This is a genomic window from Methylobacterium sp. Leaf361, assembly GCF_001424445.1.
In the GTDB taxonomy this organism is placed as follows: Bacteria; Pseudomonadota; Alphaproteobacteria; order Rhizobiales; family Beijerinckiaceae; genus Methylobacterium.
Genome location: NZ_LMPY01000014.1, coordinates 1 through 56,742, shown reverse-complemented (window position 1 = coordinate 56,742; position 56,742 = coordinate 1). Strand labels below are relative to the sequence as shown.

Below are 56,742 nucleotides of genomic sequence, written 5' to 3'. Positions count from 1 at the left end.
GGCGGATCACCCGCTGATCCGCGGCGGTGCCGGTCTGCCGGTCGAGCAGGGTGCGGCCGAGATCCTCGATCCGTCCGAGCTGCGCGAGGGCGTCGCCGATCTCGCGGCGGGCCTTGTCGGTCCCTTCCGCGATGCGGCCGACGTTCTGGGCGATGTCGCCGGTGGCCTGCATCTGCTGGCCGAGGATCTCGGAGGCCTCACGCATCTGCGCCGCGACGTTCGCGACGGCGCCGCTCTCGGCCTCGACGCGGGCATTGGCCCGAACCATCGCGGACGCGCCGGCCTCGACGGCGTTGCGGCTGCGCGTCACGGCGGCCTGCATCGCCGCCATCTCCTCGCGCAGGCCGCTGACCCGCGCCCGGATCTCGTCCGTCGCCTTCGCGGTCTGCGCCGAGAGCGTCTTCACTTCGGCGGCGACCACCGCGAAGCCGCGGCCGGCCTCGCCGGCCCGCGCCGCCTCGATCGTGGCGTTGAGCGCCAGCAGGTTGGTCTGGGCCGAGATCGCCGCGATCGTGCCGGCCATCTCCTCGATCCGCAGCGCCGCGGTGGAGAAGCTGTCGAGCCGGCTGCCGATCTCCTCGGTGCCTTCCTCGATCCCGCGCATGCCGTCGGTGGCGCGATGCAGGTCGCCCACGCAGGTGGCGATGCCGGCCCGGGCCGTCTCGGCCATCTCGGCCGCCGACGAGGAGCGGGCGGCGATCTCACCCGTGGTCGCGGCGAGCTCCTCGCTGGCGGCCGCGATGAGCCGGGCCTGCTCGGCGGTGCCGGAGGCGTCGTGGGTCATCCAGCCGATCGAGGTGCCGGCGTCGGACGCGGAGGCGGACAGGCGCGCCAGGAGAGTCAGCCATTCCCGATCGACGGCCGGCTCCGCGACGGGCGTCGGGGCCGTCTCGACTGGCAAGACCGCCGCCGTCTCGACCGGGGCGGTCGCCGTCACCGGGGTTGCTAGCGCGTCAGGGATCTGACGCTGCCGGCGCAAACTGAACATGCGGGCCTCTCCGACACTCTAATCGGGGCGCATGGTCACACAGAACCTTCAACCAATGGTGAAGGATAGACAAGTCTCTCGACAAGCGTTGCGGGGCATCGGTGCAGCGCAACACGTCTACTTCGAGAAGTTGCGCCCCCTGATAGCGCTCTATCAGGGGGCGCAATGCTTCATTCGCCGGTCAGGGCCGCCTTGGTGCGCGACCACCAGCCGGCGCGCTTCGGCCGGTCCGGATCGGACGGCGGCGTCAGCACGATCGCCACGGGCTCGGGCGCCGGCTCGGCGGGAGCGGCCTCGGGCGAGCCGGCCTCGGCCTGCGCGCCGACGGTCGCCCGATCGGCCGCCGGCGCCGCGGACTCGACCGGGGCCACCGGCAGGTCCACCGCGGTCTCGGTCCGGTCCTCGGCGGCCGCGGCCGGCGCCGCCTCGATCGCCTCGGCCACAGCCTGGGCGCTCACCGGCTCCTCCGCCGACAGGGCGACGACATCGCCCGCGGCTTCCGGCGCGTCGTCCGTCTCGGACGCCTCGCGGGTGCGGCCCTCGCTGCGACCGCGGCCGCCCCGGCGCCCGCGGCGGCGGCGACGGCCGCCCTCGTCCTCGGACCGCGCCGCCTCGTCCGAACCCGCGACGGCCTCGTCGGCCTCGCCGGCCTCCGCGGCGACGGCCGCAGCGGGAGCCTCGGTCCCGGCCGGCTGCGCGCCGTCCCAGTCCCCATCGCTCCGTTCCGCGTCCGAACGGGCGTCGTCGCGGCCGTCGTCCTGCTGGTCGTCCTGATCGTCGTCGCCGCGATCGTCCTCGGCGCGCCCGTCCTCGCCGCGGCCCTCCTGGCGACCGCCGCGCCGGCGGCGGCGACGGCGGCGGCGGCGGCCCTCGCCCTCCTCGCGCGACCCGTCCTCGCGGGCCTCGGCGCGGCCCTCGTCGGCCTCGCCCTCGGCGTCGGTCTCGGTCTCAGTCTCGGTCTCGGTCTCGGCCTCGTCGGCCTCCTCGTCCTCGTCGTCGAACTCCATCGCGGGCGAGATCGCCTGGGCGCGTACGCCCGTGACCGGGCCCTCCGCCCGCTGGGCCGGCTCACCGCGGTCGAGCTGGAACGGTGTGGTCGCCGCCAGCCGCTCGTCGGCCGCGATCGTGATCGTCACGCCGAAGCGCACCTCGAGCTCGCGCAGGTGTCCGCGCTTCTGGTTGAGGATGTAGAGCGCGATCTCGGTGCGGGTGCGCAGGACGAGGTTGTGGGAGGCCGACTTGAGCAGCACCTCCTCGATCGAGCGCAGGATGTGCAGCGCCACCGACGCGGTGGCGCGCACGAAGCCCGAGCCGCCGCAATGGGCGCAGGGGATCGAGGAGGATTCGAGCACGCCGGTGCGGATCCGCTGGCGGCTCATCTCCAGGAGGCCGAAGGGCGAGATCCGGCCGACCTGGATGCGGGCGCGGTCGTTCTTCAGGCACTCGTTGAGCTTCTTCTCGACGGCGCGGTTGTTCCGCTTCTCCTCCATGTCGATGAAGTCGATGACGATCAGGCCCGCGAGGTCGCGCAGCCGGAGCTGGCGGGCGACCTCCTCGGCGGCCTCCAGGTTCGTCTTGAGGGCGGTGTCCTCGATGTCGTGCTCGCGGGTGGCGCGGCCGGAGTTCACGTCGATCGAGACCAGGGCCTCGGTCGGGTTGATCACGAGGTAGCCGCCGGACTTCAGCGAGACGTGCGTGGAGAACATCGCGTCGAGCTGCTGCTCGACGCCGAAGCGGGCAAAGATCGGCGTCGAGTCGCGGTAGGGCTTCACGACCTTGGACTGGCCGGGCATCAGCATCCGCATGAAGTCCTTGGCCTCGCGGTAGGCGTCCTCGCCGGCGACCAGAACCTCGTCCAGATCCTTGTTGTAGAGGTCGCGGATGGCGCGCTTGATCAGCGAGCCCTCCTCGTAGACGAGGGCCGGCGCCATCGACGTCAGGGTCAGCTCGCGGACCGACTCCCACAGGCGCATCAGGTACTCGAAGTCGCGGGCGATCTCGGGCTTGGACCGCGAGGCGCCGGCGGTGCGCAGGATGACGCCCATCCCCTCGGGCACCTCCAGGTCCTGCACGACCTCCTTCAGGCGCTTGCGGTCGGCCGCCGAGGTGATCTTGCGGGAGATGCCGCCGCCCCGGCCGGTGTTGGGCATCAGCACCGAGTAGCGGCCGGCGAGCGACAGGTAGGTGGTGAGCGCCGCGCCCTTCGTGCCGCGCTCCTCCTTGACCACCTGCACCAGGATGATCTGGCGGCGCTTGATCACCTCCTGGATCTTGTACTGGCGGCGGTAGTGGCGCGGACGCTCCGGGATCTCGGCCAGCGCGTCGCCGTTGCCGCCGACCTGGGCGATCTTGGGCTCGGCGTCGGGATCGTCGGACTCCTCATCGGACTCCTCGTCCGAGTCGTCATCCTCGTCAGACTCGTCCTCGTCGTCCTCCGACTCGTCCTCATCCTCGTCGTCGTCGGATTCCTCGTCGTCCTCCTCGGAGGCCTCGTCCGACGCTTCGGCCGACGGGTCGGCGGCGGTCGGCGCGGTCTCCTCGGCCTCGCTCGCCCCAGCCTCGCTCTCCTCCGTCACGATCGCGTGCGCGGCGGTCTCGTCCGGCGCGTCGGACACGGTCAGCGCCTCCGCCACGGCGATGCGGGCCTCCGGCTCGGAGGGGGCGTCCTCGGACGGGGCGGAGTCGGCGGCGACCGACTCCGACGCGGCGGGGGCCGCCTGCGCCTCGACCGGCGCGGTCTCGGTCGCGGGCTCGGCGGCCTGCGCCGGCTCACCCTCCGGGAGGTCGCCGGCGGCGGCCTCGGAGGCGAGGGCCTCCTGCACGGCCTCGGGGTTCTCGGACAGCGTGTCGGGCTGGACGGCCGGGTCGATCCCCGACTCGTTCCGGATCTCGGCCTGATCCTCGCTCTCGGACGCCGCGTGCGTGTCCTCGGCGCTCACGGTCTCGTCGGCGCCGCGGGCGCGGGCCTCGGCACGGCGGCCGCGGGACCGGCGCGACGACGACCGGCGACGGCGCTCCTCGCGCTCGCGGTGCTCCTCGGCGTCGCGGGCCTCCTCTTCGAGGAGTGCCTGCCGGTCGGCCAGCGGGATCTGGTAGTAGTCGGGATGGATCTCGTTGAAGGCCAGGAAGCCGTGGCGGTTCCCGCCGTACTCGACGAACGCCGCCTGGAGCGACGGCTCCACCCGGGTGACCTTGGCGAGGTAGATGTTGCCGCGCAGCTGGCGCCGGTTGGCGGCTTCGAAGTCGAATTCCTCGACCCTAGACCCGTGGACCGTGACGACCCGGGTCTCCTCCGGGTGCATCGCGTCGATCAGCATTTTGTTGGCCATGTCGGACTCTCGGCATGGCGGCCGACGTCGTTCTCCGTGCCCGTGGTCCCGGCGGCGCCTCGCCCGACGTCAATGCTGTCGGGCGGGATGCCGGCCTCGTCGCCGAGGCGGATGGGTTCGAGGGGAAATTGCCGTCAACCGCCGTTCGGCGCCCTGGGCGCCTGGGGTTGAAACAGGCCGGGCGGACGGACGGACCGGCGTGACGCACCGTTTGCGCCTCCGGGGCACGCGCAGCCTTATGCTGGGCCGTGCGTCCGTCCATCGTGGTCCCGACCTCGCGAAACAATCTCGGCCGGCGGGGGACCGGCCGTGAATTCCTGGGTGCGGCGGAGGATCTCCGCCGCGTCGTGCGACACCTGCCCGATCGCGGGCGGCACATGCCGCCGCCAAGCGGACCGACAGGGCCCGCCGCGACACCGCGACCGCTTTCGCGAGGAATTCGGTCACGTCCGCGGGCCGTTGCGGCGACCGGCGGGACCGGAGAGGGGTCGACATCATTACAGACCGCTGCGCGGATTTGGCAAGGGTCAACGTGAATAGATGTCACGGGCCTGTCACGGTGAACGCGGCGCCACGCGACAGGCGTGTGCCTACTCCGCCGCTTCGAGCCGCGGCGTCACCCCGGCGAGCGCCGCGGGCTTCGGGCCGCCGGTCGCCCAGTCGAGCAGCTCGACCGTGTGGACGATCGGGATGGCGGTGCCCTTCCCGATCTGCGTGGCGCAGCCGATGTTGCCGGTGGCGATCACGTCGGGGCGCACGCGCTCGATGTTGGCGACCTTCCGGGCGCGCAGCTTGAGCGCCAGCTCCGGCTGCAGGATGTTGTAGGTTCCCGCCGAGCCGCAGCAGATATGGCCCTCGGGCACGTCCTTCACGGTGAAGCCCGCGCGCTTGAGCAGTGTCTTCGGCTCCAGCCGGATGCCCTGGCCGTGCTGCATCGAGCAGGCGGAGTGGTAGGCCACGACGAGGTCGGTCTCGGCCACGGGGGCCAGGTCGAGCAGCGCGAGGTACTCGGTCACGTCCTTGGCCAGGCTCGAGACCCGCCGCGCCTTCTCGGCGTAGGCCGGGTCGTCGCGGAACATGAAGCCGTAATCCTTGATGGTCGTGCCGCAGCCCGAGGCCGTGACCAGGATCGCGTCGAGGCCCTGGGCGATCTCGGCGTCCCAGGCGTCGATCGCCTGCCTGGCATGGGCGTGGGCCGATTCCTCCTTGCCCATGTGGTGGGTCAGCGCCCCGCAGCAGCCCTCGTTCGCGTGCACCACCTCGATCCCGTGCCGGTTGAGCAGCCGGATCGCGGCGGCGTTGAAGTCCGGCCGCAGGACGCTCTGGGCGCAGCCGCGCAGGAGGGCGACGCGCCGGGCGGGCGTCCCGGCCGCCTGGCCGCCCGCCGGCGGGAACCGGCCGGGCCGGTTCGTCGGCTCGCGGGGCGGCGCCCCGGCCGGCGCGAGGTCGAGCATGGCCGCGAGGCGGTTGCCGACCCGCGGCAGCCGGGCCACCAGCCCCCGGAACGGCGCGCCGAGCTTGGCGGCGGTGAGCGCGAGGCGGAAGCGCCCCGGATAGGGCAGGACCTGGGCGAGGAGCGCCCGCAGGAACCGGTCGCCGGCGGGGCGCGCGTAGGTCTCCTCGATATGGGCCCGGGCGTGGTCGACGAGGTGCATGTAGTGCACCCCCGACGGGCAGGTGGTCATGCAGGACAGGCACGAGAGGCAGCGGTCGACGTGCTTGACCACCTCCTGCGAGGCCGGCTTGCCGCCCTCCAGCATGTCCTTGATCAGGTAGATCCGCCCGCGCGGGGAATCGAGCTCGTCGCCGAGCAACAGGTAGGTCGGGCAGGTCGCCGTGCAGAAGCCGCAATGCACGCAGGTCCGCAGGATCTTCTCCGACGCCGCCATGGCGGGATCGGCGAGCTGGGCGGGGGCGAAGTTGGTCTGCACGGGTCGCGTCCTCGGCGCCACGGCTCCCCACGCTCGGGGAGGGGCGGGATCTGAAGCTTCAGAGTCCGGCGTACATCCGGCCGGGGTTGAGCACCCCGGCGGGGTCGTGCGCCGCCTTGATGCCGGCGGTGAGCCGCATCAGCGGCTCGGCCAGCGGCTCGAACACCGGCACGGCGGCGCGCACGGCGTCGGGGGCCCGCACCAGCGTCGCGTGGCCGCCCTGAGCCCGCACCGCCCGGCGCACCGTCGCGGCGCCGGCATCGCCCGCCGCGCCGGTGGCGAGCCAGATCAGGCCGCCGCCCCAGTCGAAGAACCAGCGCGCGTCGCGCTCGGCCGCGACCGCCGCCGCCAGGGCCGGCCCGCGGGTCGGCGCGGTGGAGATCCGCCACAGGGCGGCCTCCCGCGGCTCGGCGAGCGGCGCCGCGTCGCGCACCGTCCTCCGCCACAGGGCGGCGCCGGCCTCGCCGTCGATGATCTCGGGCTGGCCGTAGCGCTTCAGCAGGCGCCGCAGCTCGCCCGTGCGGTAGTCGATGGAGTCGGAGAAACCCTCGAGGCGCATCAGGGTCCGCGCCTCCGGGGCGCCGATCCCGGACGGGAGGTGCGCGGCGCCCGTGAGCTCGAAGGGCGAGCCCAGCGCCTCCGACAGGGCGGTCACCGCCCGCGTGTCGTCCAGGCCGGAGAAGACCAGGGTCGCCACCCGCTCGCAGGTCGGCAGCACCTTGAAGGTGACCTCGGTGAGGAGGCCCAGCGTGCCGTGGGCGCCGGCCATCAGCTTCACGAGATCGAGGCCGGTGACGTTCTTCATCACCCGGCCGCCCGACTTGATCGCCTCGCCGCGCCCGTTGACGAAGCGCACGCCGATCAGGCTGTCCCGGGCGGCGCCGGCATTGATCCGCCGGGGGCCAGCATTGTTGATCGCCGCCACGGCCCCGAGGGTCGGCTCGCCGGCGGTGCCGTACAGGCCGCGCAGGTCCATCGGCTCGAAGGGCAGCATCTGGCCGCGGGAGGCGAGCAGCGCCTCGACCTCGGCGAGCGGCGTCCCGGCCCGGGCCGCCACCACCATCTCGGCGGGCTCGTAGAGCGTGACGCCGGTGAGCGCCTGCGCGGAGAGCGTCGCGCTGTCCTGTGCGGGCCGGCCGAGCCCCGCGGCGGTGCCGCCGCCGGCGAGGCGCAGGCCCTCGCCGCGCCCGGCGGCCGCCCGCACGATCTCCCCGGCCTCCGCCTCGGTGCCGGGCTCGTAGACGCCCATCGTTCCCGTCCCGGTCCTGTTTGTATCCATTCCAGGACGGGTGTCGCCGGATCCGGCGGCGGATTCAAGCGCAGGCGGAGTCGCGGGGTTTCAGCGGCGGGATTTCCACTGCGCCGCCTTCGCGTGAGCCTACTCCGCCGCCACGGTCCGCGCCGGGCGCAGGCGCGCCAGGACCTGGCGGCGCAGGCCGGCGATGTCGAAGATCCAGACCAGGGCGCCGTAGAGAACCATCCCGGACGGGACCAGCACGGCCAGGGCGGTGGCGGGCGGCAGCTGCCGGAAGGGGGCGAGGGCGAGCCCCATCGCCGCGCAGGCGAGCGCGGCGACGCCGATCTCGCCCCAGGGCAGCGCGATGCGCCCCGGGCCGGTGAGGGCGCGCCAGCCGAGCCACGTTCCGGCGGCGGCGAGGCCCGCGGTCTGCGCCACCGCGACGCCGAGCCCGCCCATCCGGTCCGGGAGGACCAGCAGGCCGGCGCCGTTCACCGCGAGGCCGACCAGGGCGGCGGCGACCACCGGCAGGGTCCGGCGGCGGATCTGGAAGACCGGGTTGAGGGCGTAGAACATCATCGCGAGGCAGAACAGGCCCGGCATCAGCACGGTGCTGTAGGTCTCGAACGGCCCGCGATAGGCGTCCGGCACCACCAGGCCCTGGAGGGCCGGCAGCACCGCCCAGAAGCCGACCGCGCAGGGCGCCAGCAGGGCGAACACGGTGCCGGCATTGGCGGCGACCTGCGCCTCTGCGGCGGCGCGGCCGCTCTGCTCCTCGGCCTGCACGGCGAACTGGAACAGCAGCAGGTCGAGGGCGGTGCCCAGCGTCATCAGCGAGCGCGAGGTGACGTCGGCCGCCAGGGCGAAGTAGCCGGCCTCGGCGAAGCCGGCATGGCCCGCGATGGCGCCGCGATTGACGAAGGCGAGGCACTGGTAGGCGGTGTTGGCGGCGATCAGCGGCAGGCCGTAGCGCGCGAAGACCCGCCAGGTCGTCGACAGGCGCGGCCGCTCGAGGGGCGTGCGCGGGTCGCGCAGGGGGTGGCGCAGCACCGCCACCGCGAGGAGCTGGCTGAGCCCCGCCGCCGCCAGCACCCAGGCCGGCTGGGGCAGCCACCACGCCGCCGCGGCCATCATGGCGAAGGACAGGACGTTCTTCACCGCCACGAGGCCGAGATAGAGCTTGCCGTCGAACCGCGCCCGGGCGAGGGCCGCGTGGTAGTCGAACACGCCGATGCCCAGGGCCGCGAGGCCGGTGCCGCACAGGACCGCCTCGCGCCCGTCGGCGCCGCCGGCGAAGCCGAAGGCCCCGCACAGGGCCGCGGCGGCCAGGAGCAGCGCGCCGATGCGCAGGTAGGCCCGGTCGAGCCCGTGGCGGATCCACGGCTCGTCGACGCGCACGCGCCCCGAGTAGAACCGCGTCGCCGACAGGCGCAGCCACTCGAACAGCACCGTGTTCAGCACGATGGCGCCGGTGGTCGCGAGGGCGAACCGGCCGAAATCCGCCGGCCCCAGCAGCTTGGCGATCAGCAGGCCGAGGACGAAGTTGAGCCCCGCATTGATGACGAAGGCGACGATCACGGCCATGGACGGCGACTCATGCGCGGCGGGATTGCCCCCGCCCGTTGCGTACGCTGTAGCGCGCGAGCCGTAAGACTCCCCTAAACGGGCGAGATCGGGGCGGAGACCCGCGCGGCTCCCGGCACCGTCCGGTCACGCGGCCCGGACGGTGTCGAGGAAGCGCGCGACCTCGGCCGCGAGCGTCTCGGACTGGCGCGACAGCGCGGACGCCGCCGCGAGCACCGCGTTGGCCGCCCGGCCGGTCTCCTCGGCGGCCCCGGCGACGCCGAGGATCGTGCGGGTCACCGCGCCGGTGCCGACGGCCGCCTCCCCGATGTTGCGGACGATCTCTCGGGTGGCCGATCCCTGCTCCTCCACCGCCGCCGCGATCGCGCTCGCCACGCCGCTGATCTCCTGGATCCGCCCCGTGATCGCGCCGATCGCCGCGACGGCCCCGCCGGTCACGCCCTGGATGCCGGCGATCTGGCCCGCGATCTCCTCGGTCGCCCGGGCGGTCTGCGCGGCCAGGGCCTTCACCTCGCCGGCGACAACCGCGAAGCCATGACCCGCCTCGCCGGCCCGGGCGGCCTCGATCGTGGCGTTCAGCGCCAGCAAGTTGGTCTGCCCGGCGATCGCCGCGATCAGCCCGATCACGTCGCCGATCCGCGCGACCGCGTCGCTCAGGTCCCGGACCATCGCGCCGGTCTGCCCCGCTTCCGCGACGGCCCCCTGGGCGAGCCGGGTCGATCCCTCGACCTGCCGGCCGATCTCCTCCACGGAGGCGCCGAGCTCCTCGGCCGCAGCCGCCACGGTGCCGACGTTGGTGGCGGCCTCCTCGGCGGCGGCCGCCACGGTGCTGGACTGGCTGGCGGTCTCGGTCGCGGTGGCCGTCATGGTCTGGGCCGTGCCCTGCAGCGCGGTGGCCGCGTCCGAGACCTGGGCGATGACGCCGCCGACCGTCCGCTCGAAGCGCTCGGCCATCGCCCGCAGGTCGGACCGGCGCCGTGCCTCCGCCGCCTGACGCGCCTCGGCGGCCTCGGATTCGAGCTGGCGGCCGCGGATGAGGTTGTCCTTGAACACCTGGACGGCCCGCGCCATGGCGCCGATCTCGTTGCGGTAGGTGCGCGCCGGGACCGTGACGGAGGCGTCCCCGTCGGCCAGCGCCCCCATCGTGGCGGTCAGCACCCGGAGCGGGCGCAGCACGCCGCCGAACAGGGTCCACAGGCCGAGGGCCACCAGCAGGATCACCGCCAGCAGCGCCGCCCCGCTGCGCGCGACGTCGCCCCGCGCGTCCTCGGCGAGGGCCTCGGCGCGCGCCACCATCGCGTCGAGGGCCGCGTCGCAGAGGGCGACGAGGGAGCGCTGGTTCGCGGTGTTGCGGTCGCGCAGCTCAGCGAAGGTGTGGCGCGGGGGCGCGTGCGTGCTGAGCGCGTCGAAGACCGCCCGCGCGATGGCCTCGGTGTCGCCCTCGAAATTGGCGGCCTTCGCCCGTTCGTACGCGGCCCGCACCGTCTCCGAGACGTCGACCGCGGCCTCGGTGGTGCGGCGCCACGCGGACAGAAGCTCGGTCCGCTCCGCCGCCGCCGCGACCGTCTCGGGCAGGGACCACGCCGCGCCGGCGACCAGCGAGGCCTGTACCCGGACCGCGACGTTGCCGCTGGCGACGCGCGTCTCCCAGGCCGCCTGCTTGAGGGCGAGATAGCGCTGCAGCACCGGATCGGACCGGGGAATGGCCGCGTCGACCGCCTTCAGCGTGGCCGTCAGCGCCTCGAGCAGGTCCTGGAAGGCGGCCATCGCGGCGTCCCGCAGCGCCGGGTCACGCCGGGCCAGCGGCAGCCCGAGGGCCGCGTCGATGCGGGGGCGCAGGTCCGCCATCGCCGCCTGCGCGGTGCTCAGGCGCTCGAGCGTCGCGCTGACCGCCGGCTCTGCCAGATCGCCCAGGCTGCGCCGGGCCCGGCCGTAATGCTCGGTCAGCGCCTGCCGGCTCCCCGCGATGGTCGACAGGGTCTTCGCGTCCGCCGGCGCCTCACCCCCGAGGGCGAGCGTCGATCCGCGCTCGAGCCGCAGCGGGAGGATCGTCCGGAGGAGGCCCTGGCTCGCCTGCGTCAGGGTCAGGGCTCTCGCGGCGCCCGCCGCCCGCGCCCGCGCGTCGACGAGTGTCCGCACCGCGTTGCCAAGCGCCATGCAGGCCATGATGACGATCACCAGGCACAGCAAAGTCCGGATCGAGAAGCGTCCTAGCCAGCGAGTCATCGGTGAGATCTCATGTCCCGCGATGCTCTGTCTTAGAACGTAAGGTTTTGTCAGGCAATCGACCGAAATTCTTCGACAGAAGTACGGATTTATAGGTCGATAATAGACCGAATTGTGAAGTAATATAAGACAAAGACCAGAATTGGCGAGGATTGTCGGGAATTGGACCGCATTCTCGCGTGACGATATCGGCGCGGTCGCCGGCCGCGCGGCGGGTTTGTGCCGGTCCGTGGCGCGGCGCGAGGGACCAGGTATCCTGCGGGCGCACTCCCGAAGAGCCGCAGGTTCAGCGCTGTCGGCCTGCCGGTGCCCCCGCGATGACGGAGTGTGGCGCGAGGACGCGCCTGGCCGGATCTCGCTATCGCCGGGACGGTGTGCGGGCCAGCCGGCGGCTGGGCGGTGGTCCGCGCGGCAGTCCGCGCGGCGCCTACAGCGCGCGCTCGTAGCGCCACGCCTCCATCCCGTCCTCGTAATAGTCCGGCCGCACGGCGAAGCGGGTGTAGCCCCGGCGCTCGTAGAGGCGGATGCCGGCGCCGTTGTCGGCGCGCACCTCCAGCCGGAGCCGGTCGCAGCCCTCCGCGCGGGCGCGGGCCTCCGCGGCGTCGAGGAGACGGCCGCCGAGGCCGAGGCCGCCGCGATTCGGCGCCACCGCGATCGAGGCCAGCCGGGCGATCCGGCTGCCGCGCCGCCGCTCCAGCACCGCGGCGCCGACGAGCACCGGAACGGGATCCCGGTCCGGCGGGTCGATCAGGGCCGCCAGCACGTCCATGGAGAGCGAGCGGATCGCGTGGCGGATCGCCCGGCGCTCGGCCCGGTCGGTGGCGAAGGCGGCGTGCTCCAGGGCGACGAGGGCGTCGAGATCGGCGAGCGTGGCGGTGCGAATCGTCGGCTCGGGGAGCCCGTCGCCGACCGGGCTGCGCAAGGGGGCGCTCATGACCGGGCGCTCACAGGGAGGCGCTCACGCCCGCGCCGTCGCGGTGAATCTGGTCGGCCCGGCCATCGCTCGCTCGCTCGCCTGAGTACTCTGCCCCGTCCGGTCAGATGCCCGCTTCCGCCCCGCTTGGGAAGCCCGCACGGCCCCGTCGACGCGGTCGGGGCGCGTCGTCGATGCGTCGTTTTTGCAACGGAGCGCGCGGGGTGTGGATTGCGGGCGGAAAAGCGGGCGTTCCGGGGCGGTTTCCCCTTGTCGCGCGGGTCCCGTCTCCGTATATGCGCCGTGCCCAATTTCGCACGTGCCTGTGGCCGCGTGTCGGTTGGTGGGCATCCGGTCAACTGCCGGACAGCCGCCAGGGGTCTTAAAGGATCGATGGTCGCAAGGGTGGATCCCTACGGCCGGCATCCAGGTGGCAACACCGGACCCCGACAACAACCGGCAGCCGGAGGCGAAACCGGCGAACCCCGCTCTCCACGGGGGACGCAGCTTAAAGCAACGACGAACGGGCTTTTTTGGTCTCGTCGGCCCTCCACAGGCCGGCACCGAAGAGGCTTGTTTCTCTTTGCCCGGCGTGCGGTGGGGGTCCTCCCTTCCAATCCACGGCAGCTTCCGGGTGCTCTGCGCCCGCTCCGACGCACGCGTCTCCAAAGCGCGTGGGTCCGCGCGACGCATCGCCCCCTGACGCCGGCGGCCCGTTCGGGCCGTCATCTTCGACAGCGCGCCCCGCGTAGGGCGCTCGCGAACCCGTGCCGGGAGACGACCATGACCGACCGCATCCGTGACTTCCTGCGCGTGCGCCGCGACCTCGGTCAGGACGAGGGCCCCGTGATGGTCCTCGACCTCGACGTCGTGCGCGACAACTACACCGCCTTCGCGCGCTCCCTGCCGGACACCCGCGTGTTCTACGCCGTGAAGGCGAACCCGGCGCCCGAGGTGCTGCGCCTGCTCGCCGAGATGGGCTCCTGCTTCGACACCGCCTCCGTCGCCGAGATGGAGATGGTGCTGGCCGCCGGCGCCACCGCCGACCGGATCTCCTTCGGCAACACCATCAAGAAGGAGCGCTGCATCGGCCGCGCCCTCAAGCTCGGCATCCGCCTGTTCGCGGTCGATTGCCAGGCCGAGGTCGAGAAGATCGCCCGCGCCGCCGACGCGCTGGGCGTGCCGGCGGGCGAGGTGCGGGTGTTCTGCCGCATCCTGTGCGACGGCGCGGGCGCCGACTGGCCGCTCTCCCGCAAGTTCGGCTGCGTGCCCGAGATGGCCGCGGACGTGCTGGAGCACGCCCACCGCCAGGGGCTCGAGGCCTACGGCATCTCGTTCCACGTCGGCTCTCAGCAGGGCAACACCGAGGCCTGGGACGGGGCGCTCGGCTCCGCGGCGGCGATCTTCCGCGAGTGCGCGGAGCGCGGCATCGGCCTCTCGATGGTCAATCTCGGCGGCGGCTTCCCGACCAAGTACCTCAAGGCGGTGCCGGGCGTGGAGAGCTACGGCGAGGCGATCTTCCGGGGCCTGACCAAGCATTTCGGCAACCAGATCCCCGAGACGATCATCGAGCCGGGCCGCGGCATGGTCGGCAATGCCGGCCTGATCGAGGCCGAGGTCGTGCTCGTGTCGAAGAAGTCCGCCGAGGCCGACGAGGTCCGATGGGTCTACCTCGACATCGGCAAGTTCGGGGGGCTCGCCGAGACCATGGACGAGGCGATCCGCTACCCGATCCGCACTGCGCGGGACGGGGAGGCGACCGAGCCCTGCGTCATCGCCGGCCCGACCTGCGACTCGGTGGACGTGCTCTACGAGCGGCAGCTCTACCCGCTGCCGGTCTCGCTCTCGATCGGCGACAAGGTGCTGATCGAGGGGGCGGGCGCCTACACCACGACCTACGCGGCGGTGGCCTTCAACGGCTTCCCGCCCCTTCAGCAGATCGTCATCTGATCCTTCCTAGGATCAGGCCGGGGTCCGGCCGAGGGACGCAGGCTCCTCCGTCCTCGCGAGCGGAGCGAAGCGATCCAGGGACGCGCGACGCCTTCTGACGTTTCGCTGCCCTGGGTCACGTCGCTTCGCTCGTGATGACGGGGAGGGCGACCCTGCCGGACGCTGACGTCCACCACCGCGTCGACCGAGGGCGTCCGGCTCTCGGTCACAGACAATCGCTTCTCCCGCTCGCCGGCCCGGGGAGGGCACAGCCATGATCGAGATCCGCGCGGAGCATCTCCACGACGTCCTGGCGCGCGAGCGCCTGCTCGACGCGTGCTTTCCCGGCAATCGACGCGCCAAGACCTCGGAGCGCCTGCGCGAGGGCCGCCTGCCGGCCCGCGGCCTCGCCTTCGCGGCGACCCGGGCGGGGCGGCTCGTCGGCACCCTGCGGCTGTGGCACGTCGAGGCCGGGCTCGCCCGCCCGGCGCTGCTGCTCGGCCCGCTCGCCGTCGATCCGGCGATCCAGGGCCAGGGGCTCGGCTCGGTGATGATGCAGGCGGCCCTCGGCCGGGCGGAATCCCTCGGACACGGCGCCGTGCTGCTGGTCGGCGACGCGCCCTACTACGCGCGCTTCGGCTTCGACCGGGCGCTCGCGGAGGGCCTGACTCTGCCGGGGCCGTTCGAGCGCGCGCGCTTCCTCGGTCTCGAGCTGCGCGCGGGCGCGCTGGCGGGCGCCGAGGGGATGGTCCGGGCGACCGGAGTGCCGGCGCCGGTGGGCGCGGTGGCCAACGAGGCGGGGGTGGCGCGACGACGCGCGGCCTGAGTTGGAGCGCCACGCGCCGCAGAGGTGAGGCGGCGAACGCGCCGTCTTTGCGAGCGCAGCGAAGCAACCCAGGGTGGCGCGCGCTCCCAGGCTGTAGCGTGTCCCCGGGTCGCTTCGCTGCGCCCGCGATGACGGCGTGCAGAGCCGGTATGCTCCGTGGGGCGGCGGCATCGACCGCCTTGGCCAGCCCCATGCATTGCGCACGCCGCCCGCGATCCCGCATAGACGGTCCGCCGGCCTCCCGGAGAAGGTTGCTCGACCGATGCAGATCGCCACGCCCTACCTGATGTTCCTGGGCGACGTGCCCGACACGCTGGCGGCCAAGACCGCCTACGGGATCAAGGACTGGCGCCCCGAATGGTGCGTCGGCCAGATGCGCCTGCCGGGCTGCGCCGCCGATCTCGGCATCCCCGACATGACCCTGCCCGAGGCCCTGGCGAAGGGCTGCCGGACCCTGGTGATCGGCGTCGTCAACGCCGGCGGCGTCCTGCCGGACCACTGGGTCAAGGAGATCGTCGCGGCGATCGAGGCCGGTCTCGACGTGGCGAGCGGCCTGCACGTGAAGCTCGGCGCGGTCCCGGCCATCGCGGAGGCCGCCGCCCGCCGCGGCCGCCAGCTCCACGACGTCCGCCACACCGACGAGCGCTTCCCCACCGGCAAGGGCACCAAGCGGGCCGGGCGGCGCCTGCTCACCGTCGGCACCGACTGCTCGGTCGGCAAGAAGTACACCGTACTGGCCCTGGAGCGCGGCATGCGCGAGCGCGGCCTCGACGCCGATTTCCGCGCCACGGGCCAGACCGGCGTGTTCATCTCCGGCCGGGGCGTCGCCATCGACGCCGTCGTGGCCGACTTCATCTCCGGCGCCGTCGAGACGATCGCGCCCGAGGCCGAGCCGAACCACTGGGACCTGATCGAGGGACAGGGCTCGCTCTACCACCCGTCCTTCGCGGGCGTGAGCCTCGGCCTGCTGCACGGCGCGCAGGCCGACGCCTTCGTGGTCTGCCACGAGCCGACCCGCACCAACATGCGCGGCGTTAAGCACCCGCTTCCGACCATCCGGCAGGTGATCGACCTCACCGTGCAGCTCGGCAGCCTGACCAATCCGGGGATCAAGCCGGTCGGCATCGCGGTGAACACCCAGGCGCTCGCCGAGGGCGAGGCCCGGGCGCTCCTCGACGCGCTCGGCTCCGAGCACGGCCTGCCCGCCACCGACCCGGTGCGCTTCGGCGTCGACGGGCTGGTCGACCGGATCGTCGCCGACTTCCCGGCGATCTGATACCGCTTCCCTGTGCCGGCTCTGACGCCGTCCCCGTGAGCCGAGCGAAGCGATCTAGCAGCGCCATGCCAACCGGCCGCTCGCTGCCCTGGGTCACTTCGCTCCGCCCGTGATGACGGAGCGGGCTGCATCGACCGCAGGCCTGAACCGGAGACCGTACGACATGGCCCGCCGCCTGACCCTCGCCGTCGAGCGCTTCCCGATCGCCGGCGCCTTCACGATCTCCCGCGGCAGCCGCACCGAGATCGCCGTCGTAGTGGCGACGATCGCGGACGGCGACGCGGTCGGGCGCGGCGAGTGCGTGCCCTATCCGCGCTACGGGGAGAGCGTCGAGAGCGTCAGTGCCCTGATCGAGGGCCAGGCGGAGGCGATCGCGGCCGGGATCGGGCGGGACGCGCTCATGACCCGCATGAAGGCGGGCGCCGCGCGCAACGCCCTCGATTGCGCGCTGTTCGACCTCGAGGCTAAGCGGCAGGGCCGTCCCGCCTGGGAGATCGCGGGTCTCGCCGAGCCCCGGCCGGCCATCACCGCCTACACGCTGAGCCTCGGCACGCCGGAGAGCATGGCGGAGGCCGCCCGCAAGGCCGCCCACCGGCCGCTGCTCAAGGTCAAGCTCGGCGGGGACGGCGATCCGGAGCGCATCGCCGCGGTGCGGGCCGGCGCGCCGGAATCCCGGCTGATCGTCGACGCCAACGAGGCGTGGCGGCCCGAGAACGTGGAGGCCAACCTCGCGGCCTGCCTGCGGGCGGGCGTCGCGCTGATCGAGCAGCCGCTGCCGGCCGACGCCGACGCCCTGCTCGCCGAGATCCCCCACCCGGTGCCGGTCTGCGCCGACGAGAGCCTCCACGACCGCGCCGGCCTCGACGCGCTGGCCGGGCGCTACGACGCGATCAACATCAAGCTCGACAAGACCGGCGGCCTGACCGAGGCGGTGCTCCTCGCCCGCGAGGCGCGGGCCCGGGGGCTCTCGATCATGGTCGGCTGCATGCTCGGCACCTCGCTGGGCATGGCGCCGGCGGCCCTGCTCGCCAACGACGCGGAGTTCGTCGACCTCGACGGGCCGCTGCTGCTGGCCCGGGACCGCGACCCTCCGCTGCGCTACGAGGGCAGCCTGATGCACCCGCCGACGCCGGACCTCTGGGGCTAGGGCCCGCGGCGGGGCGGTCGTCGTCCGCGGTCCCGAGAGGGTCCCGCGCGATGTCCCGGAGGCGCCACCCTGTGGAGATCCCGGGTGCGGAGGATAGGGATCGCTCCGCCTGTCACCGGCAGGGCCTCACAAAGGGTTTGGGATTAGGTATACCAGAAGGCTTGCCTTCCGCTCGCCCGGCTGCCATCCATCGCACGTGCGCTTGGGGCCGTGGCGTGGACGCGCTGTTCCCAGCAGCCAGACAACACACAGCAAGTCTCAATGCTGGGGAGGACCGACGTGGCCAAGAACATCCTGATCCTGGGGGCCTCCTACGGCTCGCTCCTGGGCACCAAGCTCCTGATGGCCGGTCACAACGTGACCCTGGTGTGCCGGCGGAAGACCGCGGACCTGATCAACCGCGAGGGGACCGAGGTCCGCATCAAGCTGCGCGACGAGAAGGAGCACCGCGCGATTCACTCGCGCGATCTGCCCGGCAAGGTCGACGCGATGCCGCCGGAGGACGTCGACGTGTCGCGCTACGACCTCGTCGGCCTCGCCATGCAGGAGCCGCAGTACAACAACCACACGATCCGCGTCCTCATGATCAAGATCGCGGCGGCGAAGCTGCCGTGCCTGTCGATCATGAACATGCCGCCGCTGCCCTACCTCAAGCGGATCCCGGCGCTCGCCGCCATGGACCTCGAGGACGCCTACACCAATGCCGGCGTGTGGGACCGGTTCGAGCCGGGTCTGGTGTCGCTCTGCTCCCCCGATCCGCAGGCCTTCCGGCCGCCGGAGGAGGAGGCGAACGTCCTCCACGTCGGCCTGCCGACGAACTTCAAGGCCGCGACCTTCGCGGACGAGGCCCATAACCGGCTGCTCCGGGAGCTGGAGGCCGACATCGACGCCGTGCGCCTCGACGGGCACGACGTGCCGGTGAAGCTCAAGGTGTTCGACTCGCTATTCGTGCCGCTGGCCAAGTGGTCGATGCTGCTCACCGGCAATTACCGCTGCATCACTCCGGGCGAGCCGCAATCCATCCACGACGCCGTCCACGGCGACCTAGCGCGCTCGCGGGCGATCTACGACCACGTCGACGGCATCGCCCGGAAGCTCGGCGCCGACGCGGCCGACCAGGTGCCGTTCGAGAAGTACGCCAGGGCTGCCGAGAGCCTGCTGAAGCCGTCCTCGGCCGCGCGGGCCGTGGCGAACGGCGCGCCCTACATCGAGCGGGTCGACCTGCTGGTGAAGCTCATCTCGCACCAGCTCGGCGAGCCGAACGCCGAGATCGACCGCACCGTCGAGACCGTCGACCGCAAGCTCGACGAGCGCATCATCGAGGGCTGACGGGCGCTGCCTTCGCTTCGCTCCGTCATCACGAGCGGAGCGAAGTGACCCGGGGCGGCGCGCCATCGGTCGGCGTGGCGCCGCTGGATTGCGTCGCTGCGCCCGCAAAGACGGTGGCGAGGTCTCCAACCGGAAACGGTATCACTCCGCCAGATCCAGAAAATGCCGCCCCTGGCGGTCGTCGATCTCGACGATCCAGAGATCGGAATCGAACCGGATCTCCTTGGTCAGACGCTCCTCCACGTCGAGCGGGCTGCCGCCGGTGACGATCGCGGCGAAGCGGCGGTCGCCGCTCTCCTCGGCCTCGAACAGCGCTTGCGGCGCCGGTCCGTAGAGGTCGGCGCTGCCGTCGAGCCGATCGACCTTCACGAAGATCGCGCCCGCCTCCGCGGATCCGCGCCGGCGCAGCACCGCCGGGATGCCCGCGACGTCCAGACGCCGCAGATGGGCCGAGACCCAGAAATCGGAGCGCAGGCGCATGCGTCTGTAGCCCTGTGAATCGCGCGGCCCGCGCCGCGGGCGGGCGATCCGGCGCGGCGGTCGGCCCCTGAAACCCGGCCGGTTGGAGCGGCGCAAGCCCCGCCATGCGCGAAAGCGCCGGCACGGGCAAGCGCGGATGCGCGACGCCGCACGTCTAGAGTAAACGGCTCAGCGCGGCGAATAATCCGTCAAAAAATCCAGTATTTCTCGGGATTAAAAAAGAATTGAACAATGTGCGTCAGCGCACATCTATAGTATTTTCTGCTGCCTAACTGAGCAAAGGGCGCCCGAATTCGCATGTCACGATGATTTGAGGAGCAATCCGATGCGGAGAATGACCTCGCTCGCGACGCTGATCGTCGCCTGCCTGTGCTTTGCTGTGCCGTCGGCCGACGCCCGTCCGGAGACGCTCATGGATTTACTGGGCCACCGCGACTCCGCGTCCTGCCCGCGCTACCAGCGGACGCCGAGCGATGCCTGCAACATCGTCGTGCACCGGCCCGGCGGTAATCCCACGCAGGACATGACCGGATCGATCGGCCACGCGAAGTCCTGGCAGGCCAATGGCGGCCCGCGCTGCAAGACGATCTGCCGGTTCACCGGCACGCAGTACTGAGGGATGCGCTCTCACGACGACCGGCACCCGAACCGCTTCCGCGGAGCGGGCGCCGCTTCCGTCCCGCTAGCCGTGGCCCGCCCGCGCCATCAGCTCGCGCAGGGTCCGGCCCGTCGCCTCTCCGGTCACCGGCAGCTTGGCGCCGCGCTCGAACTTCTCGATCGCCGCGCGGGTGCCGGGGCCCATCGCGCCGTCGGGCTTCACCGCGTAGCCGAGCTTCGACAGCGCCTTCTGGGCGCGCAGCACCGGATCGCCGTCCTTCTCGGACTTCGCCGCCTTGGCGTCCGTCTCCTTCGCGGCCGGCTTGGCGGCCGGCCGAACCGGCGACGCCTTCGGGGTGACCGAGGCGGTGGTCTCCTCGGACCGGATCAGCTCGCCGATCGCGTCCCGGGCCGCCGGCTTGGCGGGGATCGGCGCTGCGGCGCGGTCGGCCTCGATGACCCGCACCGGATCCCGCGCGGGTTCCCGGAGGGCCTCCCTGGCGGCCGGCGCCGCCTCGCGGGGGGCGGGCGCCTTCTGGGCGAGCTTCGGCAGGATCGGCGCCGGATGGCGCCCGGTCTGGTAGCCGAGGGCGTTGACGCAGACGAAGCCCGCCGCGCCGAGGGCGACGAGGCTGCCGAGAACGGCGCCCGGGCTGGTCCGGCAGGTGGCGCCCGTCGCCTTCAGCGCGCCGACGAGCACGGCGCGCCAGTCGCCCTGGACCGCGGGGCGGCGCGGCGCGGCGCGGCGCGCGCGGCCGGGTTCGCCCGGTACGGTGATCTCGCGGTAGCCTGACATCATGTCTCCTTCCGGGGATCTTCGGGTCAGCCGGTGCGGCGCAGGACCGGGTCGGCCGGGGCCGCGGCGAGGCCCGGCTCCGCGTCGAACAGGCCGAGCGGCAGGCGCACCACGCGGCGGGGCGCCGGGGCGCCGCGCACGGCCGTGCGGATCGGGGCCGGGCCGTGGGCGGCCGCGGGGGCCTGGCAGACGAGGGGCAGGGTGACGGTCACCACCGTCCCGGCCTGGGGCGCGCTCTCGATCAGCAGGGAGCCGCCGTGGAGGCCGACGAGGCCCTGGACCACCGACAGGCCGAGGCCGGTGCCCTCGTGCTGGCGCTTGTAGCCGCCGCTCCCGGCCTGGAAGAACGGTGTGCCGAGCTTGGGCAGGTCGTCCGCGCCGATGCCGACGCCCGTATCGGCCACGACGATGTCCAGGGTGCCGGCGCCGCGCCGCAGGGACAGGTCGATGCGGCCGCCCGCCGGGGTGAACTTCACGGCGTTCGAGATGAGGTTGATCAGCACCTGCCGGCAGGCGGCGGGATCGGCCGTGATCTCCACCGGTCCCGACAGGGCGGCGGTGACGACGACGCCGGCGGCGTCGGCCTTCAGGCGCATCATGTCGCAGCAGGCCCGGAGCAGGTCCGCGATGTCGAACGCCTCGGGGGCGCAGTCGAAGTTGCCGCTCTGGATCCGGCTCATGTCGAGCAGCGTGTTGACGACGCCGAGCAGGTGGTGGCCCGAGGCGCCGATGATGCCGGCATATTCCCGCGCCTGGACCGGTCCGAGGCTGACGGCGCCTTCGCCGGCGAGGACCTCGGAGAAGCCGATGATCGCGTTGAGCGGCGTGCGCAGCTCGTGGGTGACGTTGGCCAGGAACCGGCCCTTGATCGCGTCGGCCCGCTCGGCCTCGGCGCGGGCGCGCTCCAGCTCGACGGCGTGCCGGTGGTGCTCGGTCATGTCGCGGGTGACCGCCACGACCGCCGTGGCGGCGTCGTGCGCGCCGTGCTCGATCCGGTGGGCGCGCATCTCGGCGTAGATCAGGCTCGCGCCGTCGGCGCGGCCGGTCTCGGGCTCGACGTGCAGGCGCAGGGGCAGGGTCGCGGGCCGCCCGGTCGCGGCGACGTCGCTCACCGCCTTGAGGAAGGCCGGGCGGTCGGCGACGTGGACGCGCTCCAGCAGGCCGTGGCCGCGCAGGCGGGCCGGGGCGCTGCCCAGGAGTCGGACGGCCGAGACCGAGGCCTCCAGCACGCGGCCGTTGCGGTCGTGCCAGGTCACGAGGTCGTCGATCGCCGAGAGCAGCAGCCGGTCGCGGGCCTCGTTGTCGCGCAGCCGCTCGCGCCAGACGCCCTCGTTGCGCATGTGCTCCAGGGCCTGGGCGGCGACGTGGCCGATCGCCGTGATGGCGAAGGCCGGCAGGGCGACCGCGGCCGAGATGTCCATGACCGGCAGGGAGCCGGCCCAGGCGCCGAGGGCCACCACGGCCAGGACGCCGAGGACCGCCATCGCGGCGGCCGCGATCGTCGCGCGGAGCGAGCCGGAGACCAGCGCCTCGAGGGGGATCGCCACGAGCCAGACCGCGGCGGGCGAGGTGACGCCGCCGGTGACGCCCGCCAGGGCGACGACGAGGCCGGTCAGGCCCGCCGACGAGACCGCGTGGGCGACCCAGAGGGAGCCGGTGCGGGTGAGGAGGACGGCGGCGAAGACCGGCAGCAGCAGGCTCGCGATCGCCAGGACCTCGAAGCCCGACGGCACCCCGCGCCACAGCAGGTAGGGCGGCAGCCCGGCCATCATCACGGCGCCGGTCGCCAGCCGCGACACCAGGAAGCGCTGGTGGCGCGCGCGGGCGGCCGGGTTGTCGGCCGCGGATTCGTGGACGAGGCCCGCGAGCCGGTCGTCGATCAGCGACGTCAGGACAGTCTTGATGGTCAAGGTTGGCACGCGTCGCGCTGGCTGCGTTCCCGCATCCGTCGCGCCTCCGGTTCGACTTCGAACGACTACCGGACGGTCGCAGAGCCGGCTTAAACGAGTGTTGCGGGACTTGTCCGAATGGTCGGGATGCTTTCCGCGAGGTAACCAGCCGATCGCGAACAAGCTTCATTCACCATCGTGCGGGAAAGCTCGGGTTGGTAGAGGCCCGGTTCACGAAATCCGTCGAATGCTTCGCGCGATCTCGAGCGGAGAAACCGTTCCATGACCGTCCTGCTGCGCGCCGCGCTGGTGATCGGCGTGCTCTCCTACTTCGCCATGCTTCGCACCGGAGCGGACCCGGCCGCGGAGGCCCGCAGGCTCGCCGGAGCGGTCCCGAGCGCCCAGGCGGTCGTGCCGTCAGCCCTGGAGGCGGTCCCGCCCGAGACCCGGGAGCGGGCGGTCCGCGCCGTGCTGGCCCGCGGCCTGATGGCGGAGCTGAGCCGCCGCGCCGCGGAGGCGCCCTCGAACGACACCCTGCAGGAGACGGACCGGCAGCCCGCGTGGCGGGGCGCCGATCCGGAGAGCGATCCGCAGAGCGATCCGAAAAGCGATCTCCGGACCGGGCCGCGCTGACGGCCGGCCGGTCAGCCCGGCTCCCCGCCGCTCGCCGTTCGGGCCCGCGCCGGCAGGGGCGGCCGCTGCGCGGCGACGCGCTCGGCGCCCTGGCGCAGCTTGGCCTCCGGGCCGTGTGCCGGCTGGTGGGCCTCGCTCCGACCGCGCTCGGCGAGCGGCCGGTCGAGGATCGCGGCGATCAGGTCCCGCGAGGCCGGACGGCTCACAGTGCGGAACAGCCGGACGAGATCGGCGACGCGCTCGGCCGAGCGCGCCACCCCCTGGTTGAGGGTCAGGAAGATGTAGACCGCCTCCTCCTCGTGCAGGCCGGCGGCCCGCAGGCCTAGGGTCAGGAGGTCGTAGCGGGTGCCCGCATCGGCGACAACGGTCAGGAAATCGCGGGGCAGGCCGAGCCCGTCGGCCAGCGCCGCCATGAAGGCGGGAACGTCGCGGGCGGCGGACAGGCCGGTCAGGGTCTCGCCGAGGCCGCGGGGCGGCGGCGGGCAGGGGCGCAGGGCGGCGGTCGCCTCGACGGCCCGGCCGATCACCGTGCGGCGCATCGGGTCGGCGTGCAGGTACAGGGGCACGAGGTCGGCGGCCGAAACGTCGGGCCGGACCAGCAGCAGCCGGGCGAGGTCGGGGGCGGTGCGGCCGCGGTCCACGAGCCGCGACAGGGCCGCGCCCCGCAGGGTGTGGCCGAGATTTGCCGCCAGCGCGCGGTCGATCTCGGGGCGGCCCTCGCGGGAGAGTTCGTCCACCGCCTCCCGGCTCAGCCCGGCCCGGGCGGCGATGCGGGCGGCGATGTCCGACCCCTCGGCCAGGGCCGCCTCGATCAGGCGGTGGCTCAGGGTCGGGGCCAGCTCCACCACCGCGTCGCGGGCACCGCCGCCGCGCAGGGCGAGCGCCTCCAGCACAGCGGGCGGCGTCTCGGGGCAGGGGGCCAGCTTGCGGGCCACGACCCGGGCCGTCTCCTCGTCCACCGTCGGGATGAGTCCGCAGGCCAGGGACTCGAAGATCTCGATCTCGGTCCGGTCCCGGGCCGCGGCCCGGACGAACAGGTCCGTCTGAACCCGGAGGATCACCGGCTTGAGATCGAGATTCTCGATGCGTGACAGTTCGAGGAGCCCGGACAGGTCCGGCGGAGCATCGACGGAAGGGGGCATGGAGGATCGGTTACGCAAGACTGCAGTAAGGTCACGCTAACCGCATCGACGTGAATCGACCTTTAAACCGCCTCCGCGGCGACCGTGCCGTCCTGCGCCAGGATGGCACCGGCGCGGTCCCAACCCGGCCGGACCGTCAGCGCATCAGTCAGTGCGGCAGTCAGCGCGTCAGCCAGAGCACGAGGCCGAGCCCCACGGCGGCCGCGACGATGATGCCGGCGTAGAGCGGCAGGACCCAGGGCTGCCGCTGGTGCGGGTAACCCTTGGCCGCCCGCTCCGAGGGCGCCCGCTCGTTCTGCCGGGCGATCCGGACCTCCCGGGGCGTCGGTGGCGTCCCCCCGGCCTCCTCGCAGGTCCCGAGCGGGGCCGCGCCGATATCCATGTGCGGGGTCTTGTCGGCGGTGCGGCCGCTGTCGATGTCGCCCTTGAGCTGCGCGGCGGTCGGCGCCTCGGAATCCGGCGGCGGATCGCAGGGCAGGTTCGCGGGCGGCGGCGGGGTCTCGGATCGCAGCGTCATCGGGGGGCTCCACTCTCCGGGGGTAACGCCCGGTGAGCCCCGCCGGCTTCGGCCAGGATGTCGCGGATCTCAGCCGTCTCCGGTGCCCCGCTTCAGCAGCGGCCGCGCGAGCACGGTCCCTTCGTCGGCGAAGCCGGCGGCGGCGCAGAAGGCGCGCAGGGCGGCCTGGTCCGGCCCCGCGGCCAGGAGCAGCCGGTCGCAGCCCGCCTGCCGCGCCGCCCGGCCGGCCGCCTTCAGCAGGACCCGACCGATGCCCCGGCGGCGCGACTCGGCGGCGACCGCGAGGCCGGTGATCAGGCCGAAGGGCCGCGGCGCGTCCAGCGTCCGCACGGGGGCGACGGCGATGAGGCCGCTCGGCGGCCCCCATTCCACGGCGACGAGGGCGATGCCGCCGTCCCGCTGCAGGGCCTCGAGCCGGGCCGCGAGGTCAGCGGCGCCGACCGCGACCCCCGCCTCGCTGAGCAGCGCCGCGAGACCCGCGGCGTCAGGCCCCGCGGCGGCGCGGATCTCCAGCCCGTAACGATTGCCCAAATCCCGCTCCCGATCGGCATGTCCGGCGCATGCATGTCCGGCGGTTCAACGCGTGGCGAGGCCTCTCGACACGGCGCGTCGCGCTCCTGAGGCTCAAACGCGGCGCCATCCCGCAGATCGCGATCACCGCGGGATCGGCTCCGTCGCGCGCGGCGCCGTCGTGATGCGGCGCGCGCGGAACGCGCCGGGCCGTCCGCGCTTTGCTCTCCCGTCGGCGGATCGGGGAGCGCGCAGCATGGCGGGGCGGGTGACGGATCGAGCCTCCGAAGGGGAGGCCGGCCAGGCGCGGCCGGAGACAGCGCCGGCGCCCGAGGGGCCGGGCCCGCGGCCCGGCATGACCGAGGCAGAGGTCGGGCCGGAGATCGGGGCGGAGGCCGAGGCGGTCGAGCGGCACAAGGCCGAGACGGAGATCGCCGCGGGCGACGTGGCCGACGACCTCGCCGATTTCGCGTAACGGACCGGCGCGCGGGTCGCGCGCCGGCCGGTAACCACGAGCCCGGGCGTTGCCGGGCTCAGGCCGGGCTCAGGCCGTCTCCTTGGCCTTGCGGGTGCGGCTGGCGCGCTTCGGCTTCTCGGCCACTTCCGCGACGGGCTCGGGCTCGGGCGCCGGGGCGGCGGACTTGCGGCGCTGCTGGCCGAGGCCGAGGCTGCGGGCGAGTTCCGAGCGCTGGGCCGAGTAGCTCGCGGCCGTCGACGGATAGTCGCGCGGCAGCCCGAAGCGCTCGCGATACTGCTCGATCGTCAGGCCGTTGCGCGACAGGTGCCGCTTGAGCGTCTTGTACGGCTTGCCGTCGATGAACGAGATCAGGGCGTCCGGCGTCACCGACTTGCGGATCTGGGCCGGCGTCGGCTTGTCGGCCGCCTCGGTGACCGTCGCCGTGGGGGCGGACAGCTTCGTCAGCGCGGCGTGAACGCCGGCGAGCAGACCGGGCAATTCGCTGATCGGCACGGAATTGTTCGAGACATACGCCGAGACGATGTCGGACGCCTGCTCGATAAAGGTCTGCTGCTGCTCAGTGGCGTTGTCGTCCATCGATGATTCCCTCTATCCGACCGTCGTGAGACGGTTCTAACGTCTGTGCAGCAAAATCAAGTCGTCGTCGAGCATTTCCCTACACAATGCCCCCGCCATGAACACGCATATTATTCAAACCGTGGGTCGAGCTGAAATCGACCGTCGAGCAAACCGACACCCCGGAGCCGAAGTTGGACGAGACCGGGCGACGCGGACGGGCGCCGGTTATGCCTTCCGCCGCGATCTCGCCGCGGGCTTCCTCTGCGAAGATCCGTCTCCGGTCTGATGAGAGGCGCAGAACTTCACGCGGCGGCCCGCCGCGATGTCCCGTGAGCCTTCGGGACGGGACGAACGTTTCGGCCGGACTGTCACGTGATCTGCCGCGGACCGGTCATGGCCTCGGAGGCGGCCGGGCGATAAGGATCCGGGCGGGGCAGGATCCGGGGCGATCGGCGTGGACCAGCAAGTGGACCGGCAAGGGGATCACCAAGGGGATCACCAAGGGGATCACCAAGTGGATCAGCGCTCGGAGACGGGCACCGTCTTCGGCGCCATCATCCCGTTCGTGGATCACTGCGGGATCGAGGCGCTCGACGTGCGCGCGGGCCGGACGCGGCTGCGCCTCGCCCTGCGGCCGGAGCACGCCAACAACCTCGGCATCGCCCATGGCGGCGCGCTCTGCACCCTGCTCGACGTCGCCCTGGGGACGGCGGCGCGGCTGCGGGCGGGGCGCCCCGTGGTGACCCTCGACATGCAGACCCGCTTCCTCGCCCCCGGCCGCGGCGTCCTGACCGCCGAGGGACGGGTCACCCGGGCGGGGCGGTCGGTGATCTTCTGCGAGGCCGAGATCCGCGACGAGGCCGGGGAGCTGGTGGCGACCGCCACGGGGCTGCTCAAGCCCGTCGGCGAGCGGCCGGCGCCCGCGTAGGGGCCGCGTAGGGGCCGCGTAGGGGCCGCGTAGGGGCCGCGTAGGGGCGTTGTCGCCGGTCGGGACACCGGCGCGGGAGCCCTGCGCGGGAGCCCTGCGCGCCCGTGCGGGGCCGCGACCGCATTGACGTGCGCCCGGCAGGGTGGAAAAGCCTGTGTCATGACGATGCCGGACGACGCGCGCGCAGCCCTGGCTGCGCCTCCCTCCGAGGCCGACGTGACGGCCATGAAGTCCGAGGCCGCGGCGTGGTTCGAGACGCTGCGCGACCGGATCGTCGCCGCTCTGGAGACCCTCGAGGCGGAGGCGGCGGGCCCGTTCCACCCCGACGCGCCCGAGGGCCCCGGGACGTTCGAGAAGACCCCGTGGAACCGGACCGACCATACCGGGCGGCCGGGCGGCGGCGGCGTCATGGCGATGCTGCGGGGCCGCGTCTTCGAGAAGGCCGGCGTGCACATCTCGACGGTGCACGGCGAGTTCGCGCCGGAATTCCGCGCCCAGATGCCCGGCGCCGCCGAGGACCCGCGCTTCTTCGCCACCGGCATCTCGCTGATCGCCCATCCGTGGAACCCGCACGTGCCGACGGTGCACATGAACACCCGGTTCGTCGCGACGACGCGGGCGTGGTTCGGGGGCGGGGCCGACCTGACGCCGGTGCTCGACCGGCGCCGCACGCAGGACGATCCGGACAGCCGCCACTTCCACGCCTGCCTGGCGCGGGCCTGCGCGGCGCACGGCATCGACCACGCCCGCTACAGGGCGTGGTGCGACGAGTATTTCCACCTCAAGCACCGGAACGAGCCGCGCGGCATCGGCGGGATCTTCTACGATTACCTCTGGAGCGGGACGCCGCAGGCCGACCTCGCCTACACCCGCGACGTGGGCCGGGCCTTCCTGGAGGCCTACCCGAAGATCGTGCGCGACAATCTCGGCACGCCCTGGACCGAGGCGGACCGCCACGAGCAGCAGGTGCGGCGGGGCCGCTACGTGGAGTTCAACCTGCTCTACGACCGGGGCACGATCTTCGGCCTGAAGACGGGCGGCAACGTCGCCTCCATCCTCTCCTCGATGCCGCCGACCGTGCGCTGGCCGTGAGTGCGGGTCTGCCGGCCGCCTACGCGCCGCAGCAGGACGCGGCGCTGAAGGCGATCGCCGCGTGGCGGCGAGACGGGGGATCGCAGGTGTTCCGGCTGTTCGGCTATGCCGGCACCGGCAAGACGACGCTCGCCCGCCGGATCGCCGAGGATGTCGACGGCACGGTGGTCTACGGGGCCTTCACCGGCAAGGCGGCCTCGGTGATGCGCCAGAAGGGCTGCTACGACGCCGCCACGATCCACTCGCTGATCTACCGCACCAAGGAGGCAGAGGAGGGCGGGCCGACCTTCACGCTGAACCGCTCGGGCCCGGCCGCCAAGGCGGACCTGATCATCATCGACGAGTGCTCGATGGTCGATTCCGACCTCGGCAACGATCTCCTGTCCTTCGAGCGGCCGGTCCTCGTCCTGGGCGACCCGGCGCAGCTGCCGCCGGTGCGCGGCGGCGGCTTCTTCACCGAGGCTGAGCCCGACGTGATGCTCACCGAGGTGCACCGGCAGGCCAAGGACGACCCGATCGTCCGCATGGCCATGACCGTGCGCGAGGGCGGCCGGCTGGAGCTCGGCAGCTACGGGCAGAGCCGGATCGTGTCGCGCCGCGCCCTGGATCCGGCCGAGGTGCTCGAGTGCGATCAGGTGCTGGTCGGCTTGAACAAGACCCGCCGCCTCTACAATGCACGGCTGCGGGAGCTCGCCGGCCACACGGACCCGATGCCGGCGATCGGCGAGAAGCTGGTCTGCCTGCGCAACGACCGGGTGAAGGGCCTGCTCAACGGCTCGACCTGGACCGTGCAGGCCCTGCGCGCGCCGCCGCGTCCGGACCTGATCCGCCTCGACGTGGTGCCGGAGGACGACCCGGCGCTCCGCCGGAAGCCCACCGACATCAAGGTGCTGCGCGCGATGATCTCCGGCACGGACGAGGAGATCCCGCTGTTCCTGCGGCGCGAGACGGACGAGTTCACCTACGGCTACGCGCTGACGGTGCACAAGGCTCAAGGGTCGCAGTGGGATCGGGTCACGCTGTTCGACGAATCCTACGCGTTCCGCGAGCACCGGGCGCGCTGGCTCTACACCGGCCTGACCCGCGCGGCGCAGGCGATCACCGTGGTGGTCTGATCCGGCGCCGCGCGACGTCTCGCTTGTGAAGCGGGACCACGCGTGCTACGCACCGCCCGTCTCATCGAGGCACCTTGCGGAGAGGTGGCAGAGCGGTTGAATGCACCGCACTCGAAATGCGGCATGCCTGCAAGGGCATCGGGGGTTCGAATCCCCCCCTCTCCGCCAGTTCCTTCCTGAAACCGCTTAAATGTCAATGTGTTAGCGGTTTTCATGGTGGTGCTGCCTACAGTGGTACCTACAATCTGATGGTCACAGTGGTCAAAGCCCGGTCATAGTTTGGCAAGGCAGTCGGGCTAGGGCTCAATCTGCCGGCGAGTTCTCGACCGTCTCGTTGGCCTCCACGCTCGTCTGATGAGCCCGCCAGAGCTTTCCCGGGCGGGCGTGGATGCCTGAATTCCTGTCGACCTCTTGCATAGGTGAGAGACCGGCGCCCTGAGCGGCGATAGCCTGCGAACGTCGGCTTCACCTCCCGACCTCCACGTCCGCCCTTCGCATTCCTCCAGATCAGCCGCCGGGCGGGCGTGGATGCCAAGGGTACGCATCCGATGCGTACCCTAAGCTCAACTTTGCCCGCGAACCTGTGACCCCTACCATGTCAAGGTAGGGATCCCTGGCGGAAGGGGTGGGATTGAAACCCCGCCAGCCGATATCGAGCGGCCGCCTCAGGTCGCCCCGATGATGGACTGGACGGACCGGCACTGCCGACAGTCAGGCGCATAGCGAGCCCTCCTCGGCCAATTCGCATAGGCGGATGACGAGGTGAGCGCCGAGCGCGAAGCGGCATTCGATAAGAGCCTCACGCACGAGAGCCCGCGCCGCCAACCGATCGGTTCCACACACAGCGGTGAAGGCCGCGTTGAGCACTTCCATCGCCGCGTCGCCGCGACGATTGACGTTCTCCGCCTCCTTCCTGATCTCATTCAAAGTTCGCCGTAGGCGGGCAATCTCCATGGCAGGATCGGCGGCTTGGCGTGCCGCCTTTGTGATCTTGCCGACCCGGCGACCATCCTTGGCCGCGAGCCGGACATGCCGAGGCGCTAGAGCCATGGCTAGCCCTCCCGCCAATCGGAGCCGACCGCCGCCAACACGACAGCCGCGCGGGTGGACGGAGCAGAGACGGGTGGGCTCACGAAGCGTCTGCCGCCGCCGCTCGGCGGGTTCAGCGTTCCGTTGTCCTGACACCACTCGCGCCGGAACTTCTCGACAGCGAGGGCAATCCTCACCGGCTTGTCCGCTGCCCCAATGGTATCCAGCTCGATCAGCGCCTCGCCGTACTCGACTGCGAGCCAATCGGCGTAGGCCCTCAGCAGGCCGGGCGTCACCGGTGTCGCGGCAGCGGTCGGCGTCCCGATGAGCGTCACGCCGCCCCCGATTAGGGGAAGCGAGGCCAATCCACGAAGGAAGCCACGGCGATGGGAGGGGCCGTTCATCCACGTCCCCCCTGCCAGGAGCAACCCACGGCGCTCAGCACGAGAGCTGCACGACTGGACGGTTGTGGCTGTTTCGCCGGATCGTCCGACATGTGATAGCCGGCGCCGAGGTTGTCCAACGGCACCCAATCGAAGCGCCGGCCAGTCACCTTGTCGTACCAGACGCACTGGCAGTTGGGGTTGGCATCGTACAGTTCGGTCGACCGAAAGCGCTCCCACTTGAGAAAGCGTCGCTCCATGTCGAGCCACGCGTCGTAGCTGTCGAGAAGCTCCCGTGAGGTTGGAAGGGCGACCGCAGATGGGGCGCCGATGAGGGCCACACTGCCCCCAATAAGAGGAAGCGTGGTGAGACCGCGAAGGAACCCGCGGCGGGATGCGAGACCGCTCACAGGCACCTCCCGTAGCCAGAGAAGCCCTGCTCGGCCACGGCTTCGAGGTCGGCAATGCCGTTGTCGTCGGTGAGCCCTTCGGCGTCGTGACCGTCCTCCAGGTCCGCGTCGCCGTCGAGCGCATCTAATAAGGCGATGTCCGCCTCGATGCGGTCGGCGATCCGGCGGCGCAGGTCGCGGAGGCGTTGCCGATCCAGATCTGGATCCGCGGCGCGCATGGTCGCGATGGCGATGGTGACGGGGCCCGACTGCCGGCCGGGCGCCGCGCCTAATAAGCTTCGAGGGCTTTGCTCGGTCTGAGCAAATCTGCTCAGGCCCTGGCTGCCGGACGGGCGTAATAAGGGCGCGCGTGTGCTATGGGCGTGGGTAGCCATTGACGTAGCTCCGATGCGTTGATGGTCAGGGCTGGCCCGGGGCTCCTAACCCCCGTGTCGGCCCGTTGCATTTGTGTGCAACTGAGTGCAGTATGAAGACACCGAATTTGGATGTCAACTGCACACAATTGCACCCATGGCAAAGACCTCAGCGATCTCCGTCCGCGTGGCCGACGCCGTGAAGGCAGCGGCAGAGAAGGCAGCCGCCGAGGACAGCCGTTCGGTTGCCTCCTACGTCGAGAAGCTTCTCACCGAGCACCTGAAGGCGAAGGGCTATCTGAAGTGAGGATGACGTCCGTCGCGAACCACGGAGCGGGCAGATGCGCACCATTCTCATCGCCGCGGCATGCGCGCTCGCCGTTGTCGCCATTGTAGTCCTCGGCGGTCTCGCGAGCCACCTGAAGGACTGAACCTCAGACGCTGTGGCTTGTGGACCACGCAAATTCTGAATTGACAAATCGTTAAGATTTATCGCTGGCGGCCGGAAGTTGCCTATGACCATCAGTGGGCCCGCTTCTGCGAGTGCCTGGCCATGCCGCTCCCTCTTTACGACCGCCTGCACCGCTACATCGTGGTAGCGTTGGCGTGCGGCGGCGCCGCGATGGTGGCAGCGGCTTGGATCTGGGACGCGCTGTGACAGACTGACTTGTTAACTGGGGTCGTTGCGGCACCGAGAGGATCCGGAGCCAGCGAACTGACGGAGGTGGCTGTGGAGGACGAGGACCGCGAGTTCGAGCATTCCCCGCTATCCGGCTCCTTCAGCCGAGATGGTGAAGCCGTCGATGTCGAGATCTACCGCTATGCCGGCACGCGGGATCCCTGGCAGCTGGTCGTGATCGATCTGTCGTCTGGCGGCTGCACCGCTTGGCAGGAGACCTTCACGACGGACCAAGAGGCTTACGAGGCCTTCACTGCGACGGTCGAAGCGGACGGCATGGCATCTTTCGCGGGCGTCGTGCCGACCGTGCGGCACTGACCCCATCCCTTCTTCGTAGCAGCGGCCCGAGTTGCGCCCGCGTGGTCGCGACGGCTATGCGGACGCTGGGGCCTGTAGCTCAATGGTTAGAGCCGGCCGCTCATAACGGTCTGGTTGCACTTGCGCCAGATTTCTAAATATTCCCAGGCCTATTGCGTCTCGAAACCGGTGTGAAAATTCCATTGTCTCGATCTATGAGCTTCACCGTTCCAATCTCAATCCATTCGGCTTTGATATGTCCGAAAAGGTGGTCAACAAATTCATTCGTCTGATCGTCCGATAAGCTGCACTCTATTAACGGAAAGATTTCTTTTCCGACGCGCGTAAGTGGCAGGATATCTAAAGACATTTCCTCTTCGCTGATGCCGCCTACCATAAATCCAGTCCTTGCCACAGTAAACAATTGTTTTTTATCTGGGTTGAATTTAGTTTTCCTTGTTATTTCGTCTGATATTATTCCATAGTGCTTCAAATCCAATATTCGATCGAACATATCTGTGAAATTGAACCGGGAAGTGAAGGGTATAAAGTCATAGGCGATTATGAATGGCGCCATGGCGGACAAAGACGTCGCAACTTGAGTGTCCAGGACGTCTACAAAATTAAGCGTCGCGAACGAGAAAGCCCCTGGCTTCCGTATCTCACCCGCAAGTACTCTACCAAGAAGCTTCTGCATGCGTTCTGAACTTGCGCCGGCGGCCAAATCCTCAAAACGATTTAGCCAATCATCTTCAATGTCAGGGGGCGCGTCCCCGATCGGATCGCCGGAGTTCATCTCATCGGCGGCATTTTGCAACACCGAAGCCTTATTAAGATGCTTCCGAACAGCGGAAGAACCAAGCTGCCGCAACGCGACCTCCACAACAGCAGGATCGGATGCGCCTAATTTTGCGGCTTCAGCAGCTAGAGCCTCCATGATGGCGCTGGATCCCGCCGTTTCAGTTCGAATGCGTTGTTGGATCTGTTCGCCCTTCGCTGTGGCGATGTTCACCCAAGCGCTGCCTGCGTTCGCTGTGTCACCAATGAGCTGTGCAATCGCTTTAGCTGCCCCTGGTAGCTTGCCGCTGGCTACCCACTCAGCGAACCACCCACCTGAGGTGGGAACGGGCAGATTTTCAGGCACAGGGTGTCTGACCTCATTGAAAGAGGTCAGGCTACACCTAAGGTTCGGCCGATCCAACTGACCAACATGATGAACGCGTAGGCCAATCCCACATAAAACGTGGCCACGAAGCCTAAGGCGGCGCAGACGGCAACCGTTGCGCTGATGGATCTGATAGGCATTTTGCTCCCCTTTTTCCGCTCACGCCTGCCCGCAGTTGGCCGCTGTCGCGTAGCCCTGACTGCTACTCCGCCTTCGCCATCTGGCGCCCATGGTTCTGCACCACGTCGCGGAAGAGGTTGCCGGCGGTCGAGGTCGTGACCCGAGCGTCCGCACCAGCCTTGTGGACGTTGACCACGACCGAGCCGTTGTTCTCGACCTTCGGCGCCGCCACGATGCCCGCCCTGCCGGCCGAGGCGTCGAGGCGACCCTCGCCCTGCTGCATCGCCTCGAACGCCTTCCTGGCCTTCTCCCGAGCCGCCCACGCCTCACCGTCGGCTCGGCCACTGCGGAGGCGGTTTGCTTCCTCCATGGTCACGCCGGGCGCGTCCTTCATGCTGTTGGGCTTGAGGACCCGCGGTGCGCCGTTCGGCAGGAAGTCGCCTTCAGCTTTGCCGATATCGGGGCGCGGTAGGCCGGACAGACGGTTGGCTGGCATCTCAGGATCGGCGCGTAGGGCGTTGCGCACCGCGCCAGAGCGCCGGTTGATGAACTTCGGCGCCTCGAACTCCTTCGTGATGGCGTTGGTATCGCCTTCGAGGTTGCCCGAACCATCACCCATCAAGATGCTACGGGTTCGAGGATAGCGCCCCGACATGGCGCTGTGAGCCATCTCGCGCATCTGGCCCTCGGCGGAGTTGCGGGCATAGCCATTGGCCTCAAGCCACCTGACCATGTCGCTACGTCGGGCTCCCCGATAGTTGCCCCAGCCCTTTGGGTCGCGGGCGCCGTAGATGCCGTAGCCGGTACCGCCGTCGTGGATCTTATTCGGGTCCAGGCCCGACTCCATGAAGGCCTGTCCGACGAGGTGCGCCGCGCTTTCCCGGAGCCGATCTTCAGGCACGCCTTCGCGACGAAGCTGATCCATCGCGTAGCCCATCATCTGGCTCATGCGAGCGGCGCCGGCACTGCCGCTACCATCGCCACGTGGAGCAGAACCGCCTCCGATCCCTGGCAGCCGCGGCGTGCCGCCGCCGAGGCCATTGAGGCGTCCACCGCTACGGCCAGCGCCTGGACCTGCAGGACCGGCCTCGCCGCTGTAGCCGGGGCCAGAGCCGCCGCCGGGCAGGTTCGCGCCGCCACCAAGGCTAGGAGGCCTCCGGAAGCTGCCACCGCCCGAAAAGGCTGCAGACTGGATCCGCGCACCGCCGAACGGCCCGTCGCCCTCAGCGGATGACTTCTGAGCCGTGGCGCCCTGCTGAGCCTTCATCTGCTCGGACAGGCCGTCGATCGACCGCCGCAGCTTCTCCGTCGACTCCCTATAGTCGCGGTCGCGCTGCTCAGGCGTGCGAGCCTTGAGGCGGGCCAGCTCGGCTTCCGCGGCCGTGAGCTTCTGCTGCGCCGCCTCCGGGCTGTCGATCAGGCCCATCCGCTGCTGCGTGCGGCCGATGAGGTGGTCCGAGGCATCCTTTGCCACGTCCCGCAGCTTCCGGAGGCGATCCACGTCCTCCTGGGCCGCGATCTCATCGTCGCCCCTCATGGGCGCGAGCCGGCGCGCAAGCGGCCCGCTGCCGCCGTCCAAGTGCCGGAACGACTCGACGTACTTGCCCTCGTTGAAGGAGCGGATCGCCGCGGCGATTTCCTTCACGCTCTCGGCGAGCGGCCGGACCAGCATGGTGGTCGAGACCAGCATCTCCTTCGCCGAGGCGCCGGCCCCTTTCCAGTCAATGGCGTTTAATTCGCGACTGATGCCCTCCAAGCCCGTGCGCAGACCCTTCACGAAATCGCCGCGCTGATCCTTGGCGATGCCGTCGATCCACTGCGTGAACTCGGAGGCATACGGGAGCACCTGCCGGGCGATGGTCGTGCCGATCGTCTGCATCGAGGTCCGCAGGTCAGCCACGGCCTGCTCGAATTTCTCAGCCTGAAGAATGGCCTTCGGGTCGAGCGGACCCAGCCGTTCCTTCTGCTTGTTCCAGACATCGGCCAGCTTGCCGAGGTGCTCGTCGCCGAGCCGACCGAAGTCGGCGTTGCCGAACACGCGCTGGGCGAAGATGCCCCGCTCCACCGGGTTCTTGATGGTCTCCATGAAGGTGAGGCTCTTGCGGAGCTTCTCGCCCTCGTCTGAGGTGCCACGGATGTCCTTGGCGAAGTCCTGGAAGGCCTTCCGCCCGGCCGCGTCCGTGCCCTGCCGGGTGATCCATGAGTAAGTTTCGCCGATGCCGCGGGAAAACTCGCGCATGTTCCCGGCGAACGTCTTGGTGCCGGCGGCAACCGCGTCCTGCTCTAACCCGAACTTGCGAGCGACGGCGCCGAACGTCTGCAGCGTGCCGGCCGCTACGCCCGTTTCACGACTGAGCGCCCCCAGGCTCGACAGGTTGCTGGAGAGCTTGCTCAGCGACATCGCCACGCCGGCCACCGCTGCGCCCGCGGTCAACCCGGTGACGCCTACCGTCGCCAGCGCGGGGTTCAGGATCGTCGTCGCGGAGCGCGCGGTGGACTGGATCGCGGCCTCGGCCTTGCCCATCCCCTTCGCCAAGGTCTCACCGTGCGAGGCGCCTTGCCGGCTGGTATCGAGCAGCTGCGCGCGCAGGCTCTTCAACGGTCCGGAGAACCGGTCGACCACCTCGGCCTGCATCCGCAGGGTCTCATCGGCCATGCCGACCTCCTATGTCTGTGAGGGCGCTCAGGTGTAGAGCCCCGCCGGGGTGCCGCCGGAGCCTTGAGCGCCGCCGGACTGGGTCTGGCCGCCGCCGTTGTAGGCTTCCGGCAAGACGAGGTTAATGTCGGTGGTGGTGCCCTGCGGCCCCTGCGAAGAGGTCACCGCCTGGATGGCCAGCAGCATGTGGTCCTTGGTGAACAACATCGGCGAGTAGATTGAGACGACATCGCCGATGTGCTCCAGCCAGAGGCTGTTCTGGTCCTTGAACCAGCCCTGCACCTTGATGTTCACGCTGATTTGGTTGGCGAGGTTGAACCCGTTTTCGTGCTGGGCCCGCATCCGCATGTCGGCCTGGTCGCCTGGCTGCTCGGCGAGGAAGCGGTACGGCGCATGCTCGGTGACGGCCGAGTTCTTCACCGTGGCGGTCACGTCCCGGGAGGCGTCGCCGAAGGTCTGATCGTTGCCCGGCTGCTGTCCAATGGACTGAATTTCAGAGAAGGCGTCCGCATAGTCGAACACGGCGTTGGCCGAGAGGATGTTGCGGCCTTCCTGCAATTCGGCGATGGCGCCGGTCTTGGGCTTCAACCTGTAGCCGACGATATCGGCGCCCTGGCCGGGCAGCAGGTAGATGTTCCGAAATCGACACAGGCGCTCGATGAAGTCGAACACGCTCTCGCCAACCAGCACATTGACCTTCGGAAACACCTTGTCTGCGTCGGACGTGTCGCCCTTCAGACTGAACTTGACGCCGTAGGGCTTGAGGACGGAGTTGGCGATCTGGCTGAGGCTGTAGTTCTTGAACTCGCCCTGTTCGTGGTTGACCGCCGATCTCGCGATCACCTGCGAGCGGGTCGTCCCCGTGATCTGCAGGCCGTGCTCTCGGGCATCGTAGGCCGGCTGCCGGCCCGTGATGCGGCCCTCGGAGACAGCCTGCCGCCCGCCGAGGATCACCTCGCAAGGGTCGCCGATGCCGAGCTTCATGGAGGCGAAGTCCGGGGCGCTCTCGGCCGGAGCCGCTGCGGTGAAGGCGAACTTCGGGAACAGCTCGACGCCGGACCGGGTGACGGACACCGTCTGCCAGTTCAGGTAGTTCCTGCCCTTCACCTTGATGGAGGCGACTTCCTGCGGCTTAGGCATGTCAGGCCCCCAGGGTCGGGATGATGCGGTCGGCGAAGCCTAGGGCCACGGCCCGCTCGGCGGTCAGCACGGTCTCTGCGGCGCGCAGGGCGGTCAGCTCGTGCCGCGGCAGGCCAGTGCGGCGCGCTAGGATGTCGAGGTGCGTGGCGTCTGCGGCTTCAGCACCGTGTGCGAGGTCGAGCACCCGAGCGGCGTCGCCCTTGGTGGCTTCCGACGACCACAGGGCCCGCGCAAATCTGCGCAGGGCCTCTGCCGTGAGGTGACTGTCCGAGACGCTGGCGCCCGCCGTCTCACGATCCACGCGGCTGCTGTGCAGGCCGATGATGCCGCCAGCCTCGATGGCGACGCGCTCGCCCGCCATGGCGATGACCGCACCCATGGAGAAGGCGTTGCGGACCGTGACCTCGACGGGTCGGCCGCACTCGCGCAGAGCGGTGTAGATCGCCAACCCCTCGGCGCAGGATCCGCCGGGCGTGTCGATCACCACCCGGACCAGGCCGGTTTGGGCGACCTCAAGAAGGGACCGGCGCACCGCAGCAGCGCTGACGTGGTGCTCACTGATCTGGCCGTCGATCCAGATGCGGCCGTCGTTTCTGTCGAGGCTGTAGCGTCTCATTGCGCGGCCTCCGACAGGATCACCCCGTGCATGTCAGGCAGCGCGCCGAGGTCGGCCGGCGGCTCGGCCGGCTTCATGCCCTTGCCGCCGTCGCCCAGCGCGCCCGTGAAGGCCACGCCGCGGAACGAGCCGCTCTCGTCCGGCTCGATCCGGGCGGCTGGGTTGATACGTAGGATCCGCATGATCGCGGCGCCCGGCATGGACTGCGGACCGAAGCCAACGCCCAGGTTCATGGCCTGCGCCGCGATGGGCTCGGGGAGCATCAGGCCGCCGGCTGGCACGTCGATCCGCTGGCCGAGATAGGTGCGGTAGAAGGCCGGGCGCGACAGCACGACCTGCACTTCCGGGAAGATGGCAGGCTGCGTTGGCTCCGGCGGTTTGGACGGCAGCACGTTCGGGGCGGCGCCCTCGCGGATCGCCCTCGCATTGGCGCGCATGGCCGAGACTGTGACCGCGGCAGCCGGCACGGCGCCGATCGGACGCTCGTAGCCAGCCACACCCTCGAAGGGGTTCTCCCTAGGTAGGATGCCGGCGAGGCGCCCGGCAGCGGCGAGGATGTTGCCCTCGGGGCCGCTGCCGAGGATCGGATCGCGGGGAGCGTGATCCCGGCACGCCTGCACCAACGCGATGTTGGCGCGGTCGAAGGCAGCCGCGGCCTCGTCCATCCTCGCGGCGGCTTCCTCGATCCGAACGGCGCCGGCCTCGATCTCGCCAGCGGTCCGGTCGCGCTCGCGTCGGTCCCGCTCGGCAGCCAGCCGGGCCTTCGCATCCTCGATCAGCTCAGCCAGGGTGCGGGCCGCATCCTCCAGGGCGGCGCGCTCGTCCGCGGCCTTCCGGCTATTCTCCGCGACGGACCTGGCCTGCCGGGCGTCAGCGCCGTCTGTCTCAGTCAGGAACCGCCGCTGCTCAGCTACGGCAGCGTCATGGCGGGTGACCGCATCGGCGAGCCGGTTCAGCACGCCCGAGCGGCGCACCTCTAGGCTCTGCACCTCGGCCTCCAGGCCTTTCGCCTTGTCCCGTCGTCCCAGCATGCCTTTTCCCCAAATCTGGGGAGCGGCACCCACCCCCAAGGTCAGATGCCGCTCCTGCCGAGCGGCTGGGGAGATGAAGTCCAGCGCTCAACGAAGAACAGTATCGGGCAACTTCACTGACCTGGGCAGATAACAAAACGCGACAATAGTAGAGGCGCAGGGTCACAAAACGCGACAATTCACACAGTCATGCTTGCGACTTCGGCCTTAACCTCGTCCAGGGTCACTAAGCCATCCCCATCGCTGAGTTCGACCAGAACCAGTTCCGTCTCGCGGGCTAGCAGCGCATGCAGTTCGGCTACGGTTTTGCAGGCGATCCCGCGAGGCGCCGCTCGGCTCGGAATGGCCTCGACCTTGTTCTTGATCTTCCGGCACAGGATGATTTGCGACGCGATGGCCACTTCAGCCAACACCACCTTGCCGGTGGCGATGTCGTTCTTGATCTCGGCTGAGATTGCGAGCGCACGATCTTTGCGGGCGCGCTCCTGCGCAGGATCTAGATCGCCGGGCGCGACATCCGGCGCGGCACGCTGATGCGCGAGGTAGGCTCGAACCACCGGAATGAGCGGATATCGGCCGCGCTCAGCCTTCGGGATTACGCCTTCAGCAACGAGTTGCTGAACACGGCGAGGCGTCACGTCGAGTGCGTGAGCGATCGTCGACACCGGCACCATCAGCGCAGCGTCGGCTGCAGCGCCAGTCAGAACGGATTTCGCTTTCATGAGACGGTTTCCTCGAAGCTACAGGGCAAATTAAATTTGAGATGACGAAGCGAAACTCGCTGAAAAGGTTGATACCTGCGGAGAAGCTGCGCTCGTGCGGACCCTCAGGCCTGACCACCCCCAGGAGGACCCGCCTCAAGTATTGACCGGGCTTTCTGCGCGGAGAGGGGCCCCATCGTGGGACGGGGGTGATCCTGGGTCCTACCCGTCGCCCGTCTCAGGCTGGCTCGGGAGGTGAAGCTGCAGGCGCCCGCCGACCTTCCGGCCTCGACCTGTGCGCAGGCCACGCTGTGCGCGGCGGCGCGCTGCCATCGGCTCGATCCCAAGCTCACGAGCGGCAGCTTTGATCGGTAGCCATTCCGGCCGGTTCGGTACGGTCAGCACGGGCGTCGTCGTGGCCGTGACGGCAAGCACCCGACGCAGCGTGCCGATCATGCGGTCGACACCGTCGCGGAACGCCTCGGCATCAGCGAGTGCGGCCAACATCTCGGCCCGTTGTTCGGCGGGCGTCATCGCTGCACCTCTACTGCTTGGCGCTTCCGCTCCTCCTGTATGTCCCGGATCGCAATCGCGATGTCGATCGCCGGTACGTTCTTGATCTTCGGAATGAGTTCGAGCAGCACCGCGCGGGGCATTTTCTCGGCTAGTAGTTCGGCCACCTTCTTAGCGGAAGCCTTCCGATCCGCGTCGGTCAGATGGGCGTAGTGCTTCGCCCAGACGCTCCGGATGATGTCGTTCCGCTGCGGCTTGGTGATGTAACCGATGCGGAATAGCTCGCGGGCCGCACCCTCCTGCCAATCAGGATTGTCCTTCGCCTCGTCCCAGACCTGCTTCAACTCGGTGAAGTCGTGCTCGGCCTCGGGCGATAGGGGCTTCCGAGATGCGGTAGCCCGCTTCGGTCCGGTCGCCTCGGCCGCCGCCTCGCGCACACTCAAACCCGCAACGCGTTGCGCTTTTGCCGGGTCGCCTTCGACGTGCTTGGCGATCCTCATGTAGAGCTGCGCGGTCCTGGGGGAGACGGTGGTGTTCAGCCGGAGCCATGCGTCCCAGCCTCCGTGCGGGACGGTGTCCTTGGCCTGGGCCAGGAGCCGGCCACACTCAACGGCGTAGCGTGCGCCCTCCCGCTTGGCAGCCTCGACACCGGCGTGGGCGGCGTTGATCGCACCGGCGATATTGGAAAAGTTCATCACGGATCCTCCGTTGCTAATGGATGCTGCCGGGCTGCGGCCCGAGTGCGGCGATCGTCTCGTCCAGCGCTAGGCGCTCAGCTTCGGCGCGGTCGAAGCCGCCCTCAAATTCCCGGATCGCAGCGCGCTCTTCGAAGTGGGCGAACCAATCTTCCGCGTCGTTGCCCGGAGCCGTCACACGTTCTGCTACACCCGCTGTCACACCCTCTGAGGTGTACCGCTTATCGCCATCTCCATTTTCGAGGGTGTAACAAGGTGTACCAGGTGTGACGCGTTGATTTTGTTGATCTTTTTCGGATCCTGGAGGTGTACCAGCAGGGTGTACCACTGGGTGTAGTGCTGAGCTTGGTACACCTGTTACACCTGGTACACCTGTTCTCCGGGTAGAGAGGAACTTCGTGATTTCACGGAGTCGGAGGCGAAGATCAGGACGCATCGGAGCCTCCATCGAACACGGCCGCCGTGATCACGTAGACCCGTAACTGTCCGGCGGGTGTCCGCTCCGGCCGCTGCAACTTCGCCTTGTCCCGCTTGAGCATGCCGTGATCGGCTAGGATGCGGGCTGTCGCCACTGGATCGAGACCGGAGCAAACCTCGGACTTCCACATCTCGGGTAGGACGAGCCAGACCCGACCGTCACCGTGACCGCGGCGCCAACCGGCACGGTTCGGAACGGGGCGGGAGTCGGTGTCGTCCGTCGACTCGAAGCGGCTCTCACCATGCGCCTCGAAGAACCGGCGTACCTGGGCGATGGCCTCGCGGACCTCGGCCGGCTCAGTGCCGCCCCGCGAGCCGATCCAGTCGGCCAGCGCCCGCGCCGCGGCCGCCTCGGCCTCACCTTCCTCCCACGGGACGATGTTGAAGGTGCGGGCCAACTCACCCGCCGCAGCGATCACTCCCAATCGCGCGGCTGCACGCCGGATTTGTCCGTCCGCGTCGGCGGGCGCGTGCTCCGTGACGAAGTTGTCCACGAGATCGACAACGAGTGCCCGGGCTTCCTCCTGGCCCATGTCCATCAGAGCGCGGACGAATGCGGGCCCGGCCTCACCGTAAGCTGACAGGGCCGCCTTCTGCAGCGCCTCTGCGAGCCGGGCCGGATCCCCGTCGGGACCGGCATTGTCGAATAGGCCGTATCCGTGACCAGCATCGGCCGGCACGTCGAGTAGACGCACCGCCTGGCCAGCGTAGGCCTTACGCTGCTTGTCCTCGGCGATCTTGGCGGCCATCGGCAGCTCGCCAGTTGAGAGGGTCAGCACCCGCCACGTCATCGGCGCCCGAATTGAGCCGTCCCGGGCCGAGCGTCCTTTGCCCACGCCCGAGGCTAACTGGTAGACGGCCGCCGCCGCGTCTCGACCTTCAGCCACCCCGATCTCGTCGAGGCAAAGTAGGGTGTCTGTGACGATCGCGGCTGTGGCCTCCTGCGCGTTGGCCGTAGCTCGCCAGGACCGAACGAAACCAGGATCCGAGGCGCCTCGACCCCAGACGCTAGCGGCCGTCTTCAGGGCGGTGGTCTTCCCGCGGCTCGACTGGCCGTACAGGTTCACCCCGCCACCCTCGCCACCAACAAGATCGACGAGCGGACCGGCGAATGCGGTCGCCACTGCCAGGACGAGGCGGCCGTGGCCGGTGGTCAGCCTACCGACGCTGTCCCGCCAATCCTGCAACGTCCCCTTTCGCGAGTAGGGCGCCGCGGTCGCACCGGTCAGGATCACCGTCTCTGCTTCGGGCTGACCGATCACGGAGTCCGGCAGTACGAACACCCGCTGCTCGCCGATGATGTGCCAGCCGGTCCGGTTCACGGTGGTAACGCGCGCCGTCACCGTCACCCGGTTCAGGTAGTCGCAGAGCGGTCCGCGACCGGCGCGAGAGACGACGAGGCCACGGGCGGCAAGATCGGCGGCCAGCGCGCCCATATCGCCGTGGAGCGCCGCGTCAGCCACAGCATGCTCGTGACGGCGGCCGTCAGGATCCCGCCAGCGGAGCCACCGGGCCCAGCCGAGGCCGTAGGGATCCCGGGCGCGGCCAATCACCTCGAACGGCGCCGAGATCCACATGTCCTCCGTGGTGGCACTCTCACCCCGCCCCTTCGTGACCTCCGCAGTCAGGCCATCGGCATTCATTCGGAAGCGGTCAAACGACACGTAGCTCGGTGTCGGCTCGACCCGATCAACGTGCTGCAGAACTAAGGCCGCCAGGTCTTCCGGCTGCCAGCCATCCACCTCGAGGCCGTCAGCGGCATCCCAGCCTTCAGGTGGCTGGCGATCCTCGCCCGATGGCAGCGTCGCGGCCACCCGCATGGCGTCCACCGTCGTGATGATGCCGGCCCCCACGGCCGCTAGCTCGCGCTCGATGTCAACGGCGTAGCCGAGGCCCGGCGCATCGTTGTCCGGCCAGATCATCACCTGCCGCCCGGCGAGCGGCGTCCAGTCCGCTGACTTGGCTGCCTTCGATCCTCCCGGGCTCGTCACCACCACGCTGTTAGGGAACACGCTCTGCGCAGCGTCGGCTGCTTTCTCGCCCTCAACCACGATGACGGAGGCGTTGGGCCGCGCGGCGAGACGATCGAGGCCGTAGAGCGGCCGCGGCTTCGGCCAGGTCTTGCTGAGCCAAGCGAGGCCGGTGGGAGTCCGCCACAGGGTGGTGGGTAGGAACACCTTGCCGTCGGCGGTCTCAAACCGGGCGATGTAGCCGAGGTCGCGACCTTCTCTGTCCCGGTAGGTGTAGACCGCCACCGGCTCATCGCGTCGCGCCGAGCGGAAGTTGCTAGGACGCTTCCCAGGCGGGATCGGCATGACGATCGTGCCGCCGGCCGGCTCGCCCCCCGGCTCGGGCTTCGCTGCTGCGGCCGCGTCCCCCTGCACCCGCGCCGACATGCGCTTGACGCTGGAGTCGTCGTTGGCGCTCTTCGGCTCCCACGGCGGCAAGCCGATCTTGGAGCGCACGAAGTCCTTGCACATCAGCTTGCCGTCGTTGGCGAAGCTATCGACCGTGATGTCGGACCCATCGTCGGTGAGCCAGACCGTCAAAGAACGATCGGCGGGCGAATGCCCGGGACCGGGTGCACGAACCTTATTACCGCGAACCTCACCACCGAGAGCGCGGGCGATACCATCGAGGCTCAGCATGATGCGCCGCCCTCCTGTGCTTGGATTAGAGCTTGGATGAGATCAGGCAGACGGTCCCGACACAGGCAGATGCCGCGCTTCGTCGGCACCGGCTCGCCGTGCGCACCGATCAGGCGCGCGAAGGTCCGGATGTCGATGAGGTCGAGTCCGTTGAAGGTGGTCAGGCTGACCCGAACCTCCTCCACGTTGTTCTTCGTCACCGTCGCGATGAGTGTGGGGGCGCTCATGCGCGCCTCCAGTTCTCAGGCAGCTCGAAGGCGTGAGCCGCGATCACCGCAGCGACGGCCGGGCTGCATTTCAGGCGCGCGGTGATCCGGCGCGCTTGAAGGTCGAGGTGGTGTGGGTTATCTCTGAGATCGTCAGCCGCCAAGCAGACATTTCCCAGAGCCCTCGGCGTTCCAGCGCCGGGGGTTCTGACGTTGTAGGCCAAGTTATGCCGCCTCCATCTCAAGGGAGGCCATCAGGCTCCGAAGGCTATCGGCCGGGATCAGGGTCTTCACTCCGATCTTGATCGACCGCAGGCGCTTCTTGGCAAGCAGTTCGTATACAGTGGTGCGGCTGAGACTGAGGCTGTGGCAAACCTCGTTCACCGAATAGGCGAGCTTCTCCGGCGGCGCGCGCAGGTCCACCTGCGCCGCCTTAAACTCCTTGGAGTTCATTGGGGCTATTCCTTCTGTGTCAGCACGTGTCCGCGCTGATAGGCAGAACTTGGCGCATTTATGCCGCCCGAAAAAGCGTTCCCGATATTTTCATTTCGGGAATTTTTGGAGGGGCCCGGTCGTCCGGGCCGCCTTCATCTTTTTGCTCAAGCCGCTATTGTTGATTATCGTCTTACTGGTTAGATTATGGGCATACGGATGGGTCTTCTTTAGCCATTCCTCCAATATCTTCGCCCATTCTGAATTGTTCTTGTGTTTTTCGCCTTTTGATATTCTGCGATCAAGCTCTTCTTCTACAAGGGCCATAGAGCTTGGCCTTCCTGGGCCGCCGCTATTTGGTATCGCAACAGACTTTATTAACTCAGATCGCCGTGTGGCGATTTCCGGCCAAATCGATAGAAGATCCTGTAGATTTACTTTTACAACGTAGTATTTTGTTCTATAATACTCGAAAGAGGGTTGTCCCGAAATAATTTTTCGTCGGCCATTCGGAGATAAAGCGCGAGAAGTTCGCCAATAATAAGTTACAGGGCTGTCTTCCGGCCAGCCATGCCATATTTCTATGGTCGGAAGAGGTGTGTTTTCTTGTTCCTGTGTGTCATCAACGATCGCCGTGCGAGCTACCGCCTTGATTTTTCCTGCCCATAACGCGCGCGATAATTTTCGCTCGGCAAGCTCTTCGTCTTCTACGATCTGAAGAACGAAATTGAAGGCGTCTGCTAATGATATCCACTCATCGGCCACAGTACACCGCCCATGCGTTCATCAATTCGCGTCGCTTCTGGAAGAGATCGCCGCGTCGGTAGGCTGCCTCGACCCGGTTCTCAATGATGTGGGCGAGCGCCATCTCCACCATCTCGTTCGGGAAGTGCGTGGTCTCGGCCGCCCAATCGCGGAACGTCGACCGGAAACCGTGCACCGTCAGATCCGGCCGCTCCATTCGCTTCAACAGCTCCAGCATTGCCATGTTGGACAGTGGCCTGCCGCGCTTACCGCCGGGGAAGACGTACCGGTCTCCGAGCACCTTGAAGCCTTCGAGGATCTCCACGGCCCGATCGCACAAAGGCACCCGATGCTCGCGGCCGCCCTTCATTCGCTCGGCCGGCACGGTCCACGCCCGGTCGGGAAGGTCGATCTCGTCCCAGGTCGCGCCGATCACCTCGCCCGTGCGCGCAGCCGTCAGGATCGTGAATTCGAGGGCGAGGGGTGAAGTGCCGCCCTGAAGGCGCAGCTCCGCGACGAACTCGCTGATCTCAGCAAAGGGGAGAGCGGCATGGTGCTCGACGCGCTGAACCTTCGAACGCTTGGGCAGGAGGTTCTGCAGGTGTCCACGCCAGCGGGCAGGGTTCTCGCCCTGCCGGTAGCCACGCGTCGCAGCCCAATCCAGCACCGACTCGATACGCCCACGCACCCGCGTGGCTGTCTCCGTCTTCTCGCCCCAGATCGGCTCGATCACGCGCATTACCAGCCCGGTATCGACTGCCTGGACGGGGAGGGCGCCGAACACGGGCGTGGCGTAGGTGGCGAGGGTGTTGCGCCACTGGTCAGCATGTTTCGCGTTGCGCCAGCCGGCCTTGTGGGCCTCGATATAAGCGTCAGCGCAGGCGTCGAAGGTGATGGTATTGGCCGCATCGAGTCGCGCGGTTGCGCGCGCCTTCTCTCGGGCCTCTATCGGATCGATCCCGTCCAAGCAGAGCTTCCGGCACTCGGTAGCCTTCTCACGCGCCTCGGCCAGCGTCAGGGTGTTCAGCGAACCGAGGCCCATCGACCTCGCCCGGCCGTTCAGCATGAACCGGAAGATCCACGAACGTGCCTGGGCGTTCGTGACCTGCAGGTAGAGTCCGCCGCCGTCGGCATAGAGGCCTGGATCTCGAGTGCGGGAGACCTTCAGTGCGCTGAGCTGCCCTGGCGCTCGTCTCGACACGATACCTACAGCGCTACCTACAAACAGGAGCCGGATTGTAGCGTGTCCGTGCGTGTACGGATAGACGGGCCAGGGAAGGGCGATTAAAGAAAAACAACGGGTTACGGACAGTGGCGGACATGCAAGGACAGTCCTTGGAAAGACCCCCTCTCCGCCACGTACTTGAACTAAATTATTGATTTAACTGAATCTTCTGACGGGGTTGCAGTAGCCGGCCCACGTTGCGCCCCACATTTCGAAACGGCTTGTACCGGATGTAGATGAACGATGTGCCCGCGCGTGCGCGAGGGCGAACTCGTTGCTCGCTATCATCACCAAGCCCGATTTCTTCGAGAGTGATTCTGATAGCGCAGCCGGGGCGAGGACCCATGCGGCAGCGGTCATGCTCGCTGCCGGACACATGACTAAAGAGGTTGGGAGTTCAGATCCGCCCACCGACAGTCAGCGCGAGAGGGCGAGTCGCATCCCCGATGACCGGCTCGATCTTGCCCTAGAAGAACGCCGAGTACTGCTCCGCGCGATCGGCCGGGCCGGCGCAGCCAAGTTGGTCAGAGGCCGACTTCGGCGAATTTTGGCTCGCGACTGCCGATGGTACGCTGATAGGCGAGCGCGAGATGCTCGCCGAGCGCGTCGGCCAGTATCTTCTCACATCGAGTATGGGTGGTGTCTCGTGACCTGACCGGCTGGCTTTGGACCGGGCTGATTGAGAGGATCAGCCAGGACCGAAGGCGTCGGACATGCGGCGAGGTCGGAAGACGAGCGGGGAGCAGGTTGTGCGGAAGCTGCGCCAGATCGAGGTGCAGACGGCACAAGGCAAAAGCTTGGCGCTGGCGTGCGAGGAGGCGGAGATCTCCGAGCAGAGCGACTCACGCTGGCGCAAGGAGTACGGCGGCCTCCAAGTCGACCAGGCCAGGAAAATGAAGCAGTTGGAGCGCGAGAACGCTCGGTTACGGCGGCTCGTGGCGGACCTGTCTTTGGAAAAGCAGGTACTGGCGGACGTCGCCTCGGGAAACTTGTAGCCCTCGAGCGACGCCGGCAGGCGGTCGATGGCATCCGGGAGAAGTACGGCCTCTTCCGAACGTCACGCCTGCCGGATCGTCGGCCTGCACCGAGGCACGCAGCGCTACGTGCCCACACTGCCGGCCGACGCGGATGCGCTGACCCGCGCCATCATGGCCCTGGCGTCCGAGTACGGCGCGACAGATACCGCCGTGTCACCGCGCTGCTGCAGGCAGACGGCTGGCCGGTGGGCAACGATCGGGTTCATCCTTCGAGAACCTCAGGATGAGGGCATCTGGCCTCGCGAGGGGCTGAAGGTCCCCCAGGAGCACCGGCCGCGCAGCCGTCTCTGGCTGAACGACGGCTCATGCGTGCGACTGCGGCCGCTCCGCCGCAATCATGTGTGGAGCTTCGACTTCGTGCAGGCGCAGACACATGACGGGCGCAGCTTGCGCATCCTGACGCTGATCGACGAGCACAGTCGGACATGCCTGGCGCTGAAGGTGGCCCGACGCATCAACAGCGTAGGTGTGATCGAGACGCTGGCCGATGCGATGTGCCTGCACGGCCTCCCGGAGCACATCCGCTGCGATAACGGCCCCGAGCTGATCTCGAAGGCGCTGCGCCAGTGGGTCGCCAGGACGGGGCCACAGATTCAGTACATCGCACCCGGCTCGCCGTGGGAGAACGGGTACTGTGAGAGCTTCAACGGTAGGCTGCGCGACGAGTGCCTACGCCAAGAGATCTTCTACTTGCTGAAGGAGGCGCAGATCGTGATTGGTCGATGGCAATCTACCTACAACCGCGTCCGACTGCATTCGTCGATTTGCTATCGGCCACCTGCGCCTGTCAGCTTCCCAGATCTGGCCTTCCGGCTCCCCGTGGCCGCCGCCATGCAGTAGTCTCTCAATCGGCTCGGTCCAAAATACCGGTCAGGTCAAGGAAACGCCCGAACCGAGGCTATGAAGATGGGGGCATATGCGGACGTTCCGCTGGCGACCGAGGCTGTGTCAAAACCCGAACGCTATCGGCCCTCGTAGAAGAACGTTCTCTCGAAGCAGGGTGACATCGGGCTAAGGGACCTCGTGTTGCCATCAGTCAGTCGCGCCGGGGATCCCTCCCGGCCGCTGCGGAGACGTTTGTTCTACGGTTTCCCAGCACATCCNCATCGGGCTAAGGGACCTCGTGTTGCCATCAGTCAGTCGCGCCGGGGATCCCTCCCGGCCGCTGCGGAGACGTTTGTTCTACGGTTTCCCAGCACATCCGAGTTTTGACACAGCCTCGACCCATGCCGGCCGCCCGGATCGCGGCCAAGCTTTCGCCCAAAGCGGTCATCTGCGACCGGCCGCGCACGGTCGGTAGGCATCGAAGTCGGCGGCGACTGTATCTGAGATTCCCTGTTCGAAGCAGTTCAACGCGGCGAACTCGTGAACTCGAGCAGTTTATGTCGCGAGCAACGTCGGTACTCTCGCCCCCCGGCGAACGCAGCCGTCGCCGTGAGTGCGCTCATCGACCGGTCCACTGCTGCATCCGCTGGCGGGGCTTCGAATGCCGTCGCTTGCTCACCCTGCCGAAGGGCAGGCGCAACGTCGCGATCACCGGATAGACGGCGGGAAGAACGACGAGCGTCAGCAGCGTCGCGGTGATCAGGCCGCCGATCACCACTGTGGCGAGCGGGCGCTGCACTTCCGCACCCGCGCTGGTCGAGAGCGCCATCGGCAGGAAGCCGAGCGCTGCGACAAGGGCCGTCATCATCACCGGGCGCAGGCGCCTCTCGGCCGCCCGGCTGGCCGCCTCCCGCGGGTCCAGGCCGGAAGCTTCGAGGTCGCGGATGGTGCTCGTCAGCACCACGCCGTTCAGGATCGCGATGCCGAAGGTCGCGATGAAGCCGATCGCCGCCGAGATCGAGAACGGCATGTCGCGCACAGAGAGGGCAAGGATGCCCCCCGTCGCGGCCATCGGCACGTTGAGGAAGATCAGCCCGGCGCGGCGGATGTCGCCGAACATCACGACGAGGAGGACGAGGATCCCCGCCAGCGCCGCCGGCACCACCACCGAGAGGCGGGCGGTAGCCTCCTGCAGGTTCTGGTACTGGCCACTCCATTGCAGCGCGTAGCGGGGCGGCAGCTTCACCTGATCGGACACGGCCTTCTGCGCGGCGTCCACGAAGCTCTGCACGTCGCGGCCGCGGACGTTGGCCTGGATCGAGATCCGCCGCTGCAGCCGCTCGCGGCTGATCTGGGCCGGGCCGGAGGTGACCTCCACCGAGGCCACCATCGCGAGCGGCACCGTCATGGCGGGACCGGTCTCCTTGCCCGGCCGCCCCACCGGCAGGGCGCGGATGCGCTCGATGTCGCTGCGGTCGGCCGGGTCGAGCCGGACCACGATGTCGGTGATGGAATTGTCGTCGCCGTAGACCATGCCGGCGGTGCGCCCGCCGATGCTCTCGACCGCGTCGAGCACGTCCGAGACGTTGATCCCGTAGCGGGCGGCCTTGACCCGGTCGACCCGGATCGAGAGCGCCGGCATCCCGGCCTGCGCCTCGGCCTTCACGTCCGCCGCGCCCTGAATGCCTGAGACCACCCGCACGATGGAATCGGCCGTGTCCTTCAGGACCTTCAGGTCGTCGCCGTAGAGGTTGATCGCGACGTCGCCGCGCACGCCCTCCAAGAGGTCGTCCATCCGCATCTGGATCGGCTGCGAGAAGCTGTAGGCGACGCCCGGCACCTCCTCCCGGAGGCGCTTGTCGAAGGCCGCGACGAGCCCTTCCTGGCTGTCGGCGGTCCTCCAGGTCGAGGGGTCGGTCAGGGTGATGAAGCTGTCGGTCGATTCGACGCCCATCGGGTCGGTCGGGATCTCGGCGCTCCCGGTGAGGGAGACGATCCGCTTCACCTCGGGGAAGGATTTCAGCACCCGCTCGATGCGGGTGACGGTGGCGAGCGAGGCGTTCAGCGCGATGCCGGGCAGCTTCTCGGAGGTGATGACGATCGAGCCCTCCGACAGCTTCGGCAGGAACTCGCCCCCGAGCCGCGTGGCCATCGCGCAGGAGCCGACGAACAGGGCGACCGTCGTGAGCACGGTGGCGAACGCGTGCCGCTCGGCCCAGCGCAGCACCGGCGTGTAGACACCCCGCACCGCGTGGACGAGACGCGTCTCGCGCTCATTGACACCGCGCCCGGCGAGAAAGAGCGCCGCGAGCGCCGGCATCAGGATCAGGGTGACGACGAGCGACGAGGCGAGCGCCAGGATCACCGTGAGCGCCATCGGGGCGAACATCTTGCCGGCCACGCCTTCCAGCGCGAGGATCGGGACGTACACGATGATGATGATCGCCACCGCGAAGATCACCGGGCGGGCCACCTCGGCGGCGGCGTCGCGGATCACGTCGTGGGCCGGGCGGTCCGGGTGCTCGCCCCGGGCGCGGAGCACGTTCTCGATCATCACCACCGCGCCGTCGACGATCAGCCCGAAATCGATCGCCCCGAGGCTCATCAGATTGCCCGACAGGCCGAGCAGCCGCATCCCGGCAAACGCCATCAGCATCGAGAGCGGGATCGCGGCGGCGACGATCAGCCCTGCACGCAGGTTGCCGAGCAGCAGGAGCAACACCACGATCACCAGCACCGCCCCCTCGAGGAGGTTGTGCTCCACCGTGCGGATGGTGCGGTCCACCAGCGCGCTGCGGTCGTAGAACGGGACGATCTCGACCCCCGGCGGCAGTTGCTGGCGCAGCGCGGCGATCGTCTTCTTCACCTCCGCGACCACGGCGCTGGCATTCTCGCCGTAGCGCATCATCGCGATGCCGACGACGGTCTCGCCTTCCGCGTCGTGGGTGACGGCGCCGAGCCGGACCTTGGGGGCCTCCTGCACCGTGCCCAGCGTGCCGAGCGTCACCGGCACGCCGCCGGGGCCCGTCGCGACGACGATGTTCGCGATGTCCTCCGGGCCCTTGGCGAGGCCGAGGCCGCGGATCGTCTCCTGCTGGTCGTTGTGCTCGATGTAGGCGCCGCCCCGGGCGGCGTTGTTCTCAGCGAGCGCCGTGTAGACCTGGGCCAGCGTCACGCCGTAGCGGCGCAGCGCGTCCGCCGAGACGCGGACCTCCTCGGTCGGCATCTCGCCGCCGTAGATGTTCACGTCGGCGATTCCGGGGGTGAGCTTCAGCTTCGGCGCGATGGTCCATTGCAGGATGCGCTTGAGCTGCATCGGCGTGTAGGCGGGCCCGCGCAGCTCGAACTGGTAGATCTCGCCGAGCCCGGTCGCCATCGGACCCATCTGCGGATCGCCGACTCTGGCGGGCATCAGGCTCTTGGCCTGGGGCAGGCGCTGGAACACCTCCGCCCGCGCCGCTGTGACCGACACGGATTCGTCGAAGGTGACGTAGACCGCCGAGACGCCGGCCCGGGACGTCGAACGGACGTTGGAGAGCCCCAGCGCACCGGCCATCGCGTTCTCGACCGGAAAGGTGACGAGCCGCTCGACCTCCAGGGGGCCGAGCCCCGGCGACAGGGTGAGGATCATCACCTGCTTCGGCGAGATGTCCGGCACCGCGTCGATCGAGAGACCTTCGAGGTTAGCGGCTCCGCCCGCCGCCGCGGCCAGCGCGATCATCAGCACGAGGAAGCGGCGGCGGACCAGGATGGCGAACCAGCTCTTCATCGCCGGCGCTCAATCCGTCGAGCCGAGAAGGCTGCGCAGCAGGATGGCCTTCAGGCCGAAGCTGCCCGCGGTCGCAACACTCTCACCCGCCGCCACGCCTCGGCGCACCTCCACCCAGTCGGTGCGCTGGATGCCCAGCGTCAGGGCCCGCCGCTCGAACCTGTCCGGGGCCGTGCGCACGAAGGCGATGGGGCCGGTGTCCGTCTGCTGCACGGCCGCCGCCGGGATGGTCACGCCGTCGCGACCGAGATCAGCCCCGACCGTCACCGAGACGAAAAGGTTGGCGCGCAGGAGATCCTGCGGGTTGTCGAGTTCGATCCGCGCCGGCGCCGTGTTCGTCGCCGGATCGAGGGCGGCGTTGACCGAGCGGACATGGCCCTCGAAGGGCGGATGGCCGGGCACCGGGCTCTCCACCGAGACCGCATCCCCGGCCTTCACCCGGGAGATGTCGGCCCCGTAGAGGTTCGCCAGCACGACGACACGGGTGGGATCGGCCACCGTGAAGGCGTCGCGCCCGGTATCGACGACCTCGCCCAGGGTGATGCCGACGCTCGTCACCACGCCGGCAATCGGCGTGACCACGGCGCTGGTGCCGGGCGCGGCGCCCTCGGCCGGGGCGAGGCGCTGGTACTGCGCCCGGTACATCTCCGCGTTCGCCTGCGCAGATTTCACCGCCGCCTGTGCCTTGGCGAGATCGACCTGCCGCCGCTCGACCTCGGCTTGCGCCACGCCCCCGAATTTCAGCTGCTCCAGCCCACGCTTCACCTGGAGCGCCGCCACCGCCTCGGAGGCCCGCGCCTCGCCGAGGGCGGCTTCAGCCGCCTGAAGCCCGTTGCGGGCGTCGAGGAGGCCGGCGGCATCGAGGGTCGCGAGCGTCTGCCCCGCCGTCACCCGGTCCCCGGGCTGGACGGCGAGGCTCAGTACACGTCCCTGCGCGCGCGGCTTGAGATGCGTCACCCGCCGCTCGTCGAAGGCGACGGTGCCCGGCGCCCGCACCGGGAGCACGATCCGGCGGGTCTCCGCCGTGCCGAAGGCCAAGCCGATCCGCGTCTGCCCCGCCCCGTCGAGGGTGACGAGATCGGGGTTCGCCGGGGCGTCGTCGGAACGGTCCGCCTTCGCCTCGGGGACCGCGGGCGGGGCGAGGCCAAGGCCGGCGAGGAGTGGGCCGCGATAGGTCCAGCCCGCGAAGGCCACGGCGGCCAGCACCGCCAGGATGAGCAGCGCTCGCGGCGCGCGGCTCCGGCTCACAATCGGAGCCGGCGCGGAGGCATCCCCGCGCCCGAAGCCATCGGTCTCGGATGCCTCGGAGACCTCCGCGGGGCGCGCGGACGCTTCGGTGTTCAGCGACATGGACAGGCAGCTTGCCGACCGGTCGGGCCGGACGCTCCGCGGATGAGGTTCATGCGTCGAAGCCGGTGGGGAGCACCTCGTCGCTGACGAAGCGCCCGGTCTCGACCTCGCGGATCACAACCTCGAAGCCCTCGCCACGCCATTCCCGCAGTTGCTCGACGGAGACATAGGTGCGGGTCTCGACGTCGTAGAGCCGGCTCTGGGCGTAACGGTTGATGAGGCGGCGGGGCCGCCGCTTCCGGGGCATGTGTGGACTCCCTCAGCGGTGGGGGATCGCGGCGGATGCGGGGAAGCGGCGTAGCAGGAACAACATCGGAGGAGCCCGCTGAGGATCGCGCCCAGCCGAACAGGGCCCGAGGTGCGCGCTAGAGTCATTCTAATAAATTGGACGAAGCCGATGGGGCGCCACTAAATTCTGGTTCACAGTCGCTTCCTCGCGCAGACCGCAGGGCCGACATGCGACACACTGGCAACGCGGGAGGACCGGGTTCACGTGGCGAGGCTGCTGCTGATCGAGGACGACGGGGACACGGCCGGGGACGTGCGCGACGACCTGCGCGGGCGCGGCCACGAGGTCGCCTGGGCCGCGACCGGGCCGGACGGCGCTCGCTCGGCGCGGCAGGGCGGCTGGGACGCGATCATCCTCGACCGGATGCTGCCCGGCCAGGACGGGCTCGGCGTGCTGCAGGACCTGCGCCGGGACGGGGACCGGACACCGGCCCTCGTCCTCAGCGCGCTCGGCGACGTCGACGAGCGCATCCGCGGCCTCCGGGCCGGTGGCGACGACTACCTCGCCAAGCCCTTCGCGCTCGGCGAACTCGCCGCACGGATCGAGGCGCTGCTCCGCCGCCCGGTCGACACCCGCGAGACGCTGCTGCGGGTCGGAAGCCTGGAGATCGATCTCATCGCCGGGACGGGCCGGCGCGGCGCGCGCGACCTCGACCTCCTGCCTCGGGAACTCAAGCTCCTCGCCTATCTGATGCGCGCGCCCGGTCGGATCGTCACACGGGCGATGCTGTTCGAGGAGGTCTGGAACTACCGCTTTACTCCGAAATCGAACCTCATCGACGTCCATCTCGGCCGCCTGCGCCGCAAGCTTGAGGCGGCCGGGGAGGCGCCCCTGATCCAGAACGTCCGCGGCGTCGGTTTCACCCTCACGCCCGATGACTGACCTCCTGCGCTCGACCACCCTGCGGTGGGCGGTGGGGATCGCCCTGTGGTCGGTGCTTCTCGCCCTGACGATGTTCGCCTTCATCTACTGGCAGACGGCCTCCTACCTGCGGGAGGAACTCGCCGAGACCCTGCGGCTGGAAGTCCGCGCGGCCGCGGCCGACCCCGCCGCCACGGCGTTGCGGGTCGACACCTGGACCGCCATGGACCCGCATGCCCGGCACTATGGCGGCGACTTCGCTCCGGACGGCGTCCGGCGCGCGGGTAACCTCGATGCGATGCCGAAGGGGCTGCCGCGGGACGGGGATGCCTACCGGGTGAACGCCACGGTGGAGGTCGGGGGCCGCAGCCTCGCCGACGAGATCTGGGCCGCGGCCCTGGCGCTGCCCGGCGGCGGCACGGTGGTGATCGCCCACGACACCGACGACATCGACCGGGTGCGGGTCACGACGCTGCGGGCGCTCGGCCTCGGGCTACTGCCGATGCTGGCGCTCTCCGGGATCGGCGGCCTCGTCCTCGCCCGCCGGGGCCGCAGGCGGTTCGCCGCCACCGAGGTGGCGCTCGCCGAGGTGATGCGCGGCAACCTCGGCAAGCGCCTGCCGGTCGGAGGTCGGGGCGATGAGTTCGACCGCCTTGCCGCCAACGTGAACCGCATGCTCGACGAGATCGAGCAACTGATGGGCGAAGTCCGCAGCGTCGGCGATGCCGTCGCCCACGACCTGCGGACGCCGTTGACCCGCCTGCGGGCCCGGCTGGAACGCAGCCGGGCGCAGGCGCGAACGGTGGCGGAATTGCACGAGGCGATCGATCAGGGCCTCGCCTGGATCGACCAGACACTCGCGATGGTGACGGCCGTGCTTCGGATCGGCGCGATGGAGGAGGGCCGCCGGACCGCCTTCGCGCCGGTCGACCTCGGGGAGGTCGCCGCTGCGGCGGTCGACTTCTTCGAGCCCGAGGCTGAAGAGAGGGGCGTCCGGCTCGTCCTGTCGGCGGTGGGGCCTTTCACCGTCCACGGCGACCGGGACCTCTGCTTCGAGGCCCTGTCGAACCTCATCGACAACGCCGTGAAGTTCACGCCCCCCAGAGGGACCGTCTGGGTCGGGGTCGCCTGGACCGGCCAAGCGATCGAGGTGGCCGTGGAGGATACCGGCCCAGGCCTGCCGGCGAGCGAGCACGAGAAGGTCTTCCGCCGCTTCTACCGCGCCGAGATGTCCCGCCAGACCCCCGGCAACGGCCTTGGCCTCAGCCTGGTCGCCGCCATCGCCAAGATTCACGCCGCAAGCGTGAGTGTTCGCACGTCGGAAAAGGGTGGTTGCCGTTTCGCGATGACGTTCCCGAATTTGACCATCGAAGACCGCACGTCTTCTACTTATTGGACAGCTTCGAGAAAAGGTCCGCTTGTCAATTCTTGAATGAATTTCTGGCCCTACCCGCTAAATGATCTGCCAATGGGCTCGCGTATCAAGAAGCGTCGCGGCACGTCTGCTTCCATGTCTATGCCAGTCGAAAGCGGGCCGTTTCAGATCCTGAAGAGTTTCGGTCGCCGCGAGGCGTACGAAAGTCTTGGATGAACGAACCCGCGGGATGGCGGGCGGGCCTATGGGGATTTGGGCTGGGCGTC

50 protein-coding genes, 1 tRNA gene and 1 pseudogene (1 of these 52 only partly in view) are annotated in these 56,742 nt (G+C 69.6%); 17 read left to right on the top strand and 35 right to left on the bottom strand.

The genetic code is table 11. From position 1 onward, the window contains the following. From ASG32_RS12785 to ASG32_RS12755, 7 genes are all read right to left on the bottom strand, one after another. Positions 1 to 988: the 5' portion of a methyl-accepting chemotaxis protein gene (locus tag ASG32_RS12785; protein ID WP_056526464.1), read on the bottom strand. Its footprint begins 257 nt before the window's first position; only the first 988 of its 1,245 coding nucleotides appear in the window; it begins with the start codon at positions 986 to 988; its stop codon lies beyond the left edge, outside the window. Positions 989 to 1,158: 170 nt separating this feature from the next. Further along, on the bottom strand, positions 1,159 to 4,317 hold the full coding sequence (locus ASG32_RS12780) for a ribonuclease E/G (protein ID WP_056526461.1): 3,159 nt from the start codon (positions 4,315 to 4,317) through the stop codon (positions 1,159 to 1,161). Between the two features lie 590 nt (positions 4,318 to 4,907). Next, on the bottom strand, positions 4,908 to 6,248 hold the full coding sequence (gene glcF, locus ASG32_RS12775; RefSeq protein WP_056526458.1) for a glycolate oxidase subunit GlcF: 1,341 nt from the start codon (positions 6,246 to 6,248) through the stop codon (positions 4,908 to 4,910). A 58-nt stretch (positions 6,249 to 6,306) separates the two neighbouring features. Beyond that, positions 6,307 to 7,497, bottom strand: coding sequence for an FAD-binding protein (locus ASG32_RS12770; protein WP_056526456.1), 1,191 nt, complete (start codon positions 7,495 to 7,497; stop codon positions 6,307 to 6,309). 129 nt (positions 7,498 to 7,626) lie between these two features. Continuing rightward, on the bottom strand, positions 7,627 to 9,069 hold the full coding sequence (locus ASG32_RS12765) for a polysaccharide biosynthesis C-terminal domain-containing protein (RefSeq protein WP_056526453.1): 1,443 nt from the start codon (positions 9,067 to 9,069) through the stop codon (positions 7,627 to 7,629). A 126-nt stretch (positions 9,070 to 9,195) separates the two neighbouring features. After that, the gene (locus tag ASG32_RS12760) at positions 9,196 to 11,295 is read right to left on the bottom strand and encodes a methyl-accepting chemotaxis protein (RefSeq protein WP_056526450.1); all 2,100 of its coding nucleotides are present in this window, start codon (positions 11,293 to 11,295) and stop codon (positions 9,196 to 9,198) included. A gap of 427 nt (positions 11,296 to 11,722) precedes the next feature. Next, on the bottom strand, positions 11,723 to 12,229 hold the full coding sequence (locus tag ASG32_RS12755) for a GNAT family N-acetyltransferase (protein ID WP_042672356.1): 507 nt from the start codon (positions 12,227 to 12,229) through the stop codon (positions 11,723 to 11,725). Between the two features lie 762 nt (positions 12,230 to 12,991). Here ASG32_RS12755 and ASG32_RS12750 point away from each other — a divergent pair. The 5 genes from ASG32_RS12750 (at position 12,992) to ASG32_RS12730 (ending at position 18,715) form a co-directional block, all read left to right on the top strand. Next, a complete protein-coding gene (locus ASG32_RS12750) occupies positions 12,992 to 14,158 on the top strand; it encodes a type III PLP-dependent enzyme (protein WP_056526447.1) in 1,167 nt (388 codons plus the stop codon). Between the two features lie 253 nt (positions 14,159 to 14,411). Continuing rightward, the gene (locus ASG32_RS12745) at positions 14,412 to 14,963 is read left to right on the top strand and encodes an N-acetyltransferase (RefSeq protein WP_056526445.1); all 552 of its coding nucleotides are present in this window, start codon (positions 14,412 to 14,414) and stop codon (positions 14,961 to 14,963) included. Between the two features lie 262 nt (positions 14,964 to 15,225). Further along, the gene (gene dgcN / locus ASG32_RS12740; protein ID WP_056526442.1) at positions 15,226 to 16,239 is read left to right on the top strand and encodes an N-acetyltransferase DgcN; all 1,014 of its coding nucleotides are present in this window, start codon (positions 15,226 to 15,228) and stop codon (positions 16,237 to 16,239) included. 163 nt (positions 16,240 to 16,402) lie between these two features. After that, entirely contained in the window at positions 16,403 to 17,386 is a 984-nt protein-coding gene (gene dgcA, locus ASG32_RS12735; protein WP_056526441.1) for an N-acetyl-D-Glu racemase DgcA, read from the top strand. 279 nt (positions 17,387 to 17,665) lie between these two features. Then, positions 17,666 to 18,715, top strand: a complete 1,050-nt coding sequence (locus ASG32_RS12730) for a 2-dehydropantoate 2-reductase N-terminal domain-containing protein (protein WP_056526436.1) — start codon at positions 17,666 to 17,668, stop codon at positions 18,713 to 18,715. Positions 18,716 to 18,856: 141 nt separating this feature from the next. Here the strand turns inward: ASG32_RS12730 and ASG32_RS12725 are convergent, their stop codons facing one another. Next, positions 18,857 to 19,195, bottom strand: a complete 339-nt coding sequence (locus tag ASG32_RS12725; RefSeq protein ID WP_020091141.1) for a DUF1491 family protein — start codon at positions 19,193 to 19,195, stop codon at positions 18,857 to 18,859. Positions 19,196 to 19,520: 325 nt separating this feature from the next. Between ASG32_RS12725 and ASG32_RS12720 the strand changes: the two genes are divergently transcribed. Further along, positions 19,521 to 19,811 carry a hypothetical protein gene (locus ASG32_RS12720; RefSeq protein ID WP_056526433.1) on the top strand — a complete coding sequence of 97 codons (291 nt, stop codon included), beginning with the start codon at positions 19,521 to 19,523 and terminating at the stop codon, positions 19,809 to 19,811. A 66-nt stretch (positions 19,812 to 19,877) separates the two neighbouring features. Here the strand turns inward: ASG32_RS12720 and ASG32_RS12715 are convergent, their stop codons facing one another. Beyond that, positions 19,878 to 20,591 carry a peptidoglycan-binding domain-containing protein gene (locus tag ASG32_RS12715; RefSeq protein WP_244491918.1) on the bottom strand — a complete coding sequence of 238 codons (714 nt, stop codon included), beginning with the start codon at positions 20,589 to 20,591 and terminating at the stop codon, positions 19,878 to 19,880. Between the two features lie 23 nt (positions 20,592 to 20,614). Next, positions 20,615 to 22,507, bottom strand: coding sequence for a PAS domain-containing sensor histidine kinase (locus tag ASG32_RS12710; protein ID WP_056526431.1), 1,893 nt, complete (start codon positions 22,505 to 22,507; stop codon positions 20,615 to 20,617). A 252-nt stretch (positions 22,508 to 22,759) separates the two neighbouring features. Between ASG32_RS12710 and ASG32_RS12705 the strand changes: the two genes are divergently transcribed. Beyond that, a complete protein-coding gene (locus ASG32_RS12705; RefSeq protein ID WP_056526428.1) occupies positions 22,760 to 23,110 on the top strand; it encodes a hypothetical protein in 351 nt (116 codons plus the stop codon). A gap of 11 nt (positions 23,111 to 23,121) precedes the next feature. Here ASG32_RS12705 and ASG32_RS12700 read toward each other — a convergent pair whose 3' ends face one another. From ASG32_RS12700 to ASG32_RS12690, 3 genes are all read right to left on the bottom strand, one after another. Further along, positions 23,122 to 24,252, bottom strand: coding sequence for a DUF2336 domain-containing protein (locus ASG32_RS12700; protein WP_020091136.1), 1,131 nt, complete (start codon positions 24,250 to 24,252; stop codon positions 23,122 to 23,124). A gap of 160 nt (positions 24,253 to 24,412) precedes the next feature. Then, complete coding sequence (locus ASG32_RS12695; RefSeq protein WP_020091135.1) at positions 24,413 to 24,769, bottom strand: hypothetical protein; 357 nt, start codon at positions 24,767 to 24,769, stop codon at positions 24,413 to 24,415. Between the two features lie 69 nt (positions 24,770 to 24,838). Then, positions 24,839 to 25,300 (bottom strand): GNAT family N-acetyltransferase, encoded by a 462-nt coding sequence (locus tag ASG32_RS12690; RefSeq protein ID WP_056526425.1) that lies wholly within the window; start codon positions 25,298 to 25,300, stop codon positions 24,839 to 24,841. A 235-nt stretch (positions 25,301 to 25,535) separates the two neighbouring features. On the opposite strand from ASG32_RS12690, the gene ASG32_RS12685 reads away from it, so the two are divergent. After that, positions 25,536 to 25,754: a hypothetical protein gene (locus ASG32_RS12685; protein ID WP_042672860.1), complete on the top strand. Its 219-nt coding sequence runs from the start codon at positions 25,536 to 25,538 to the stop codon at positions 25,752 to 25,754. 69 nt (positions 25,755 to 25,823) lie between these two features. Here the strand turns inward: ASG32_RS12685 and ASG32_RS12680 are convergent, their stop codons facing one another. Next, a complete protein-coding gene (locus ASG32_RS12680) occupies positions 25,824 to 26,333 on the bottom strand; it encodes a MucR family transcriptional regulator (protein WP_020091131.1) in 510 nt (169 codons plus the stop codon). A gap of 496 nt (positions 26,334 to 26,829) precedes the next feature. Between ASG32_RS12680 and ASG32_RS12675 the strand changes: the two genes are divergently transcribed. From ASG32_RS12675 to ASG32_RS12660, 4 genes are all read left to right on the top strand, one after another. After that, positions 26,830 to 27,243 carry a PaaI family thioesterase gene (locus ASG32_RS12675; RefSeq protein WP_056526422.1) on the top strand — a complete coding sequence of 138 codons (414 nt, stop codon included), beginning with the start codon at positions 26,830 to 26,832 and terminating at the stop codon, positions 27,241 to 27,243. 159 nt (positions 27,244 to 27,402) lie between these two features. After that, positions 27,403 to 28,335, top strand: a complete 933-nt coding sequence (gene hemF, locus ASG32_RS12670) for an oxygen-dependent coproporphyrinogen oxidase (protein WP_056526419.1) — start codon at positions 27,403 to 27,405, stop codon at positions 28,333 to 28,335. Beyond that, positions 28,332 to 29,450: an ATP-dependent RecD-like DNA helicase gene (locus tag ASG32_RS12665; RefSeq protein ID WP_012321591.1), complete on the top strand. Its 1,119-nt coding sequence runs from the start codon at positions 28,332 to 28,334 to the stop codon at positions 29,448 to 29,450. The genes hemF and ASG32_RS12665 overlap by 4 nt, the downstream gene beginning before the upstream one ends. 78 nt (positions 29,451 to 29,528) lie before the next feature. Continuing rightward, positions 29,529 to 29,618 (top strand) — tRNA-Ser (locus tag ASG32_RS12660). Positions 29,619 to 30,161: 543 nt separating this feature from the next. Here the strand turns inward: ASG32_RS12660 and ASG32_RS12655 are convergent. The 4 genes from ASG32_RS12655 to ASG32_RS33310 all read right to left on the bottom strand — a co-directional run bounded on the left by ASG32_RS12655 (position 30,162) and on the right by ASG32_RS33310 (position 31,646). Next, positions 30,162 to 30,500, bottom strand: a complete 339-nt coding sequence (locus ASG32_RS12655; protein ID WP_157861952.1) for a hypothetical protein — start codon at positions 30,498 to 30,500, stop codon at positions 30,162 to 30,164. A gap of 2 nt (positions 30,501 to 30,502) precedes the next feature. After that, positions 30,503 to 30,814, bottom strand: coding sequence for a hypothetical protein (locus ASG32_RS12650; RefSeq protein WP_199866107.1), 312 nt, complete (start codon positions 30,812 to 30,814; stop codon positions 30,503 to 30,505). Positions 30,815 to 30,879: 65 nt separating this feature from the next. Beyond that, positions 30,880 to 31,272 (bottom strand): hypothetical protein, encoded by a 393-nt coding sequence (locus ASG32_RS33830; protein ID WP_157861950.1) that lies wholly within the window; start codon positions 31,270 to 31,272, stop codon positions 30,880 to 30,882. Then, on the bottom strand, positions 31,269 to 31,646 hold the full coding sequence (locus ASG32_RS33310; protein WP_107351951.1) for a hypothetical protein: 378 nt from the start codon (positions 31,644 to 31,646) through the stop codon (positions 31,269 to 31,271). Before ASG32_RS33310 ends, ASG32_RS33830 begins: the two co-directional genes overlap by 4 nt. Before the next feature lie 136 nt (positions 31,647 to 31,782). Between ASG32_RS33310 and ASG32_RS34455 the strand changes: the two genes are divergently transcribed. Both ASG32_RS34455 and ASG32_RS12640 read left to right on the top strand, forming a co-directional pair. Then, positions 31,783 to 31,932, top strand: coding sequence for a hypothetical protein (locus ASG32_RS34455; protein WP_199866106.1), 150 nt, complete (start codon positions 31,783 to 31,785; stop codon positions 31,930 to 31,932). Positions 31,933 to 32,355: 423 nt separating this feature from the next. Then, the gene (locus ASG32_RS12640; protein ID WP_056526410.1) at positions 32,356 to 32,622 is read left to right on the top strand and encodes a hypothetical protein; all 267 of its coding nucleotides are present in this window, start codon (positions 32,356 to 32,358) and stop codon (positions 32,620 to 32,622) included. A gap of 133 nt (positions 32,623 to 32,755) precedes the next feature. Here ASG32_RS12640 and ASG32_RS32410 read toward each other — a convergent pair whose 3' ends face one another. The 14 genes from ASG32_RS32410 to ASG32_RS12585 all read right to left on the bottom strand — a co-directional run bounded on the left by ASG32_RS32410 (position 32,756) and on the right by ASG32_RS12585 (position 46,913). Next, positions 32,756 to 33,745 carry a DUF2806 domain-containing protein gene (locus tag ASG32_RS32410; protein ID WP_157861949.1) on the bottom strand — a complete coding sequence of 330 codons (990 nt, stop codon included), beginning with the start codon at positions 33,743 to 33,745 and terminating at the stop codon, positions 32,756 to 32,758. A gap of 223 nt (positions 33,746 to 33,968) precedes the next feature. After that, on the bottom strand, positions 33,969 to 36,542 hold the full coding sequence (locus tag ASG32_RS12635; protein WP_056526407.1) for a hypothetical protein: 2,574 nt from the start codon (positions 36,540 to 36,542) through the stop codon (positions 33,969 to 33,971). 27 nt (positions 36,543 to 36,569) lie between these two features. After that, positions 36,570 to 37,682: a phage baseplate assembly protein gene (locus ASG32_RS12630; RefSeq protein WP_056526404.1), complete on the bottom strand. Its 1,113-nt coding sequence runs from the start codon at positions 37,680 to 37,682 to the stop codon at positions 36,570 to 36,572. 1 nt (position 37,683) lies between these two features. Beyond that, complete coding sequence (locus tag ASG32_RS12625; protein WP_056526400.1) at positions 37,684 to 38,298, bottom strand: ATP-dependent Clp protease proteolytic subunit; 615 nt, start codon at positions 38,296 to 38,298, stop codon at positions 37,684 to 37,686. After that, entirely contained in the window at positions 38,295 to 39,368 is a 1,074-nt protein-coding gene (locus tag ASG32_RS12620) for a hypothetical protein (RefSeq protein ID WP_157861948.1), read from the bottom strand. The genes ASG32_RS12625 and ASG32_RS12620 overlap by 4 nt, the downstream gene beginning before the upstream one ends. A 140-nt stretch (positions 39,369 to 39,508) precedes the next feature. Further along, complete coding sequence (locus ASG32_RS12615; protein WP_056526394.1) at positions 39,509 to 40,051, bottom strand: hypothetical protein; 543 nt, start codon at positions 40,049 to 40,051, stop codon at positions 39,509 to 39,511. 201 nt (positions 40,052 to 40,252) lie between these two features. Then, positions 40,253 to 40,564 (bottom strand): hypothetical protein, encoded by a 312-nt coding sequence (locus ASG32_RS12610; protein ID WP_056526391.1) that lies wholly within the window; start codon positions 40,562 to 40,564, stop codon positions 40,253 to 40,255. Further along, complete coding sequence (locus ASG32_RS12605) at positions 40,561 to 41,238, bottom strand: DUF3102 domain-containing protein (protein WP_056526388.1); 678 nt, start codon at positions 41,236 to 41,238, stop codon at positions 40,561 to 40,563. Before ASG32_RS12605 ends, ASG32_RS12610 begins: the two co-directional genes overlap by 4 nt. Positions 41,239 to 41,254: 16 nt before the next feature. After that, positions 41,255 to 41,416 carry a hypothetical protein gene (locus tag ASG32_RS33825; RefSeq protein WP_157861947.1) on the bottom strand — a complete coding sequence of 54 codons (162 nt, stop codon included), beginning with the start codon at positions 41,414 to 41,416 and terminating at the stop codon, positions 41,255 to 41,257. A 247-nt stretch (positions 41,417 to 41,663) separates the two neighbouring features. Beyond that, positions 41,664 to 44,363 carry a DUF927 domain-containing protein gene (locus ASG32_RS12600; protein WP_056526385.1) on the bottom strand — a complete coding sequence of 900 codons (2,700 nt, stop codon included), beginning with the start codon at positions 44,361 to 44,363 and terminating at the stop codon, positions 41,664 to 41,666. Next, positions 44,357 to 44,590 carry a transcriptional coactivator p15/PC4 family protein gene (locus ASG32_RS12595; protein WP_056526382.1) on the bottom strand — a complete coding sequence of 78 codons (234 nt, stop codon included), beginning with the start codon at positions 44,588 to 44,590 and terminating at the stop codon, positions 44,357 to 44,359. The genes ASG32_RS12600 and ASG32_RS12595 overlap by 7 nt, the downstream gene beginning before the upstream one ends. A gap of 204 nt (positions 44,591 to 44,794) precedes the next feature. Beyond that, positions 44,795 to 45,022 (bottom strand): helix-turn-helix domain-containing protein, encoded by a 228-nt coding sequence (locus ASG32_RS12590; protein ID WP_082557845.1) that lies wholly within the window; start codon positions 45,020 to 45,022, stop codon positions 44,795 to 44,797. Between the two features lie 90 nt (positions 45,023 to 45,112). Then, positions 45,113 to 45,766 (bottom strand): hypothetical protein, encoded by a 654-nt coding sequence (locus ASG32_RS33820; protein WP_157861946.1) that lies wholly within the window; start codon positions 45,764 to 45,766, stop codon positions 45,113 to 45,115. After that, a complete protein-coding gene (locus tag ASG32_RS12585) occupies positions 45,756 to 46,913 on the bottom strand; it encodes a site-specific integrase (protein WP_056526512.1) in 1,158 nt (385 codons plus the stop codon). The genes ASG32_RS33820 and ASG32_RS12585 overlap by 11 nt, the downstream gene beginning before the upstream one ends. A 770-nt stretch (positions 46,914 to 47,683) precedes the next feature. On the opposite strand from ASG32_RS12585, the pseudogene ASG32_RS12575 reads away from it, so the two are divergent. Then, positions 47,684 to 48,847, top strand: a pseudogene (locus ASG32_RS12575) (IS3 family transposase). A gap of 604 nt (positions 48,848 to 49,451) precedes the next feature. On the opposite strand, the gene ASG32_RS12570 reads toward ASG32_RS12575, so the two are convergent. Genes ASG32_RS12570 through ASG32_RS12560 form a run of 3 tightly spaced genes read right to left on the bottom strand, consistent with a single transcriptional unit; the run spans position 49,452 to position 54,198 of the window. Continuing rightward, positions 49,452 to 52,601, bottom strand: coding sequence for a CusA/CzcA family heavy metal efflux RND transporter (locus tag ASG32_RS12570; protein WP_056526377.1), 3,150 nt, complete (start codon positions 52,599 to 52,601; stop codon positions 49,452 to 49,454). Between the two features lie 9 nt (positions 52,602 to 52,610). Further along, a complete protein-coding gene (locus ASG32_RS12565; RefSeq protein WP_056526374.1) occupies positions 52,611 to 53,951 on the bottom strand; it encodes an efflux RND transporter periplasmic adaptor subunit in 1,341 nt (446 codons plus the stop codon). A gap of 49 nt (positions 53,952 to 54,000) precedes the next feature. Beyond that, complete coding sequence (locus ASG32_RS12560) at positions 54,001 to 54,198, bottom strand: polyhydroxyalkanoate synthesis regulator DNA-binding domain-containing protein (protein ID WP_056526371.1); 198 nt, start codon at positions 54,196 to 54,198, stop codon at positions 54,001 to 54,003. A gap of 246 nt (positions 54,199 to 54,444) precedes the next feature. On the opposite strand from ASG32_RS12560, the gene ASG32_RS12555 reads away from it, so the two are divergent. Together ASG32_RS12555 and ASG32_RS12550 are read left to right on the top strand one after the other, a co-directional pair. Then, positions 54,445 to 55,122, top strand: a complete 678-nt coding sequence (locus ASG32_RS12555) for a response regulator transcription factor (RefSeq protein ID WP_020091096.1) — start codon at positions 54,445 to 54,447, stop codon at positions 55,120 to 55,122. After that, the gene (locus ASG32_RS12550; RefSeq protein ID WP_056526369.1) at positions 55,115 to 56,533 is read left to right on the top strand and encodes a HAMP domain-containing sensor histidine kinase; all 1,419 of its coding nucleotides are present in this window, start codon (positions 55,115 to 55,117) and stop codon (positions 56,531 to 56,533) included. Before ASG32_RS12555 ends, ASG32_RS12550 begins: the two co-directional genes overlap by 8 nt. The last annotated feature ends 209 nt before the right edge of the window (positions 56,534 to 56,742 follow it).

Excerpts from the sequence above, each read along its gene's own strand:
- ASG32_RS12780 (WP_056526461.1), bottom strand. The coding sequence starts at position 4,317 with ATGGCCAACAAAATGCTGATCGACGCGATGCACCCGGAGGAGACCCGG.
- ASG32_RS12770 (WP_056526456.1), bottom strand. The coding sequence starts at position 7,497 with ATGGGCGTCTACGAGCCCGGCACCGAGGCGGAGGCCGGGGAGATCGTG.
- ASG32_RS12765 (WP_056526453.1), bottom strand. The coding sequence starts at position 9,069 with ATGGCCGTGATCGTCGCCTTCGTCATCAATGCGGGGCTCAACTTCGTC.
- ASG32_RS12760 (WP_056526450.1), bottom strand. The coding sequence starts at position 11,295 with ATGACTCGCTGGCTAGGACGCTTCTCGATCCGGACTTTGCTGTGCCTG.
- ASG32_RS12755 (WP_042672356.1), bottom strand. The coding sequence starts at position 12,229 with ATGAGCGCCCCCTTGCGCAGCCCGGTCGGCGACGGGCTCCCCGAGCCG.
- ASG32_RS12750 (WP_056526447.1), top strand. The coding sequence starts at position 12,992 with ATGACCGACCGCATCCGTGACTTCCTGCGCGTGCGCCGCGACCTCGGT.
- ASG32_RS12745 (WP_056526445.1), top strand. The coding sequence starts at position 14,412 with ATGATCGAGATCCGCGCGGAGCATCTCCACGACGTCCTGGCGCGCGAG.
- dgcN (WP_056526442.1), top strand. The coding sequence starts at position 15,226 with ATGCAGATCGCCACGCCCTACCTGATGTTCCTGGGCGACGTGCCCGAC.
- dgcA (WP_056526441.1), top strand. The coding sequence starts at position 16,403 with ATGGCCCGCCGCCTGACCCTCGCCGTCGAGCGCTTCCCGATCGCCGGC.
- ASG32_RS12725 (WP_020091141.1), bottom strand. The coding sequence starts at position 19,195 with ATGCGCCTGCGCTCCGATTTCTGGGTCTCGGCCCATCTGCGGCGTCTG.
- ASG32_RS12720 (WP_056526433.1), top strand. The coding sequence starts at position 19,521 with ATGCGGAGAATGACCTCGCTCGCGACGCTGATCGTCGCCTGCCTGTGC.
- ASG32_RS12715 (WP_244491918.1), bottom strand. The coding sequence starts at position 20,591 with ATGATGTCAGGCTACCGCGAGATCACCGTACCGGGCGAACCCGGCCGC.
- ASG32_RS12705 (WP_056526428.1), top strand. The coding sequence starts at position 22,760 with ATGACCGTCCTGCTGCGCGCCGCGCTGGTGATCGGCGTGCTCTCCTAC.
- ASG32_RS12700 (WP_020091136.1), bottom strand. The coding sequence starts at position 24,252 with ATGCCCCCTTCCGTCGATGCTCCGCCGGACCTGTCCGGGCTCCTCGAA.
- ASG32_RS12695 (WP_020091135.1), bottom strand. The coding sequence starts at position 24,769 with ATGACGCTGCGATCCGAGACCCCGCCGCCGCCCGCGAACCTGCCCTGC.
- ASG32_RS12685 (WP_042672860.1), top strand. The coding sequence starts at position 25,536 with ATGGCGGGGCGGGTGACGGATCGAGCCTCCGAAGGGGAGGCCGGCCAG.
- ASG32_RS12680 (WP_020091131.1), bottom strand. The coding sequence starts at position 26,333 with ATGGACGACAACGCCACTGAGCAGCAGCAGACCTTTATCGAGCAGGCG.
- hemF (WP_056526419.1), top strand. The coding sequence starts at position 27,403 with ATGACGATGCCGGACGACGCGCGCGCAGCCCTGGCTGCGCCTCCCTCC.
- ASG32_RS12655 (WP_157861952.1), bottom strand. The coding sequence starts at position 30,500 with ATGGCTCTAGCGCCTCGGCATGTCCGGCTCGCGGCCAAGGATGGTCGC.
- ASG32_RS33310 (WP_107351951.1), bottom strand. The coding sequence starts at position 31,646 with ATGGCTACCCACGCCCATAGCACACGCGCGCCCTTATTACGCCCGTCC.
- ASG32_RS34455 (WP_199866106.1), top strand. The coding sequence starts at position 31,783 with ATGGCAAAGACCTCAGCGATCTCCGTCCGCGTGGCCGACGCCGTGAAG.
- ASG32_RS12635 (WP_056526407.1), bottom strand. The coding sequence starts at position 36,542 with ATGGCCGATGAGACCCTGCGGATGCAGGCCGAGGTGGTCGACCGGTTC.
- ASG32_RS12630 (WP_056526404.1), bottom strand. The coding sequence starts at position 37,682 with ATGCCTAAGCCGCAGGAAGTCGCCTCCATCAAGGTGAAGGGCAGGAAC.
- ASG32_RS12625 (WP_056526400.1), bottom strand. The coding sequence starts at position 38,298 with ATGAGACGCTACAGCCTCGACAGAAACGACGGCCGCATCTGGATCGAC.
- ASG32_RS12615 (WP_056526394.1), bottom strand. The coding sequence starts at position 40,051 with ATGAAAGCGAAATCCGTTCTGACTGGCGCTGCAGCCGACGCTGCGCTG.
- ASG32_RS12610 (WP_056526391.1), bottom strand. The coding sequence starts at position 40,564 with ATGACGCCCGCCGAACAACGGGCCGAGATGTTGGCCGCACTCGCTGAT.
- ASG32_RS12605 (WP_056526388.1), bottom strand. The coding sequence starts at position 41,238 with ATGAACTTTTCCAATATCGCCGGTGCGATCAACGCCGCCCACGCCGGT.
- ASG32_RS12600 (WP_056526385.1), bottom strand. The coding sequence starts at position 44,363 with ATGCTGAGCCTCGATGGTATCGCCCGCGCTCTCGGTGGTGAGGTTCGC.
- ASG32_RS12595 (WP_056526382.1), bottom strand. The coding sequence starts at position 44,590 with ATGAGCGCCCCCACACTCATCGCGACGGTGACGAAGAACAACGTGGAG.
- ASG32_RS12590 (WP_082557845.1), bottom strand. The coding sequence starts at position 45,022 with ATGAACTCCAAGGAGTTTAAGGCGGCGCAGGTGGACCTGCGCGCGCCG.
- ASG32_RS12570 (WP_056526377.1), bottom strand. The coding sequence starts at position 52,601 with ATGAAGAGCTGGTTCGCCATCCTGGTCCGCCGCCGCTTCCTCGTGCTG.
- ASG32_RS12565 (WP_056526374.1), bottom strand. The coding sequence starts at position 53,951 with ATGTCGCTGAACACCGAAGCGTCCGCGCGCCCCGCGGAGGTCTCCGAG.
- ASG32_RS12560 (WP_056526371.1), bottom strand. The coding sequence starts at position 54,198 with ATGCCCCGGAAGCGGCGGCCCCGCCGCCTCATCAACCGTTACGCCCAG.
- ASG32_RS12550 (WP_056526369.1), top strand. The coding sequence starts at position 55,115 with ATGACTGACCTCCTGCGCTCGACCACCCTGCGGTGGGCGGTGGGGATC.